This is a genomic window from Geobacillus sp. BK01 (assembly GCF_052220245.1).
Lineage (GTDB): Bacteria > Bacillota > Bacilli > Bacillales > Anoxybacillaceae > Geobacillus.
The window spans coordinates 1-55726 of record NZ_JBQPTH010000006.1; the positions used below are offsets into that span (position 1 = coordinate 1).

Below are 55726 nucleotides of genomic sequence, written 5' to 3' on the forward strand. Positions count from 1 at the left end.
TTTTGTGTACAATTCATCTGAAGTCCTCCTTGGCATGATGGTAGGTATTGTTTGACACCCCTGCATCATACCAAGAGGGCTTTTTTTGATCAAGTCCCCGGAAAAGCTCCTAACGGGAATGCTCCTTCAAAAAAATGGAGGGGGGAAACAGCCGTTGTCCGGCCGCCTCCCCCCGCATGCCCATCATCCGCTTAGCACCAAGTTGCCCCGACGATGATGAGCAAAATAAACAGGACGACAATCAACACGAAGCCGAAGCCGTAACCGCCATAGCCCGGATAACCGAAGCCATAGCCGCCCCAGCCATAGAAGCCATACGGCATATTCGTCACCTCCTTGCTAGCAGGTAGGGGGCATTAATACACCCAACCACCGATACATGCACATCCGACAATAATTAACAAGATGAACAGAACGACGATCAACGCAAACCCGCCGCCGTAAGCTGCACCCATTTGCCAGCACCTCCTTCGTTTTTGTACTAGTAGACTATTCACAAAACGGGGAATTGGTTAGGTGTTTCGGCAAAAATGGGTATTTGCCGCGCGGAAGGCAAAAAGAAAGACGGCCCGTCACCCGGATCGCCGTTACTTTTGTCCGTTTCCAATTTTCTGTCTTTCCAGGCTGCCGCTTACCAACCGACACAAGCACAACCGACAATAATCAATAAAATGAACAAGACAATAACAAGCGTATAACCGCTGCTGACCAAACCGCTCATGGCGGGCACCTCCCTTATTGATTCACGGGGCCATCATATGCGCCCGCCCGCCCAAACGGCCGGGCAAATGCCCATATTGGTGGGAAAACATCTACTTTTCTTTCGTCTCTGTCTCCCCCCACCAACCTTTTCGTTTGAAATAAAGGGCGATGAGCACAGCGACAGTAGCCATAAGCAACAAAGCAAGCGGATAACCGTATCTCCATTTCAACTCCGGCATGAACGCAAAATTCATACCGTAGACGCCGGCAATAAACGTCATCGGCAAAAAAATAACGCTCACTAATGTTAACGTCTTCATAATGACGTTCATATGATCAGACTTGAGCGACAGCTGCAAATCAAAAATGGCGGACAACGATTCTTTAAACGTATCAAGCGCCGCCGGAACGCGGGCAAACCGGGATGCCACCTCATCGATGTACGGGTTCGTTTCCGCGTTAATGTACGGGAGCTCGGCATGGCGGATCGTTTTGATCGCTTCTTCCTGCGCTTCGGCCACTTGCCGCAACTCATGAAGGTACGTTTTCATCCGGTAAATCTCGCGTCCGATTTCGTTGGCGAACGGGGTCGCAAATACTTGCCGCTCAAGTATTTGAATGCGGTCGGCCATTTGGTCGACCACCTGCAAAAAGCGGGCGGTGGTCAAATCCAAAAAATGGTATAGAACATAGCCGGGATAAAGTGCCTGATCGCGGTGGTCCGCCAGCTGCTCTTTCACATGGCCGATGAACGGGTCATCCTCGTCCATGTAGCTGATGATATGCCGCTCGGCGGCGAGCAGGCGGACGTTTGCCGTCCGACCGGACGGCCGGATGATAAATAACGATAGAAAAACGTATCCTTCGTACTCATCAACTAGCGGAATGTCTGTTCCGTCGATGAGCCGTTTTTGGGCAAGCGGGTGAATCGACAATGATGAGAGAAGCCGCTCCAAATCGGGCTTGACAGCGGCAGTAAAATGAAACCAGCACGATTGGCCGCCCGCCGGCGCATGGCGCTTGTCCGTTTCATCCAGCGACAAACGGGGATAATGGTTGATCGCCATAGGCTGATGTCCTTTCTATACAGTGTTAGTTCTATTGTTTGCCGTTTGTCCAAAACCTACTCTCCGGCTGCCGTTAAAAACCGCTTGGCGGCGTTCACCCGATATGGGGCAACATCTTAAAAGCCGATCGGGCTGTTGACCATCCCGGATTCCCGGACACATGCCGCGAAACACCGCTAAGAAGGCTGTTCTAGCCCCGTCGGTCCATATGCACTTCCGGTTCGACATGGATGTGTGTCGCCCGGATGTTATGCCGTTGTTTCATCAGTCGTTCGACTTCGTCAGCGATTTCGTGACTTTTCACCACCGTTAAGCGCGAATCGACACGGATCGTCACTTCCAGCACAATATCGTTGCCTAACGTGCGCGCCTTAATGTCCACAACATCGCGCACACCGCTCACCGCCGCGATTTCTTCCCGATAAGCAGCGAGCTGCTTTTCATCAAAACCGTCGGTCAACGTATGCGCCGTTTCCATAAATACTTCCCACGCCGTTTTGCAAATAATCGTGCCGATAATAAGCGCCGCCAGCGGATCAAGCCATAGCCACTCAAGCTGCGCCCCGACAATCCCGACCGCCGCCCCAACGCTGACAAGGGCATCTGATAAATTGTCTTTCGCAACAGCGGCGAGCGCCGCGCTGTTCGTTCGCTGCGCCAACCGGGTATTGGCCATATAAATTAGAAGCATGACCGCAGCCGAGGTGAGGGCGACCACCGCCGCCAGCCAGTCGGGAGCCGCCTTTTTTCCGCCATGAAGAAGCGCACCGGCGCCGCTGACAACAACATCGACACCAATCGACATCATCAAAAAAGCGGCCAAAAGCGACGAGATGTTCTCCGCCCGCGAATGTCCGTACGGATGATTGCGGTCGCGCGGTTTTTTGGCGATTTTCATGCCGATATAGACAGCGGCCGAAGCGATCACATCGCTCAAATTGTTCCAGCCATCCGCCTTCACTCCGTCCGATCCAGCCGCCGATCCGGCGAGAAGTTTGCCGGCTGCCAACAGAAGATAGACAGCAACGCTTAAAAGCACACCAGCCTCAGCCCGTTGTTTCCATTCCACGTTCTTCACCAGCCTAGCAATCTCGTTCTTGCACGTATCAGTGTACCAGCTTGATGCCGGTTGGGTCTATAGCAAGAAAATTGCCTCTCCGCACGAGTATAGAGACAAGCAAACTTTTTTGCCTGAAGACAAAATCGGGCTCATTTGCGTATGATAAACCAATTAAAGCAAAAAGGAGAGAACCACATGATTTCGTATTTGGACTGGTTGGCAGAAATGGGGATCGACGGCGCTCATCCAGGCGGCTTTGAGTTAACAAAATATATATTACGTAAACTTTATATTGACCGTTCCTCTTCCGTGCTTGATGTCGGCTGCGGAACGGGACAGACAGCAGCGTATATTGCCGAACAATACGGGGCGAAGGTGACGGCGATCGACCTCCATCCAACGATGATCGCCAAGGCGAAACAACGTTTTGCCGCCACGGCCGTTCCGGTTCGCTTGCACCGCGCTTCGGTCGAAGCGCTGCCGTTTCCTGATAAAACATTCGACCTTGCACTTTCCGAATCGGTGCTCGCTTTCGTTTCACTGCCAAAAGCGCTCACTGAAATTCGCCGGGTGCTCAAAAAAGGCGGCACGTTCATCGGCATTGAAGCATGCCATGAACGGTTGAGCGTTGCCGAGCAGCAGCGAATCACCGCTTTTTATGGCTTTCGTCAGCTGATGACGACTTCCGAATGGAAAAGGACGCTTGAACAAAGCGGGTTCCGCTGCCGTCATTTTTCCTACGCAACCGCAGCGGATGCGTCAAGCCAAGGGGCGCCGGTCATCATCGCCTTTCCGGCGACGCCAGAGATGGAACAGATGTGGAAGACACATCAGCAGCTGACGGCGCAATTCGGCGACCGGCTCGGCTATTGCGTGTTTTGGTGCGAAACATAACCGCAAACGTCCGTCACAGCTGCGGCAAATACACAACGCCTCCTTTCAAGTTTCATGGCATGAAAGGAGGCGTGAAACTTTTTGGTTCCGTTCTGTTTATACTTTTTTTACTGTCTGGAAATATTCTTCGAGCGTCAAACCGCGCTCCTTCATCACTGCGGCGGCCTTCTGCCCGACATACCGAAGATGCCATGGCTCATATTGATAGCCGGTCACCGCTTCCTTTCCTTTCGGGTAGCGGATGATAAACCCGTATTCATGCGCATGGGCGGCGACCCATTGCCCTTCTTTTGTCGCCCCGAATGCTTCCGTCAACTGATAGCCGGCTGAGCGGCTGCTGATATCGACCGCAAGCCCGGTTTGGTGTTCGCTTTGGCCCGGATAGGCGACGACTTGGACGGCTTTTTCTTCCCCTTTTTGCCGCACTTCTTCAGCAAAAATCACGCGTTGCCGCTCGTACGACCGATAGGCGGAGACGGCCACAAGCTCAATGCCGTCGCGGCGGGCGGCGGCAAACATTTCTTCAAGCGCCGCGGCCGCCTCGGCCCGCATGTGCCGCTTCTCTGCCTTCGGGTCCTCAAACGAAAACAACACGCGCGGCACGACTAAATCGGCCGGCTTGTAACCGGGCGGAAGCGACTGTTCTTTATTGACGAGCACCAAAATGTTGTCCGGGTTCATGATCACTTTTTGCCCGTTTTGCACCTTGATGACGTTCCAATATTTCGCCTCCAACTGCAAGTCCGGGTCAACCGGGCGGCGGTCCGTTTCGTCCGGTTCATGGCTGCCGGGCTGCACCGCACTTTCCGGCGGCTGTCCGGCCGTGCCGCCGTTGCCGCCTTCCCCTGCTTGACAGCCGGCGAGCAACAGGCACACCAACATTGCCGCTTGCCATCGCTGTTTCATTCGTCTTCCCCTTTTCCGTTTCTTGAAACGTCGTAGGCTCCTCGGCACAACCGTTAGACGCCGCTGCGAATCGCCGCTTCGAGCGCCACTTCAATCATCTCGTTAAATGTCGTTTGCCGCTCTTCGGCCGTCGTCTCTTCCCCGGTGACAATATGATCGCTCACAGTCAGCACAGACAGCGCCCGGCAGCCGAATTTCGCCGCCAGCGTATAGAGCGCTGCTGTTTCCATCTCGACAGCCAACACGCCGTAACGCGCCCACGTTCCCCAGTTCGGCTCATCGTTATAAAACATATCCGCAGTAAAAACATTGCCGACTTTGAGCGCCAGCCCTTTTTCCACACCAACGTCGTATGCCGTCCGCAGCAAGTGGAAATCAGCCGTCGGCGCATAATCGCGGCCGCGGAAAGTGAGCCGGTTCATGTTGGAATCCGTTGATGCGCCTATCGCCAAAATCACATCGCGCACGCGCACATCCGGCTGGATCGCCCCACACGTTCCAACGCGGATGAGCGTCTTCACCCCATAGCTTTGAATCAATTCATTAACATAAATTGAAATCGACGGCACGCCCATCCCGGTTCCTTGTACGGAGATGCGGTGTCCTTTATACGTTCCGGTAAAACCGAGCATGCCGCGCACTTCGTTGTAGCATGATGCTCCTTCTAAAAACGTCTCAGCAATATATTTGGCGCGCAGCGGATCACCCGGCAGCAAAATGCGTTCGGCAATCTCCCCAGGCTTTGCTCCGATATGTACGCTCAATCTGATTCCTCCTTCTATTTCGAACGATCGTTGTCAAGCCAGACCCTTGTTTATCATATCATATGTTTGCGGAAAATGGCAGTCTCATCCCGAGTAGCCGGGGCGGCGGGCGGGCATACTATTCGTGTCCACTTGGCGGAAAGGAGGAAAGAACGTGAAAAAGAAACTGGAGCAGGCAGTGGAATATGCCAATAAAACAAATCCGTCGTCAAAAGCCAACAACCAACCGTCGACATCCAAAAAAGAGAAAACAAAATTTTAAGGGAGAGCAGCTCTCCCTTTTATGACGTTTTGGAACGGTAATCGTCGCGGTGGCGGCGCGCTAAATACTTTTCATTGATATAAAGCACTTTTTTATCTTTGCTGCGCGTATATTTCTTCTCGCGCCTGCGCCGCCTGGCGAGCAGCCAGCAAGCAAACAAATACAGCGGCAAAATAAGCTGCATTGCGCCGGCAAACACGTACCAAAATCCGCTGATGTCGGCCAAGTCGCGCAAGTAAACGTCGATGCCGCCAAGCCGATAGTACATAGCGGCGACGATGACAGCGATGACAACGATATTAGCGGCGTGAAGAAGGGGGATGCTTCTCCAGCGGAACAAAAACCGCTCGACCTGCCCTTTAACCCAAAGCGACACGGCGATCAAGACAACACATAAGAGCAGTGACAACGCAAGTGCAGCCATCGTTTCGTCCCCTTCCCAGTTCCGTTCGTTTCCCACTTCGCCCGTCCGGCACAGCCTGCAAACATTTTCCGCCGATGAACTTCCTCCTTGCCGCATACACTAACGATGACAACGGTTCAAGGAGGAAACACAATGGGCAAAAAACACCGTAACCGCATTAACGGGCAGAAAAAGAATAACCATATTCCAAAAGAGGCGTTGATCGCTGAAGACGCAGCACACGCCAAAGAATATTCCGCTGCCGGCGGCCGGAAAAACGGCCCGGGCCATCATGACAACCCCGAATCGTAACAAACCGCAGAAACCCTTGTGCTGAACAAGGGTTTCTATCGCGGTTCCGACGGCTCGACTTCGTTCCAAGCAAGCGTGACGACTCTCGTATAGTCCCCGCGTTCGATTTCCTCTTTCGTTGCCTTTTCGTTCAGCTCCTCCTCATCGTCAATTCCCGGCGCCACCGTCGGCGTGTCGCCGTGCTGGGTGCGATGTTCCACCGAATCCGCCTCCTTTCCTTTCTTATCCGTTCCCTAAACCGCTAGGCTTTATTCGACATTTTTTCTTTTATTATATCATCAGAAGTCATTGGCAGGCGATTACGTTTTTGAATATTCCGTCAACAAACACGCTGACGCTCCACCGGTTTCCACCCATCCGGGCAAAGGCGGTAATACGTCTGTCCTTTCCGTCCTTCATCGATGAGCACAATATCTCCTGTTCCCATAAACCGGGCCTGGCAGTTTTTCGGCATCAAATCGGCCACGTTAAACATCCGGTACAAGGTCGACAACGCCTCGCGGTGATCAGCCGCCGTCACCGTGATCCGGCATACTTGCCGATAGCCTTTCGTTTCCCCAAAGCGCGGCGTTTGAAAAATGACCGCTTCATAAACACGTTTGGCCATCCACATCTTTTTCCCCCATAAACGAACCATTGTTTTCCTCTCCCTTCCCCCGATAAATCGTCCGTCTGTACCCTATACTATTAGCGATTGTGTTTGTCGATTCCTTCGGCAAAACGGCACACCTTTTGTCGAAACGAACGTGGTTTTTTGACAAAATTTGTGATCTATACGAAGGAGGAAAACGGGATGCCAACTCGTCCGCTCGCCTTGTTGCGCCGCTCGCTGCAATGCGCGTATCGCTCCTTTTTATACCGCCACCCGGTTCGTCTCGCCGATGCTGACCGGCTTCGCCGGATGGCCGCCCGCCTTTCCCCCTCGGCACCGAGGCGGCTCCGTGCCGAGGAGGCGGTCATCGTGACGGACATTCGGCGGAAAACAGCGGAACATAACCGCAACAACGTCACACGCACGGCGGCCTATTTCGCATTTTTCGAACGCCATCCGGAAATGCACTGGGCGTTTTTGGCCCATCTTGTTTCGCGCAATGGCGGTTGGAACATGACCGATTTGCGCGGCAGTCTGCTTCCATTTTTGCTGCCGGAAAAGACAGTCGCGCCGCTCTTTTTGTTTTTGGAACGAGCCAATGCATTAATTTTTCATGACGCCTATCCGCAGCTTTTGCTGTATGAAGAAAGCAAACGACGGGGGACGCCGCTGTTTCATTTGCTGCCGTCTTTCTCCGTTTCCTCGTTCATGAAACCGCTTTGGGAACATTTTTGGGAAACGGGCGACGCGGCGCTGCTTACCGTCGCCTTAATTATTAACGAACAGCAATACATCCAGCTTCGCGTCATCGAGCACCCGTTTTTCCGCACCCATGTGCTGTCGAGCTGGCCGTTTATCGCCGAGCAATGGCTCGGGTTCAATGACGTGCTCATCCCGCTGGCCCGCGGCCGCCGCATCGCTTTAGCCGGAACGACCGTGCGCGATTTTGCTGATGTCCATCATCGCATCCATATCGGCAAAACGCTGTATAGTTTGCTGCTGTTTGATGCGCACCTATTTCGTCGCGCCTACCGCTTTGCCCGCCGCGTTCCCCATAGCGGCTCGCGCGCCGACTTTTGGCCGCAATCGTTCACTGCAACATACGATAAACGCCGCCTATATAGCCCCCGCCTTGAGGCTGCCTGGCCGGATCTTGTGCACTCTTTTGACGACCGGCGCGACTGGTTCACCGATAATGCCATGATGCAGGCACTCGAGACGCTTCCGCTTCCAGCCTCGGGCGAGATGACAGGCCGTTACAAGCGCCATTTGGCCATGATGAAAGCGGCCGCCATCGCGGCGGCCAAACCGGCGGGCGTCTAACCCCGCCTTGGAAATCATAAAAACGACGAGGGTTACTCGTCGTCGACATCGATTTCTTCATCAATAATGCATTTTTCCAACAAATAGTCAAACGTAATATCGGCGAGCTCTTCAAGCTCCTCTTGCGTCGGCACAAAGCCGCGGCGAATGAGTTCTTGGTAAAAAAACTCGGCGATTTCCTCCGTATCAATAATCACTTCAATTTCCTTCACCGCATCTCGCCCCCTTTGTAATGTTGTATGTCGCCGCCTTCCGCTTTATGTCAAAAATCATGTTGTACTACTTTTTCAGCCTTCCCCATACATATATGTACTAACAAAACAAAAATACGGAGGCGGAACGAAATGGACAAGCTGACTGCATTGGATAAAATGATGGAAACAGTCGTCAACGGGCTCACTATGCTCGTCATCTTCGCCGGCATTCCATATTTTCTCTTTATTCTTTGTCAGTTTCTATTATGGTGATTGACGATCATTTGCAACCGTTGAACGACCATTTCCATCATCCGTTTATATTGGTCATCGCCGAACCATTCATATAACGCTTTATAGTCGTTGTACATATCAAGCAGCTCGTCGACCGATGGCCCGCTGTTTCCGCCATCGTCCGGCAACAGCAAGACCGATGTGTTCATCGGCGTAGCGATGACAATGTCCTGCACGAGCGTGACGGACGTTTCTTCCCCGTCGGCAAGCGGAATAATGTCCTCAAGATGAACTTCAATTTCCCAGCCGTCCGTCAGCCGCTTCAATTCATAAATCGTCTCTTCCCATCCTTCTCCGTAATAGCGGTAAATTTCCGTCCGCACCCCAACGACTTTGAACAAATGGCCTCCATAGTCGCGGACGCGGACAATTTCGCCGAGAAAAAACGGCAGCTCGATTTCAATTTCTTCGGCAATCCATAAATCGCCGGTAAACTCAGACAATAAAACGAGCGCCTGCTCGGTAAACAAACTATGGCCATGGTTAATTTCGTATAAAAATGTGCCGTCAATTTGTTGAATATCGGTGACAGTCCCGACCGTTCCATACAACGTATTGACGACGATATCGCCGACGGAAAATTTCGGGCGTTTCGGCGCACTCATCGGCATCTCCCACCCTTTTGAACAAATGGTTAGTATAGTATATGCATGCATGAAAGGGTGGACACCTTTGCCAGCGCGGAAAAAGCGGTTTGAAAGCGCTCTCAACATTCTAAACAGGAGCGCTTTCTTAATTACACTTCGTGCAAAAACTGCTCCCACAGTTCATCAAAAATGACCATGCTTTCCAAATAGTCGCCGTTTAACTCCAAATAGCCGCTTAATTCTTCATAGTCCGCCGATCCTTTCGGAAAACTATGGTCGTCATACGCCCCGTTCGCAAACCGGACGACTGGATCTTCTTCACGCCCGTAACGGAAGCGCAATAAGTAGCGATAAAACGATCTTTCCATGTTTCCCCATCCTCTTCCTTTCTTTTTGTTGCTATTATAAGGGGCTTTTTTCTGTTTGTGAAGCCTTTTTCATCGCTTGTATTGCCATCGTACGCGCTAACCTTGCTTTTCATGCCAAAGACAGAGGACTTTCATGAATTCACATTCAACCGTCTCTTCCATCATGGCAGCAAAGAAGCACGAATATCTTAACCATCTTTACTGATCAGGCCGCCTTCGCCAATAAAACTATCGCACACAAGGCGCCCTTCCAGCATGCCTCCCGCTGCGTATGAAAAAAGCCGCCATCCGGCGGCATCAACCATTATACGACTCCGGCCTGCGATGCCGGAGCAAATTCGATTTCAAACCCAAGGTCTTCGAGCATCTTGTAATCGGCTGATTTTTCCTGCCCAGCCGTCGTCAAATAGTCGCCGATAAAAATCGAGTTAGCGGCATACAATCCGAGCGGTTGGAGCGAACGTAAGTTCACTTCGCGCCCACCGGCGATGCGAATTTCTTTCATCGGGTTCATATAGCGGAACAGCGCCAACACTTTCAAACAATAGCGTGGGTTTAACTCGTTCGTTCCGGCCAACGGCGTCCCATCGATCGCATGCAAAAAGTTGACCGGAATCGAATCGGCATCAAGCGCCCGCAGGCTGCGCGCCATATCGACAATATCTTGCTTCGTTTCTTTCATGCCGATAATGACGCCGGAACATGGCGAAAGACCGGATTCTTTTGCTGTTTCAATCGTCCGCACCCGGTCGTCATATGTATGGGACGTCGTGATGTTTGGGTGGTGCTGTTTCGACGTGTTAATATTATGGTTGTAGCGGTCGACGCCCGCTTCTTTCAGCCGCACCGCCTGCTCCGGCTTTAAAATCCCGAGGCAAGCGCACACTTTCAGCCCAAACCGCTCTTTAATTTCCTTGACCGCGGACGCAACAGTGTCGATCTCCTTATCGCTCGGCCCGCGGCCGCTCGCGACGATGCAATACGTTCCGATGCGCAAACGGTGCGCTTCTTCCGCCCCGCGCAGCAACGTCTCTTTGTCGATCATTTTATACGTTTTTACCGGCGCCGTCGACACGGCGGACTGCGAACAGTAGCCGCAGTTTTCCGGACAAAGGCCGGATTTGGCGTTAATGATCATGTTCAATTTTACCTTATTGCCATAATACGTTGAGCGAATTCGGTACGCCCCTTGCAACAGAAGGAGCAGCTCATCGTCCGGACAGTCGAGCATCGCCAATGCCTCCTCATCGGTCAGCTCTCCACCTGCGAGCACTTGTTCAGCCAATTGCAGCCAATTTGCCAACGTCCCTCTCCCCTTTCCACATCATTACATTTATCGTAGCGGACAAAGAAGATGATTGTCAACCTATTTTTATTTTTGGTTTACTATCGTGCACAGCAGCTGCAACAGTCCCGGCGTTGTGCACAACTGCCCTCAGCACGCAAAAAACAGGCCGCCGTTTTTTGGACAGCCTGCTTTGTTTCCTTTGCCTAACGCGCCAATTTTTCAACGATATCGCGGGCAATCCAAACCCCGCAGGCGCTCGCCTGCGCCAAGCCGCGCGTAATGCCGGCGCCGTCGCCGCCGACATACAGACCGGCGATTTCTGTTTCAAACCGGTCGTTTAGCTTCGGGCGCGCCGAATAAAACTTCGCCTCAACGCCATAAAAGAGCGTATGTTCCGACGCCAGCCCCGGGGTGACGTGGTTGAGCGCTTCCGTCATCTCAATCAAGCTTTTCATCGTGTTGTACGGCAAAACGAGGCCTAAATCGCCCGGAACCGCCTCTTTTAACGTCGGTTCAATAAACCCCTCTTTAATCCGCTTTTCCGTCGACCGCCGCCCTTTCAAAATGTCGCCGTATTTTTGCACGATGATGCCGCCGTTTGACAAAGCATTGGCCAGCCGGGAAATTTCATGGGCGTACTCGTTCGGCTTGTCAAACGGATCGGAAAATTTATGCGAGACAAGAAGGGCGAAGTTCGTGTTGTTGCTTCCAAGCGCCGGGTCTTTGTACGCGTGGCCGTTGGCGAGCATAATGCCGGAATGGTTTTCGACGACGACATGGCCGGACGGATTGCTGCAAAACGTCCGCACTTGCGTCCCGACCGACGTGTTGAAAATAAATTTCCCCTCATACAAATGCTCGTTGATTTCCTGCATGACGATGTTCGATGTCTCGACGCGCACCCCGACGTCCACTTGGTTGTTGATCATCCGCAAACGGCGCTTGCGCAATACTTTGCTCAGCCAGACCGAGCCGTCGCGCCCCGGAGCGATGACGACTTTTTCCGCCGTCAACGTTTCGCCGTTTTTCAGCACCACGCCTTTGGCAACATGCCCGCTTTCTGTCCGCTCCGTTAAAATATCGTCCACTTCCGTCTGAAAGCGCATCGCAATCCGCTCGCGTAAATATTCAAAAATGCTTTTTAAAATCTCTAAATTTTGCTCTGTGCCTAAATGGCGGACGTAGGCGCGCAGCAACTTCAAACCGGCGGCATACGCGCGCCGTTCGATTTCTTTCACTTTATCCGTCATCGGGTCGGTGATCGACGTCGTCGCCCCGTGTTTTAAGTTGATGTCGTCGACATAGCGGATGAGTTCAAGCACGGTCGAAGCCGGCAAATAGTCGGTCATCCAGCCGCCGAATTCGCTCGTGATGTTGAATTTTCCGTCCGAGTACGCCCCCGCTCCGCCGAAACCGTTCGTGATCGAACAAGCGGGCACACAGCCGGCGTAGTCTTTTTTCCCGGCCGGCGGCGGGCATTTCTCAATTTTTTTCTGCAAAATCGGACAGTTGCGTCGATATATATCATGCCCTTTATCGATCAAAAGCACGTTCGCTCCGGGCAGCTTTAGCGTCAGTTCGTAACAGGTGAAAATGCCGGCCGGCCCGGCGCCGACGACGATGACATCGTAATGGTTGTTCATGGTGCCATCCCCCACTTTTCATCTTCCATTGGCCAGTATACGGAGTATCGGGCAGTTCGTCAAGAGAAAACACGAACTTTTACATTATAAAATACCAAAAATGTTCGATTTCTAAACGCATTGTCGACAAGAAAAAAAACTGGTATGGTAGGAAAGGAGCGATTCCCCGCGTGCTCTTTTTGGTCGAAGTGGGGCTCCGCGCCAAAGAGGATGAAGGAAAGGGGAACAAACGGATGCGCTTTTTGGTGAAAAATTTTTTGAACGGCATGCTGACGATCGTACCGATTTTCGTAGCAGTCTATGTGGGCTACAAAGTGTTCGCCGTTTTGGACGGACTGCTCGGCCAATATGTCCGCCCGTATTTGGACGGCCGCTACATCCCTGGCCTTGGCTTGCTCGCAACCGTTGCGCTCATCACCGTCTGCGGCTGGCTGTCGACGCAATATGTGAGCGGCCGCCTAATCCGGCTCATTGACCGGTTGCTTGAAAGCATTCCCTTCATGAAAACCATTTATTCGGTCGCCAAAGATACAATCGCTTCCTTCGTCGGGGAAAAACGGTCATTTTCCAAAGTCGTGCTCGTCACGCTGCCAGAAAGCGGCTGGAAATGCCTCGGCTTCATTACGATGGATGATGTCGGCGCCTGGCACGACCCGTTGGCCGATTATGTAGCCGTCTATATTCCGCAGACATTTCAAGTCGCCGGGCTAACCCTTCTCGTCCCGAAAGAGCAAGTCGAAGTCATTGACGTCTCGCCGGAAGAGGCGATGAAATTTATCCTCTCCGGCGGCGTCGCAGCCCGCAAGCAAAAGCGGCTGCCCGAATGACAACGGGCAGCCGCCTCATATTGCCGGCTGAAATACATCCAACCGTCAAAAGTATCGTTTTTTCCAAAAGACGTATGCCGTCGTCACTGATAGTGAACCAGCGAGCACCATGGCGACGACAAAGGCATACGGGGAGTCTTGGAACGGAATCGGCACGTTCATGCCGTAGAAGCTCGCCACCATCGTCGGAAGGGCAATAACGATCGTAATGGCGGTTAAAAATTTCATCACAATGTTTAAATTGTTCGAGATGACCGAAGCGAACGCATCCATCATGCCGCTTAAAATGCTGCTGTATACTTCCGCCATTTCAATCGCCTGCTTGTTTTCGATAATGACGTCCTGCAGCAAGTCTTGGTCATCTTCGTACATGCGCAAATAGTTGAGGCGCATAAGCCGTTCCATGACGATATTGTTCGCCTTGAGCGAGGTCATAAAATAGACTAAGCTTTTTTCCATGCTAAGAAGCGAAAACAGTTCCTTGTTTTTCATCGACTGGTGCAGCTCTTTTTCAATTTCGCTCGTCCGTCGATTGATTTGCTTCAAATAGCGCAAATAGTACGTCGAAATCATATACAGCATTTGCAGCGCAAAGCGCGTTTTCATGAACGTATAAAAGTTTTTGATCCTGTTCTTTGAAAATTCCTCAAAAATTGGATTTTCCTGCAAACAAACGGTGATAAAGCATGTGTTCGTAATGATCATGCCGATCGGAATCGTTTCATAAATCGGACCGTCGACTTCGTCATAGGCGACGATCGGGATATCAACAATAATCAACACATGATTGTCCTCTTTTTCGACGCGCGACCGTTCTTCATCGTCCAACGCGTCTTTGATCGAATCGATCGGAATGTCCAAATGGTGGGCGATGTAGCGAATTTCATCCTCGGTCGGGGCGACGAGATTGATCCAGCAGCCGTTTTCGATGCGGTCAATTTCGCGCATTTTGCCGCTCGCATCGGACAAATACATTTTCATCATTCGGCATCCTTCCTCCTTTTCACGCGAGGAAGGCGGCGCCTTTTCCTTTCCGTCCGGAGCCCGTTTCCGTATGATGAGCAGCGGACAGGAAAAGGAACAGACCGCGCTCCCCGCTATATTCCGGTTCCGGTTCGTTCTGGCTCGAACTACTCATATACGAAAACGTCACTCCTTTCAAAAAATGTTCCTCAAGTAATGATAACGCGGACCAGCCTGTTTGTATAGTAGTTGCCATGAAAAAAAAAGCAGCCTACTGGCTACTTTATTCAAGAAACCGGCGCCATGTTCAAACATTGCCCGCCATTGGCCCGTTATTCACTTGATGGTGTCGTGTTGAAGAAGTCAGGCGTCTGTTTGCCCGTTTGCCGGCGGTCCGAACGGTGCGGTTGTGGTTTGCTCGTTTTTCCCATCACGCCATCGGATTCGTAGCTGAGCGGAAACGTCCGCTTTTTGTCCACCGCCCTCACCCCCTTTGCTTTTACTGTTTGCCGCCAGCCGCCATTTTACTCATATTTCGCAACCTTTGCATAATATACAAAAAACAACCCGAATATGCGCATAAAAATAATTTTTTATACAAAAAATTGTAAAATAATTAATTTTTATTCGGTCAAACCTGGCTTATTTCGAATTTTTATTCAGGGTGCGAAATGTGAGATTTTACTCGAATTCATCCAAGTAAAGGGCCGCCACTTTGTGGAAGCGTTTCATCCTAAAATTGTCAGCCAATGTTCACACAATCATTTTACCGGCTGTCGTCTATTCGCTTATAATAAACAAATGAGGAGGGGAAGCCATGAACATTATAGTCACGAAAAAGGCGTTTGATTGGTACAAGCGGGAGCTCGGGCTGAAGCCGGGCGATGCGATCCGCTTTTTCGCCCGCTATGGGGGATGCAGCACCGTGCAAAAAGGGTTTTCGCTCGGCATGGTGAAAGATGAGCCGGCGGATGAACCGGCGGCGCAGACGACGGTTGATGGCGTGACCTTTTTTGTCGAGGATGGCGACCAATGGTATTTTGACGGCCACGATTTGACGGTCGATTTGGACGAAAAAGGCGACGAACCGGTGTTTTTGCTCCAGTAAGCAACGAAAAAGCTAGCCTTAGCGCTAGCTTTTTCGAATGATGGCGATCGTGCAGCGGGAGACGCAGATGAGCTTCCCTTGTTCATCGGCGATGCGCACATCCCAAACCATCGTCGTCCGCCCGCGGTGCAACACCGTTCCCGTCGCTGTCACCGTTCCACTGCGGACGGCGCGGACGTGGTTGGCGTTAATTTCGAGGCCGACGACCCGTTCCGTCTTCGAATCAACAAGCACATACGAGCCAATGCTCGCCACCGTCTCAGCCAACGCGACCGACGCGCCGCCGTGCAGCAGCCCGGCCGGCTGATGCGTGCGATGATCCACCGGCATCGTCGCCACGATGCGGCCTTCGCCAAGCTCGACGATTTCGATGCCAAGCGTGTCGATCAACGTATGTTTCGCCATTTCTTTCACTGCCGTCAAGTCGATCATCATTTCATCTTCCTCCGTTTCACGAACCGCTCCAGCTCATCAAGCCGCCCCTCTTGCCGCAAAATGCGCACCTGCGTCTCGCCGAGCAAATCAAAATGCGGAAACTCATTGCGCCGGTCCATCCACTCTTCTTTCAGCCCGTATTGCCTCCCCCAGGCGGCCAGCTTATCGATATCGGCGCAGCCGACTTTTGTCACCGTCGTGCAGTGCGGAAACCGTTCGTCATACCAATAATGGGTCAAAAAGGCGATTTCGCCGCGCTTCACCTTCTCCTTCCACGCCGCAAGTTCATGACGGCGGATGCCAAATGCCATTCTCTCGCTCTCCTTTACCGTTTCGCCCGCTCATACGCTTCATGCCAATCAGGAAAATATTTGCGAATGACGATCGGCCGAAACGTATCGCGCTTGACGCAAACGTGCTGCGACTTGCCGATCACCGCCACCTCGCCGTCCGGGGCAAGAATTTCGTAGCCATACGTGACGCGGATGCCGTCATAAGCGTCGATCCATGTGCGGACGGTCGCTGTCTCCCCGTAATGGAGCGGTTTTTTGTACGACACTTGCAAGTCGATGACCGGCGACATGACGCCCTCTTTCTCCATCTCGGCATAATGGAAGCCAAGCTGTTTAATTAACTCCGTGCGCCCGACTTCCATCCAAACTAAGTAGTTCGCATGGTAAACGACGCCCATCTGATCCGTTTCCGCATAGCGTACTTCGATTTGTTTTTCCGCTACTTTCACGTTCGTTCTCCCTCCATTTTTTGCCGGTCCTCCCTTTTATGTTACCATTGGTCCGTCCGACGGCTCAAGCGGCAAGCAAAAAAAAACAAAGCCGCCTCGGCCCAGGCAGCTTTGTCTTGTTTATTGGTAGCCGTTTTCACGCGCAGCCGCTTCGTCTTTAATTTCCGCACGCATTGCGGCAATCGCTTCTTCGCGGCGGCGATTTTTCTCGCGAATTTGCTCCCGCTCTTCCGGGGAAGCGAACTGCATCGTTTCTTCGGCTTTTTCGATGTTTTCAATCGTATTTTGCACCATGTCTTGCAGCTTTTCGACGTTGTCGCTGCGGTCATCCGGTTTCGGACGTGGCATGACGCTTCCTCCTTCACGCAAGTTTCGGTTTATTCACCCTTCGTTTGGATGACTTGGGCGTGCTGGCCGGACTGGTCTTGCATTTGTTTGCCTTTGTTCCCCCCAGCGGCGCGAGGCTGTGTTCCGATATGGTTCGGCACAAAATGTTTGCGGCTTCCTTTCGGATTGCTCATCATCTTCGCCTCCTCGCCATCTAGTCTGTCCCCCCGGACAACCGCTATGCATGGGTTATTCTGCTTTCTTGAGCATCCGCTCTTCCAGCTTTTTCTCGATCTTTTCGAGCGCTTCCCGGTCATTCAGCAATTGCCGCTTATTCTCGCTGATCAATTCTTGGAGAGTCATTTTGCGGGATCGTCTCATCGCTTCAACCTCCCCTCATTATTTATTGTAATCCTATTCATGCCCAAAAAAGATAAAAATTATGACAACTTTTCGAAAAATAACGAATCAAGAAAAAAAGCGCCTTCCGCTAAAACCACATCGTGGTTAGCGAAAAAGCGCTGTTTCCTTCTCAAGTCGGGCCGCGGTCACCGGACCGATGATTTTTTGCCGGATGACGCCGTTCGGGTCAATGATATATGTCGTCGGAATCGTCTGAATGCGGTATCGATGAAGCGCCTCGCCGCGCACATCCAAGGCGACGGGCAAGGTCAGCTTTTGGCCTTTCACAAACCGCTCCGCCGCATCGAGCGTATCTTGTGTGGTCAAATGGACGGCGAGCAACACGACTTCACGGCCATGCTGCTTGTAAAACGCCTCAAGCTCCGGCATTTCCTTTTTGCACGGCGGACACCATGACGTCCAAAAGTTGAGGACGACCGCCTGACCGCGCAAATCAGACAGCTTGACCGGCTCGCCGCCAAGTGTCGGCAGCGTCAAATCAGGGGCCACCTGGCCGACGTCCGGGCCGGTTTCCATTTTGCCTGCTTCCTCTTCGTCCCCTGCAGCCATCGCACTCCAAAGGCCGTATCCAGCAACGGCCAAAAACAACAGGATGACCAACCATTTTCGCACCCTTTTCCCTCCCTGCCGGCCGACGCCCCGCTTCACGCCCAAGCGCCCTTTGCCGTTCTGTCCATGATTATAGCACATACGTTTGTCTTTGCCAACGCGAATGCCGGCAACAAAAAACGAGGGGCGCGCCCTCGTCGTTAACGGATGTTTTTATGGTCATTTTTCATTTTTTCCGCTTCCACTTCAGCGTAGGAAGCGAATTCGCTCGTCCATTCGTTCAAACCGTTTTTCTTCTTCGCATTGTTATTCCGTTGGGCATTGGCATTGCCGAGCTTTGTCCGGCCCATGCGCTCTCCTCCTCTTGTTTCGTCGGTTCAAAAATAGTATCGCCCGCCGACGAAAAACTATGCATAGGACGGCGTTCCAAGCCGTACGCTTGCCGGAAAACATTTATGCAAAAGAGGACGGTTCGTCCGTTTCAACCGGGTGCTCCCGATAGGAAATCCAGTCGCTGAAACTGCCCACATACAACCGGACATTGCGGTAGCCAGCTTCTTTTAATGCGAGCACGTTCGGACAGGCAGTGACACCAGAGCCGCAATAGACGATAATGGGAGTTTCGCGGTCAAGGCCGGCAAACCGGTCGGCCTGCTCGGCTGCGCTTTTCCAGTAGCCACCATCGGTCACCCCGTCTTTCCAAAACCGGTGCAACGCCCCCGGGATGCGGCCGGGCCGGCGGTCGATCGGCTCTTCCAAACCGGCATACCGCTTCCACTCACGTGAATCAATGAGCACGGCCGAACGGTCGCGGACAGCGGCACGCACATCGTCAATCGTCGCCAACCATGACCGGTCGGGCCGCGGTTGAAACGGCCGGGGCGCTACAGAAGGAACGTCGCTTGTCACCGGATGCCCTTTTCTCCTCCACTCACTGTAATTGCCATCCAACACGTACGCGCGCGCATGGCCGAAATAGCGAAGCAGCCACCAACAGCGCGCCGCCATGGCCCCATCTTGATCATCGTAGGCCACGACCGTCACCGTTTCGTCAATGCCGGCGCGGCTGAACACTTCTGCCGCTTGGGCGGTCGATGGCAGCGGGTGGCGGCCGCCGTGTTCCCCCACCGTTCCGGACAAATCGCGTTCCAAATCCACATACATCGCGCCGGGAATATGATCGTCCCGGTAAACGGATGCGCCTTTAGCCGGGTCGCCAAGCCAAAACCGGCAATCAAGAATGCGGATGGTTTCGTCGGACAAATGCGCAAGCAGCCACTCGTGCGAAACGAGAGACGCCATGTTCTTCTCCCCCCTTGTTGATTTTGCCTGTCAATCAACCAGCCTCAAGAAATTTAGACGTACCGGACAGCCGCCACTCCTATGTGCCGCAGCCTGATGGCCGCCTTATATGTGCCCCGCCGCTACGGTCGCTTTTTCTCAAGCCGGCTTACATATTCGCGCACCATTTCCGGTGTCACGTACCGGCGCGCCGGTACGAGTCCGCCTTTGGCCAGCTCATTCATTTGTTTCGTCACTTCGTTGATCGCATCGACCGTAAACGGCTCGCCGCAGCGACACCGCTCGACCGCTTCTTCGATATGCCGCTCACGCTCAGCGTCAAGCATGGCAAACTTTTTCAAGATGGCATGCTGTTTTTGTACGTGGGCGGTAATCGCTTGATGCACTTCACTCAATGGTTCTCGTCCTTTCTTGTTTCTTTTTCCATTAAACGTTGGACGTTTAGTTTTGGTGTCCAACAGTTGAACCGGTAGTGCGGTTTCGTCGCATAGCCGAGCCGGCGGCAATACGTGTACAGCCCGTTGGCTCGTTTTTCAATGCCGTAGTGGATGCATGTCGCACAAGCGTGAAACCGGTTCATGAGCGCGCCTCCCGATCCTCTCTAGAAAGAAGGCTGTGAAGCGTCGCTTCGATCCGACTGAGCGCTGTGGAGTCCGCCGTTTCAGCGAGCGCCGCCATTAAACCGTCCATATAGCCGTCGACTTGGTCGGCGAGCGCGTCCGCAAGCGCGGCGACGGCAGTCTCGTATTGCTTGGCATATGCGGAGATAAGCCGCTCTTTTTGCTCGGCCAAATAACGATCAACCGGCTCAACGAGCGCTGCTTCAATTTCTTCTTTCATCCGCCGTTTCTCATCGCGCTCAAAAAACGATTTCGCGTTTTTGTAGAGCGAAAGCGCCTTAGCAAACCGCGCCCGATCGACATCGTTAAGGGCGTTGGCGAACTCCGGCGCCGCAAAAGCGAACGCCTCCGGCGGCGTGAGCACGAGCGCTTCATCAAAACGGCGCAGCTCGCCGCAAAGGCTCGTGAACTGTCCGGCGAGCCGTTTATGCAAAAATGCCTCAACACGTAAGCTCGTCGCCCGCAGCTCTTGCGCCAAGTCAAAGCCGACTGACGCAAGCAGCTCGTCAAGGCAACGCTCAAGCGCCCGGCGCGCCGGACCTTGGTCATCGCGGAGCACGGCCGGATTGAACGCCTCCTTAAACGTATCATTCAAGCGGAAAAAGACACGCTGTTTCACGTAGTAGAGCAGTTCGTCGATTTCTTGGATGAGCGCTTGCCGGCCGTAGACGTCGCCGGCATCGGCGAGCACAGTGCGCATTTTTGCCTTGGCTGCTTCGAGCGCCTGCCGCTTCGCCGCTTTTTCCGCCTCACTTTGTCCGGCGGCGCGCGCGTATTCCGCCGCCGTCTGCCGCGCGCGTTCAAGCTCGGCATAGGCGCTCTCGACGGCCACCTCGGCCAGCTCTTCTGTCAAGAAACGGAAGAAATCCGCTTCAAAGGCAGGCAGGCCAGAGTCTGTCAAGATGCCGCACGGTCCGGGGTCCGCCCCCGTTTTTTCCGCCAGCGCCATGCGACTTGAGAGCGCATAAAGGCGCGGAAAGCGAATGCCGAAACGGGCGAGCTCGCCATTCATGTAGGTGACGACCGCATCAAGTTCTTCCTTCGATTGGGCTAAATCGGCCGCGTTGATGATGAAAAACATTTTGTCAAGCGCGAACGCATCTTTGACGCGCCCGAGCTGAAGCAAAAACTCGCGGTCCGCCTTCGAAAACGCATGGTTGTAATACGTCACAAACAGCAGCGCGTCGGCATGCTTCATATAATGGAACGCGACTCCGGTATGGCGGGCGTTTAGCGAATCGACCCCCGGCGTATCGACAAGCGTCACCCCTTGACGGGTGAGCGGGCAGTCCGCATACAACACGACCTCATCCAAGAAACACGACACCGTCTCGTCAGCCACATATCCCTCAAGCTCCTCGAAACCGACTGACAGCGTTGCCCCAAATCGACTGCACATCCGCTCGTAGCCGGATGCGGCGGCCGCCAAAAAAGCGATGTGCGGTTTTTGCGCCGGGTGTTCGGCCCCAGATTCGGCAATTCGGGCGCAGAGGCGAAGCGTTTCCTCCCATGTATTCGCCTCATAGCCGAACTGGCTGAGCGACGCCTGCATATCGGCCCAAATTTGCGATTCGCTTTTTACTTTCACGACCGCCGTACCGTGCGGATGCCCTTTGTCGGGCGGCGCGATTTTGCTGATGGCGGCCGTCGTCGGGTTCGGCGAGGACGGCAACAGCGGTGCGCCAAGCAGCGCATTGGCAAGCGATGACTTGCCGGCGCTGAAAGCACCAAACAAGGCAACCGTAAACGCCCGCTCACGAAGCCGGCGCGCCTTGTCGCGCAACGGGGCAGCAAAGCGGCGCAGCAGGTCCGCCTGTTCAAGGCAAGCCGCCGCTTCATCAAGCCGGTCGGCCGCCCGCTCACTCCGCCGCTTTCCGCCGGCTGAAGGCGCACGGGATTCTCCCGCTCCTTCGGCCTCCACCTCGCCGCCAGCCGCCCCTTTCTGACCGAGCGCTTGTTCTTTGGCGGCGAAACGGTCAACCGCCGGTTCAACTACGGGTTGTTGTTTCGTTGCTTCCACATGGCGGGCTTTCCGAAAATCAGGCGGCGCCGTCAGCACGGCAAGGCGGTTGTCGTCAAGCGCCGCGGCATCGCCCGGGGCGGTGATCAGCTTCTCAAACGCTCGCCGGCGCTCTTCCCGCTCGGCTTTGAGGCCGGCGAGGCGGCCGAGGAGCTCCTCTTTTTCGCGCGCCTCCGAAAGCGCATCGCTCAATACCTCCGTTTGGGCGGCCGCCTGTTTGGCGACTTGTTCCGCGAGCCCGGCAAACAAGGCGAGTGCCGAGTCACGGTAACGTTTTTTTAGCGCTGCGGCGACCTCATCCGTATAGTGTAGTAGCGCCGCGCCGCTTGTATCCGCGCCTTGCTTGACAAGGCCGGCAAGCAATGACTGTTCCCATTCCACCGTCCATTGTTGGCATTGGCCAAGCCAGGCGCGATCGGCGTTCCACTCGTTTCCAAATTTAAGAAGCAACTGGCGGACGTGCCATTCAATTTGCGTCTCCGCTTGTGCCTTAACGCTTTCATAAAACGCGTCCAACCGCCGCTGGCGCTCCTCTTCGGTTTTCGCCTTCGCAAACCACCATCCCACTTTAAAATCAGGCCGCCTCGCCTGCAAGTATGCTTCGGCACGCGCTCTTGTTTCAAACGGCATCAAATAGGCGTTTTGCAGCACGCGCTCAAGTTCAGCGCGAAACGTCTCCTCCGCCCGCGCCGGCGCTGTTTGCCATCCGGCAAGCTCCGCCTCTAACCGTTCGAGCTCCTCTGCGGCCGCCGCTTGATCATGGACGCCGCCGAGTTCCTGAACCCGCCCCTGCATCTCTTGTTCAAGCGGCGCATGCTGGGCGCAAAGTTGTTCGAGATGGCGGGCGGCAATCCGTTTTAAACCAGTTTCGGCGCCACGGACAAGCCATTCGTCCTTGTCGGCAAACAAGCGGCGCAAACAGGCTGATAACTCATGCCATTCATTATGCGGATGGGCCGGCGCTTTTAATGAGAGAAAAAACAGGCGGGCTGCCTCGACCCCCCAGCGCCGGAACGCCTCGGTCGCCGAAGAGCGAAACGCGGCAAACGGCAACTCGTCGTCACGATGTTTGTCGATTTGGTTGATGATTAAATATACTGTTTTTCCTTCGTCTGTTAATTGTTTCGTAAATTGAAAGTTTAACTCCGCTTGTACATGGTTATAATCCATGACATAAAAGACGACGTCGGCTAGATGAAGCGCCGACTCGGTCGCCAGCCGGTGAGCGTCATCAGTCGAGTCAATGCCCGGCGTGTCCAAGATGGCGACTCCCGGCGGGATGGCGGTCGTTTCGCGGCTGATCTCGATCCATTCAATCGTCTCCCCGTCGCGGCATTGAGCGCGGATTAACTCCGGATCGTACGGCGGCTCATATTCAACCGGCGGATCATCATGATAAAAGACGCGCACGTAGTCCGGACCGGCTTTCACTTTCACAAGATTGGCGCTCGTCGGAATCGGGCTCGACGGCAACAGCGGCTCACCGAGCAGCGTGTTGATCAAACTCGATTTGCCGGCGGAGAAATGGCCGCAAAACGCCACAATAAGCTCGCCGGCTGCCGTTTTCTCCATAAGCTGCTTCACTTTGTCGGCATTTTCCTTATCACCCACCGCCTGAAGCTGCTCATACATCCCGATCATTTTCGCCAGCCACGGCCGCAACGGCGGCCGCTCAATCGCAATATTCCCCATGACCAAAACCCCTTTGTTTCCGTCAATGTCATTTACATTCATTTTACTGTATTTCGTCCCATTTCCCAATAGAAAAACGAAAAAATCCCGCCGGTTCGTTCGGCGGGATGGATGTTTTTCTCCGGCCTGCGGTTGGCGCGCCATTGGCGCCAAAGAACCGTTTCACAGTCGGCTTCCGCCTGCCGGCTGCCTTTGCGTTGCTTGCACATCGCCGAAAATGCGCGTCCGTTTTCCCCGCAGCGGCGGCACGAAGCGTGACCGCAGCCGAAACGCCTCACGGTAATCGGTGAGGGCAGTCAACGCCTTCTCTTCTGTCGAGATGCGGATGAACAATATGAGAGCATTTAGGAACGAAAACAAAAGGGCGGTCATATGCGCGTCAAACAACAGCGGCAACAGCGCAATCTCCAACGCGACAACAGCGTAATTCGGGTGGCGGATCCATCGATACGGCCCTTTTTTTACAACGGGGCGGTTGGGCACAATTAAAATTTTCGTATTCCAAAAGCGGCCGAGCGACAAAATCGTCCACACCCGCAGCCCTTGCACCGCTAGAAAAAGCGGGAATAAAAGCGGCCAGCTCCGCGATGGACGCGCGCCTTTTCGCAACACCTCGAGAGCGAGCGAGACAAGAAACGACACATGCATCAACACGATCCAAGGATAATGGCGGCTGCCAAATTCTTGTGCTCCGAGCGCTTTTACATACCGTTCGTTCCGTTTTGCAAGGCGAAGTTCCACTAGGCGCATCAAGACGACGGCCAAAAACATAAACGCAAACCGCATCACCATTCCCTCCATTGAAGCAGCACCATCTCCGCGCTAAAGCCCGGGCCAAGGGCAACAAGCAGGCCGTACCCGGGCGCGAGCGGCTGCCGCGTCATCTGATCAAAGACAAAGTACACGGTGGCCGATGACATATTGCCGTAGCGGGCGAGCACGTCTCTGGCAGCTTTTGTCTGATCCGGACCGAATCCGAACGCCTCCTCATACGCTTCAATGACCTTCCTCCCGCCCGGGTGGGCGATGAAATACTGAAGATCGCCAAGCGTGAGTCCGTTATCGTGCAAAAATGCCTCTACTTGCGGGCGCAGCCAGGAGCGAACAATCGACGGAATGTCTTTTGAAAAGATGACAAACAGCCCTTCATCGCGAACATCCCAGCCCATCACCTCTTCCGAGCGGGGCATCAGCACCGAGCGGGCGGCGACGACAAACGGCGCCCCTTTTTTTGGGGCGGCTTCGTCTCCGGCGACAAGCACGCACGCCACACCATCGGAAAAAAGCGATGTACCGATCACATTGCTTTTAGACAAATCATGGAGTTGAAACGTTAAACTGCAAAACTCAACGGCGATCACTAGCACCTTGGCATGAGGAAACGCCCGGCAATAGTCGGCAGCCCGGGCGAGCCCGGCCGCCCCGCCCGCGCAACCGAGCCCCCAAATCGGCACTCTTATGGCATGCGGAGAAAACGGCAGCACGTTCATCAGCCGCGCCTCGATGCTCGGCGTCGACAGCCCCGTCGTGGAAATGCAAAACAGCGCATCGATCTCTTCAGGCAAAACAGGGCCGGGCGAAGCCTTGCGCAAACAGTCGTTGACCGCCTCAGCGCTGTAGCGGACAGCACAATCCATATACACCTTATTTTTTTGGCCAAACCCGTGCGGTGCGCTGTACCAGGCCAGCGGCTGAACAAACGCGCGCGTGCGGATGCCGCTGTTGTCAAACGCTTGCAAAAGCCGCTCGACGCGCGCCATTCGCCCGGAAAACAGGCTGGAAACATGCTGCTTCACCTCGTCTTGGGCGGCCGTATACGGCATCGTCGCTGTGCCGACGGATAAAAGAACTGGCATACAAACACCTCGGTCTGTTCCTCTTTTTCTATTAGGGTGCGCAACAGGCCGGTCAGTATGCAGCGGAAAGCGCATGGATACACCGATTTTTTCAAGAACAGCTGATGGATCCTTTGGTTGTGACATGCAAAAACAGGCGCGGACAAAGCCGGCCTGTTTTTTCCAGGAAAGCGGTTATAAGCGAGGATGTACAGCGAGATGTTTGTTGATTACTTCGCTTTAAGTGCGCGGATTTCACTTTCATGCTCAAGCAAGTGCAAGGCGAGGGATTGAAGCACGAGCTCTTGCCGGGCTTGTCCGGCAATGACTTCATTGACTTTTTGTTGCGTTTCTGTGAGGGTTTGTTTCATTGCCGGAATTTCACGGAGCGTTTCTAACGTTTCCACGGCAGCTTGGCGAATAAACGGCAATTCGGCAACGTCTTCCTTTGTCGCCATCGTCCGTTCGATGCGCCCGATTCGGCCGTCCAGCGCCGCGACGTCCTCTCTTGTCGCCGCCACGGCTTGTTCCAGCTGCCCGATGCGCTCGTTCGTCCGGGCGACATCTTCCTTCGTCGCCATCGTCCGTTCGATGCGCCCGATTCGGCCATCCAGCGCCGCGACGTCCTCTCTTGTCGCCGCCACGGTTTGTTCCAGCTTCTCAATGCGCTCGTTCGTCCGGCCGACATCTTCTTTCGTCGCCATCGTCCGTTCGATGTGCCCGATTCGGCCATCCAGCGCCGCGACGTCCTCTCTTGTCGCCGCCACGGTTTGTTCGAGCTTCTCGATGCGCTCGTTCGCCCGGGCAACATCTTCTCTTGTCGCCGACACGGTTTGTTCCAGCTGCCCGATGCGCTCGTTCGTCCGGGCGACGTCTTCCTTCGTCGCCATCGTCCGTTCGATGCGCCCGATTCGGCCATCCAGCGCCGCGACGTCCTCTCTTGTCGCCGCCACGGTTTGTTCCAGCTTCTCAATGCGCTCGTTCGTCCGGGCGACATCTTCTCTCGTCGCCTCCATGGCTTGTTCCAGCTTCTCGATGCGCCCGTTTAACTGCGCAACATCCTCTTTGGTCGCCATTTGAGTCCGCATTTGCCGCAATTCACCGAAAAGGCGCTCCACCCATTCATCCATCGTTTCACCCCCTTTTGCTTTCCATTATATCATCATACTTCTCCCCATTTCTATCGTTTTCACCGCCAATCGACACGCCGACAAAAAAGCCATCCCCATTTCCGAGGCAGCGGTCAGAAAACGAAGATGGCTACGGAAGCGATCAACACGATTATGAAATTTTTTGTTCCTGCAGCAGCAGTGCGGCCAATTTTCTCGCCTTGCCGAAATGGACGACGGCATTTACGATGATGGCGGTCATGCCGAACGCCAGGCTGTCGTCCCGGTTCTCTCATTACCAAAACCGGCGCCATCTATCCACCGCTAAAGGACGATCATTCGTTTCGGCGCCCCGTCCTACTCCCATCTTCTTCATACTTTTTTCACAATTGTCACCATTTGTTCAAACTTCCCGCATCATTTTTGTGAGAAAAGTCACTGTTGCCACACTTTCCTACAGTTATGATAGTGTCAAAGCAGGGAAATCCGCTAGTTGGCGCGCCTGCCTCACTAATGTGATGGGGGATGACTTCAAAAAAGAGGAGGGATACGGTATGGCAAAACCGGAGTGGACAAAACCGACGGCAGTGACCCGGCAAACGAAAAAAGAGAAAGAGCCGGCGCTTGGCGGTACGCTGGCATCCGTGTTTTTGCTCGGCTTTTTCATCATTTTCGCCTGGGTCAGCGTCTACTTTTTATTTTTGCACCGCATGTAAGCGGCAAGGGAGGGACTTGAGATGCACATTCATAAGTACGAAAAAATTTGGTTGACGTTTGGCATCGGCTGTCTCATTGTCTTTTTAACCGTCGTCGGTGTGAGCGCTTTCGCCGCCGGACAGCAGCCGCCAAGCTGCTTGACGACGATCGATCCGGAAAAAGTCGATACGACACCGCCGTTCGATCAGCCGGGTCTTGTCAAAAAAGGAGATAACGAATACGAACTGAACATCGTCGTCGCTGCCTTTTCCTTTACGCCAAATGCCATTGAAATTCCAAAAGGAGCGAAAGTGACGATTAACGTCACCTCAAAGGACGTTATCCACGGATTTCAAATTCCGGGAACAAACGTGAATATGATGGTTGAACCCGGCTATGTCAACAGTTTGACGACTACATTTGATGAACCGGGCGAATACACGATTCTTTGCAATGAATATTGCGGCGCCGGCCACCATATGATGACGGCGCGCATTAAGGTGGTGGAGTAACATGATGCAACCGTTGGAAAAAGTCGATCGCCGCGACGCCAAACTGGCGCTGGCGCATTTATTTGTCGCCTTTACTGCTCTCGCGTTGGGCGGCTTCGCCGGCCTTTTGCAAACATTGGTTCGCTCCGGCAAATTTGAATTGCCGGCCGGCATCAGCTACTACACGATTTTAACGACGCACGGCGTCTTGCTTGGGCTTGTGCTGACAACGTTTTTCATTATCGGCTTCCAGTTTGCCGCCGTCAGCCGCACGACCGGAGCGCTCTCGGACGGTTCGCGCCGGTTCGGTTGGATCGGTTTTTGGATGATGACGATCGGAACGGCCATGAGCGCCTTTTTCATCCTCACTGGGCAGGCAGCGGTACTGTATACGTTTTATGCGCCGCTGCAAGCGCATGCCGGCTTTTACATCGGCTTGGCGCTCGTTGTCGTCGGCAGCTGGATGAGCGGTTTTTCAATGTTTGCCCATTATGCTCGCTGGCGGAAAGCGCACCGCGGCCAGGCGAGCCCGCTATTGACATTTATGTCGGTCACGAACATGGCGCTGTGGCTTATTTGTACGCTCGGCGTTGCTGCGACTGTCGTCTTGCAGCTCATTCCTTGGTCGCTCGGGCTCACTGACCGCGTGAACGTGCTGTTGAGCCGGACGCTGTTTTGGTATTTCGGCCATCCGCTCGTTTACTTCTGGCTGCTGCCGGCGTATATGGTCTGGTATGCTGTCATTCCGAAAGTAATCGGGGGCAAAATTTTCTCCGATTCGCTCGCGCGGTTGGCGTTTATCTTGTTTTTGCTGTTTTCGATTCCGGTCGGCTTCCACCACCAATTGCTTGAACCGGGGATTTCGCCATTTTGGAAATACGTGCAAGTCGTCTTGACGTTTATGGTCATCATCCCGTCGCTCATGACCGCGTTCTCCATGTTTGCGACGTTTGAATCGTACGGCCGCTCGCAAGGGGCAACCGGCCTGTTCGGTTGGTGGCGGAAACTGCCGTGGGGAGATGCCCGCTTTTTCGCGCCGTTTGTCGGAATGCTGTTTTTCATTCCGGCCGGCACAGGCGGAATCATTAACGCTTCGCACCAACTCAACCAGGTCGTTCATAACACGATTTGGGTGACCGGCCACTTCCATCTGACAGTGGCTACCACCGTTGTCTTAACATTTTTCGGCGCATCGTATTGGCTCATCCCGCATTTGACCGGCCGGGTGATGACGAAAGCGATGAACCGGCTTGCCATCATCCAAACGATCGTGTGGGCGGTCGGGATGACATTTATGTCCGGCTCGATGCACTTTGCCGGCTTGCTCGGGGCGCCGCGGCGCTCGGCGTTCTCCACATACGGCAACTCGCCGCAGGCGCTTGAATGGATCCCGTACCAAATCGCCCAGGCGGTCGGCGGCACCATTTTGTTCATCGGCATTATTTTGATTCTCGTCATCGTCATTAACCTGGCGTTTTTCGCTCCGAAAGGCGAAACCGAATTCCCGGTCGCCGAAGCGGCCGCTCCGCAGGAACGGGCAGCGTTGGCGTTCGAAAACTGGAAGCTGTGGATCAGCCTTGTTGTTGCGCTTATTTTGATCGCGTATACCGTACCGCTTATTGACATTATCCAAAACGCCCCGCCGGGGTCAAAAGGATATAAATTATGGTAAACGAATCCCCCTCTTCCAAACCGGAGAGGGGGGATTCGTTTTACAGACGATAAATCGCTTGATATTTTTCTTCTAAATAACGGATCAAGTGTTCGGCGTTGAGCGGCTCACCGGTGGCATCACGCACAAGGTCGAGCGGCTTTTTCGTTTTGCCAAACCGGTGAATGTGTTCGGTCAGCCATTCGCGGATCGGTGCGATGTTCCCTTCTTCAAGCAGCCTCGCCATATCGAGCTCTTTTTCGAGCGCCTGTTTGAATTGCGCCGCGTACATATAGCCGAGCGCATAGGACGGAAAATAGCCGAAGCTGCCGCCTGACCAGTGAACATCTTGCAAAACGCCGACCGCATCGTTATGCGGACGAATGCCGAGATATTGCTCGTATTTCTCATTCCACACGTCCGGCAAATCCGCCGCTTCGATCTCTCCCGCAAACAGCTGTTTTTCGATTTCATAACGGATAATAATATGAAGCGGGTAGGTCAACTCATCGGCTTCAATCCGAATAAGCGACGGCTTCGCCTCATTGATCGCCCGGTAAAACGCATCAAGCGAAACGCCGGCGAACTGCGTTGGTGCGTATTGCGCCAGGCGCGGGTAATGCCGTTTCCAAAATGACTTATGACGGCCGATCATATTTTCAAAAAAAAGCGACTGCGACTCATGAATGCCCATCGATGCCCCGCCGCAAAGCGGCGTGCCGACAAGTGTTTCGGAAATATGTTGTTCATACAGCGCATGGCCGCACTCATGAATCGTTCCGAAGATGGCGGTGCGGAAATCGCGCTCATCGTAACGGGTCGTAATGCGCACGTCGTTCGGGTTCAGCCCGATTGCAAACGGGTGAACCGTTTCATCAAGCCGTCCTTTGCCAAAATCATAGCCCAATTCCGGAAGTAGTTCCAAAAGAAAGGCACGCTGCTTTTCCTTCGGGAACGGCGCAAACAAAAACGACGTATCCGGCCTGCCCTTTGCAGCGGAAATGGCCTGTACAAGCGGGACGATGCGCTCGCGCAACTGATTGAACAGCGCGTCAAGCAGCTCGACTGTCATGCCCGGCTCATACTGGTCAAGAAGCGTATTGTACGGATGCCCTTCATGCCCCCAGTAACCGATAAAGCGGCGCTGAAAGTCGATGATTTGTTCCAAATACGGACGAAAACGGGCAAAATCGGCGGCCGCTTTCGCCTCTTCCCAGACGCTTTCCGCCTTTGAGCAAAGCATGACATACGCTTTATACTCATCCGCTGGAATTTTTTTATTCCGCTCGTATTCTTTTTGGCATTCATTAAGCGTATGCTGTGTCACTTCACCGAGCTGTTCATACACCTCTTTAGCTGACAGCTTGGCGATAAACGCCGCCATCTCCTCTGACGTTGACATTTGAAACACTTCTTCCGACAACAGGCCGATCACTTCGGCACGCTGCTCCACCCCTTTTCTCGGAGCCCCGGTTCGCAAATCCCAATACATTAAGCTGATCGCTTCATGGTAGCCCATCATTTTTTTGACGTATTGCAAAAACTGTGCCTCGATTCGCTTTCTCATGCTCAATCCCCCTATTGGTTTTCGATGGCCGTATCATCATTTCCATAACTAGGCGCTTTTTTCCTTCTTGATGGCGAAGAAACGTCGTTTTCGGCCAAAAAAAGAGGGAAGAACGTTATTCTTCCCTCACGGACGTCGGTAAGACGTCTTTGATCGCAGCGATCACCTGCCTGTCCTCCCGATCGGTGATCAAAATGGAGACGATGCCGCGGTCATCGCGCGTGCGGATGAGCCGACCGATCCCTTGGCGGAGGCGGAGAAGCATATACGGAACATCGACGTCCCAAAACGGATCGCGGTATGCCCTCCGTTTCGCCTGAAACACCGGATCGTTCGGCGGATACGGAAGCGACCAAATGATGACGTTTGACAATGACGGCCCTGGGATGTCAAGCCCTTCCCATAAATGTTCCGAACAAAGCACGGTCTCCTCATCGCGCTGAAACTCAGCGACTAAATCGCTAATTTCACGGTCTCCCTCAAACAAGAACGAAAACGGTTCGCCGGACGCCGCTTCTTTAAATTGAAGCAGCTCCTCGCGCGTCGGAAACAAAATGAGCGCCCGTCCGCCTGTTTCACGCAGCTTCGTAAGCGCATAGGCGTATTTCTCGGCAAACAGCGTCTCGCCGGCCCGGAACGTCGGCATATAAATCGTCATTTGCTCATCGTAATCAAACGGCGACGGCACGCTGAACGACAAATAGTCATCAATGCCTAAACTTTCAGCCATATATTGAAACGACTTTCCGTTCGACAACGTGGCTGATGAGAAGATAAACGGCATGCGCTTCGCAAACACTTTTTCACGCAACACTTCTTGCACCGTCCGCGGCATGACAACAAGCGTCGCCTCCTGGCGCGACGACTCGAGCCACGCAATGGCATCGGCGCTTGTCAAAAACAAGTCGAGCAAATAGTGAATTTGGTCCAAGTATTCGTCAACAATATTGAGTTGGTAATGGTCAATCGTATACGTCTCACTTTCAAACACGAGCTCATTGCCGATTCTAACGATTTGGTCGCGCAGCTGCTTCGACCACCGCTCAAGCTCCGGCGACGGCGAAATTTCTCTCCGGTTCGAGCCAGGGATAGTTTTCGCGCATGTTTTTAATTCCGTAAAAAAGCGCCCGCTCGTCTCGAGTGTTTCTTCAATTAAGTAGGCGAGCTCTTCGCGGATGTCGTTTTCAAGAAGCCTTGTCAGCAACATCTCGAGCGTCGTCTCTTTCATCCGATATGTGAGCGCCTTTTGGGCGGCAAACTCAAGCAAATGCCCTTCGTCAAACACGACGCAGCTCGCCTCCGGCAAAAGCGGCAGCTGCCCTTCCCGCTTGCGCGCTTCATACGTCCATACATGCTCCATATAAAAGTCGTGCGAACAAACGATCAAATCGGCCGCCTTCCGGTAGTAGTCGCGCCAAAGCGTCTGGCCGCAACGATGCCGCTTTTCACATGTAAAACAATCTTGAAACGGATCCCAGGCGATTTTTTTCCACTGCTCATCGCTCAAATGGGCGTATTCTTTCCGATCGCCATAGCGGTAAAATGACTGCATCGGTTTGCTGTCATGAACGAATCCCGGAAGCTCATCAAAAATCCGCTCGTATAATTCGATATCCTCGTCATCATATGTCGTCACTTCCTCGAGCTTATTTAAACATAAATATTGATCCGGCGATTTGGCAAGCCGAACGTCGATATGCAGTCCGAGGATATCGGACAATTTGGCGATATCCCCTTCTTTTTTGACGAGTTGCTCGATCAGCGTCTCATCGGCGCAGGCGATGATGGCCGGCTTGCCGGTGTAGCGGGCGTAACAAATCGCATACAGCAAGTAGACGATCGTTTTTCCTGTACCGACTCCGGCTTCCGCAAAGATCACCTTTTTCTCGCGAAACGCGCGCTCGAGTTGGAACGCCATATAAATTTGCTCATCACGCAGCTCAAAGCCGGCCTCCGGCAAAATATCGTAAAAGACATCGCCGATCCATTGGCCGAGCTTATCAAAAAAGTTTTCGTTTTTTTCTAATACAAACGGATAACGTTCATGGCTCATCGCCGCCACCCCTCCAATTGGCATAAACTCCCCCGGCACCATCATGCGTAAGCGCGCAACATGTTTGTTGCGCGCCTGATTTTCCCATAACAAGACAATATTATGATGGATGGCCGCAAAGAAGTCAACTTCTAGCCTCGCGCGGCGGCCGCGGCCCCCAATATTGATAGTAATGCGTCTCAATAAAGCCATTAAACAACTTGCGCCGCTTGGTTGCGGGGCGCCCGTAATGCGTTTCAAAACCACGATGGGCGGTTAACATGTACACCGACCATGTGTCTAAGGCGGCGAAAGTGCGGCCGATGGCGCGGTAGAGCGCTTCGACTTCCCGCTGTTCGCCGAGCCGTTCACCGTATGGCGGGTTGCCGACAATCACTCCGTACAATTTATCTGTCCGAAACTGTTCCGCCCGCCCTGTTTGAAAAGAAAGAAGATCAGCCAACCCGGCTTCAGCCGCGTTTACCTTGGCGATTTCCACCATCTGTGGATCAAGGTCAATTCCGCAAATATCGAGCGGCTCATCATAGCGCGCCATATCTTCCACTTCTTGGCGCGCTTCATCCCACACCTCTTCCCCAATCCACGGCCATTGTTCGGAAACGAAATCGCGGTTAAACCCGGGGGCAATGTTTTGGCCAATGAGCGCCGCTTCGATGGCGATCGTCCCTGAACCGCAAAACGGATCAACAAACGGGCGATTGGGCGTCCAGTTCGTGAGCAGCACTAAGGCAGCCGCAAGCGTCTCTCTTAGCGGCGCTTCCCCTTGACGGGCGCGGTAGCCACGCTTGTGCAGCCCGGTGCCGCTCGCATCGATCGTTAAAGTAGCGATATCTTTATGGAGCGCCACTTCAATGCGGCAGAGCGGCCCTGTTTCCGGAAACCATGACAGCCGGTAGCGCTCGTTTAAACTTTCCACAACCGCCTTTTTGACGATGGCTTGGCAGTCAGAGACGCTAAACAGCGTTGACTTGACCGATTTCCCGATTACCGGAAACGCGGCATCTTTCGGCAAATAATCGGCCCATGGCAGCGCCTTCGTCTGCTCAAACAACTCCTCAAACGTCGTCGCCCGAAACTCGCCGATTTTGAGCTTCACCCGGTCAGCGGTACGCAGCCAAAGGTTGGCGCGGCAAATGGCGAGCGCATCTCCTTCAAATGTCACTTTGCCGTTCTCCACTTGGCATTCGTAGCCGAGCCGGCGCACTTCCTCGGCCACGACCGACTCGAGTCCCATCGCCGCCGTGGCGATGATTGAAAAGGACTTCATTCTGTTCCCCCTCGCAAACGGTATGTATCACTGTTGGCCGCCCATATTCCCATTATATCCCATCTAACCACGAAAAACACGCAATCGAAAAGCCCTCCTTCATGCAGGAGGGCTTTTCATGATGCCATCACCACGTTAATCATGTTCTGTAAGCCATGTTCTGTACCTTCGTACTGCCAGCGGCTTTGCGCCTCGTACTCCGGCGGTAATCATCTATCTACAGGCAGCATGTGCCGCCTGTCCTTCCCTCCGTTCATTTCCTTCAGGAAGGTGCCCCTACCATCATTTGGGTTTCTCGCTCGTGGGGTTTACCGCGTTCCACCTCTAAGGTTTCCCTTAGAGCTCCGTCACTGTGGCACTTTCAGGGTAATCGAACCGTATCCCGGCCGGGACGTAGGTTCTTTCCCCGCCGTCAGCCCAGCCGAAGCCAGACTGCCCTAGCTTATGGATTCGCTAGGCACGAACACTACGGGCATCTCAGCACCGTGCGAGCATGGACTTTCCTCTACGGCCAAAACCGGCCGCAGCGATTACCCGAACATGATTAACGTTGCAAGCATCTTACAGTATAGTTGATTTTTCGAATGAGATCAAGAGAAAAAAATTGGAATTGAACTATGCCGATTTTGTTCCGCCGGCCGTCTATTCATACAGCTTCCGACCGAACACGTGTTTTTCCAAATTGGAGAGGCGTTGCAAAATATCGTAGTTCGTCGTCCCCGCCGATGTGGCCGGCCGCTTTTGCAACTCTTCCACTTGCCGCCTCAGCCGGATATTTTCTTGACGCAGCTCGTCAATTTCTTGTTGGAACGCCTCGTAATCTTTAATGACGATGTCCAAAAATTGATCTACTTCGTCTTGGTTATACCCCCGCATGTTTACTTTAAATTCCTTTTCCAAAATGTCTTTCGGTGTCAGTTTCACCTGATTGGCCGACATAGCTTTTCACCCCAATCCGCATTCAACAATCATCTTTCCTTTATTTTTTCAGAAATTACGCCGGTTGTCAATTAACGTCTGCCCTGCCTAAATCGCGGAGCCGTACAGCATGGCAATAGGGAGGCCCCTTCCTTCTTGCGTCGAAAAACCGTTCTCCCGCCAAGGCGGGCGCAGCCGGCAGCGCTGGCCGTCCGCCGCGAAAAAACAGAGGCCGACGAAGCGGCCTCTGTTTTCGCGTCTAATATCCAGCTGGAAACGGCGGCATCGGCCCCGGACAATACAAGTGACGGTTGGCAGCCCGAGCAACGGCCGATTCCGTGTGCGGGAAGTAATGACGATGTTCATACAGTTGATGATAAACGTGCGTTGTATGCGACGGATGGATATGCGGCACAACCGTTGCCTGGAAATGATGTTTGACACAGCATTGAGGCGGGTGGACGATCGGCGCCGTCACGTATGGTGGGCAATGCATGGCATCCTTCTCCTTTCATCGTCTAGACTGTTGATTGACAATACTAGCCTATGACGAAGAGGACGAACACGTACTAGTATAGATACCCATTTTATTTCTGCTGTACGGCTGCGCCTGTTCCCCCATCCCCGCGGCGCTGCGCAGCTCGTCCGCTCCACAGCCGCATCGAGGAAAACGTGCGTAAATCACCGCGCCTAGCTCAACACGTTAATACACATAATTGAACACGACAAACGTCAAGCCGACAACAATAAAAAAGAGGTACAAAACTTTTTTGTACATGCTCCGCATTGTGTTCTTCTCCCTGCCATCATTTTCATTCATCCCGATGCCATTGTACACATTTTTTCTTTTTTCTACAAGATTCGAAGCAAAAAGGCAAGATTTTTTTGCTTTTCTGTCACATTTTGCGCTTGCCAGGGAAATGAGCCTGTCATTTCTCCACCCCTTTTTTCTTGCGCGCCAACCGCTCAAGCCTCTTGCGCCACTCCTGTTCATCTTTTTCTACACTTTGCCGGCTCGCCTTGGCGAGCGATCGCCATGCTTCATACGCCATAGCCGCATAGCGGTGCGCTTCGGCCGCATCGCGGAAATGATGCTCATACGCTTTCGCCAGCTCAAGACCTGCTTTCATCTTCCAAAAGCCGCTTCCGTGATCGAACAAGTCGCGCCAAATGGCAACCGCCTCTTCATAGCGTTTTTCTCTCCGGTGCAAAAGCGACAGTTGCCATTTCGCCTCCCGCGCTTCCTTCGCCTCTTTGCTGCCCGCCTGTTCATACACGCCCGCGGCAGCCGCCGTTTCCCCGACGGCTTCGAGCCAACGGGCGGCGGCCAGCTGTTCCCGCGGATCAGGGAGCTGCCCCGCTTCAAGCAGCTGAATGGATAAGTGGATGTAGAGCACAATGAGCGACAACACATCATGTTCGTTATGGCGCAATACCGGCATGATCCGATCCGGATGAGGCGTTTGCAAAAACGCCTGATATATCATCGGCGCCAAAAAACCGGGCACATCACCATCACGCTCAATGTGCAGAATATGCCGTTCCACCTCCGCTAGGCGAAGCGAGTCGAGTTTATCCTTCCATAAGCGGCGAGCGGCGTGATACAAGTCAAAATGACCAAACGCCGGCAGCTTCGGCACCATATCGCGGACAAGGGCATGGCGCGTTTTCAGCCGCGGCCAGTCGAACGCCTTCCCATTATAAGTGACGAGAGTCGTATAGTTGACATCCGATAGAAAGCTTTGATATAGCGCCACCTCTGCCCCCGGGTGCGGCAAAAGGTGTTGGCGGACAATGATGCGGTCGCCGAGGACGCGGGCGTGGCCGAGCAGAAACATGACGGTTCCCGCTCCGCTTGAAAGCCCCATCGTTTCGGTGTCAAAAAAGAATAAGTCGCCAATGGCAAACCCGCGGCACGAGAGCGGGTGGGAAAATGGCGCCTCCTGCCAGCGCCGATGTACATCATGCAACGCCCCGAGCCGGTAGCGGCCGTGCCCATGATCAAGCGGATACACCGTCTCCCGAATGAGGCAATAATCGCCGGCAAACCAATACGGCTCCACCCCGTATTCCCGCCAAACCTCTACAAACGGCACGTCCGTCCCCACGCGTTCGTCCGGTTCCGCTTCGTTCTGTTCATCCGCCGCCTTCCTTTTATGCCGGGCGGCAAGCAGCTCTTTCCATTGCGATAGCTTCGGTTTCATTCGCCCCCTCCTTTCCGCCCGCTCTCTTTCTGTCTTTTAGCGTGTAAACGCTCAAAGAAGCTGCCTCGTTTCCCCGCCCCATGACACCTAAGTCCAACGCTGTCTAGTTTTCTTCACAACAGCAGTGCGAAACAAGCGAGCCGTTCTATTCCGCAAGCTGTTCATCTAAAAACCGTATAAGCTCCCGCTTTATCGGCAGCCCGGCCGTTTCGGAAACGCCGATGCATGAAGGGCAGCCATCTGTGCACGGGCAGCGCGTCACCCATTCCTTTACGCGCTCAAGCATTTCTTCATGTCGTTCAAATACAGCTTCCGATAAGCCGACACCGCCCGGATAGCGGTCATAAAGAAAAATCGTCGGCCGGCCGGAGTGCGGCGCCTTCAGCTGTGGCACGACGTGAACATCCGAGCGGTCGCACATCACAAAGATAGGAACAAGATGGCTGAGCACGCTGGCGATGCCGACAAGCAACTGTTCAAACAATGCCGGGGAAAATCTTGATGGCACGGCCTTCCATTCGAACCATGCTGCTGACGTATGAAGTGTTTCTTCTGGAAGGCGGATCGGCCCTGAGCCGATGTTTTCAAACGTCGATAGTTTCAGCTTTTTAAAAATCGTCGCCATTGCCCGGACGGACACATCGCCGTAGTGCACCGCCATCAGTCCACGATCATTGCTCCGGTCGTCAGACAGCACATCAAGCTGTACAGCTAAATGGGCATCAGTGAAATATTCGACATCGACCCGGCGGACGTACGCTTTTTTTTCCTCCCAGTCAAGCTTTTCAACTTGATATTGCGTCCCTTCGTGCAGGTAAATTGCCTCTTCATGGAGCAGCGTCATGGCGCTAAAGCGATCCATTTCACCGATGACACGGTGGCGCGCTACGTTTGAAATATCGATGATCACCACGTTTTCCTGCGCCGCCGAACGCAAGCTGATGTTTTGCGCCGGAAAGGCGTCGCTCATCCAATGCCAGCGCCCGGCCCGTTCGTGAAGCACTCCTTGGTCGACCAAAAAGTCAAGCACTTCTTCCACTTCAACGCCGCCGAACGTCTCGCCGCGCCGAAACGGGAGTTCATATGCCGCACATTTCAGATGATCGACCAAAACAAGCATATTGTCAGGGTTAATGCGGGCTGTCTCCGGCGAACGGGCAAAAAAGTATTCCGGATGGGAGACGATGTATTGGTCAAGCGGGCTTGAGCTGGCCACCATAATGACGAGCGAGTCGCCATGGCGCCGTCCGGCGCGCCCGGCTTGCTGCCACGTGCTGGCGATCGTTCCCGGGTAGCCGGCGAGAATACACGCCTGCAGCTGGCCGATATCGACGCCGAGTTCGAGCGCGTTTGTGCTGACGACGCCGATAATCTCTCCGCTGCGCAACCCTTTTTCAATGGCGCGCCGCTCATTCGGCAAATAGCCGCCGCGGTAGCCGCGGATCGTCGTTCCCCCGATCCGTTCTTTCACCGCCGTCTGCAAATGGCTCAAAATGAGCTCGGCCCGGACGCGGCTGCGGGCGAACACGATCGTCGGAATGCGATTGACAAGCAGCTGCCGCGCCAGTTCAACCGCCGTTTTTGTCGCGCTTTGGCGGACGTTCATGGCCCGCTCGATGACTGGCGGGTTGTAAAATACGATATGTTTCCGCCCGCGCGGCGCCCCGTTGTTGTCAATGAGCGTCATCGGCTCGCCAGTCAGCCGGCTGGCCAGCTCCTGCGGATTGGCGATCGTCGCTGAGGTGCAAATAAACGTCGGCCGGCTGCCGTAAAAAGCGCAAATCCGCTTCAAGCGACGGATGACGTTCGCCACATGGCTGCCAAACACGCCGCGATACGTATGTAGTTCGTCGATGACGACGTAGCGCAACTGTTCAAACAGTGACATCCATTTCGTATGGTGCGGCAAAATGGCGGTATGGAGCATATCCGGATTGGTGATGACAATATGGCCGGCTTGACGGATTTTTTGCCGCAGCGCCGGTGCCGTATCGCCGTCATATGTATAGCTGTAAATCGGCGCCCCCATCGCAGCGATGATTTCGTTCAATTCACTTTTTTGATCTTGGGCGAGCGCTTTCGTCGGAAATAAATAAAGGGCACGGCTTTCCGGCGCCTCCGCGATCGCTTGCAGCACAGGCAAATTGTAACAGAGCGTTTTGCCGGATGCGGTCGGTGTCACTGCGACGACGTTCCGTCCGCTTCGCACCGTCTCGTACGCTGCCGCCTGGTGTGTGTAAAGCGAGGCGATGCCGCGCGCTTCGAGCGCTGCACGCAGCCGCACGTCGAGTCCGGCCGGAAACGGAACCGTATCGGCTTGTTTCGTCTCCATTTCGTGCCAATAGACGACGTTCGGATCTTGGCGAAGCTGTTCAATCCATTCGGAAAGCGTCTGTTTTTTCACGTTGCCAATCACCTCGGTTCTATTTTACATGCATTCTCGTGTTTTCACTAGAAAAAACATAGGCTGTCCCTTTGTCTTCCGTGCCGGTCGAGAGGGAAAAATACGACAAAGGCTCCTGCGGCTCGCATCTTGCCTCCCTTTTTTCCCCGGCGTGCTAAGCTAAAAAAACCGTCCAGCTGTTACAGCTGGACGGAATGGGCCGGCCGATGGCCGAGCCGGGCGGAAAGCTCTTTGCCGATCTGACGCATGCGCATAGCGAGCCCGGCGATGCGGTCGTCCGTCATGCGGATCGTTGGGCCGGAGACGCTGACAGCAGCAACGACGCTGCCGGTGTAATCAAAAATCGGGACCGCTACACAACGGATGCCGTATTCATTTTCTTCCAAATCGAGCGCATATCCATTTTGCCGGACGGTGTCAAGCTCACGAAAAAACGCCTCACGGTCGGTGATCGTCAAATCAGTATGCTTTGGGAGCCCTTTCCGATCAATGATCTCGGCAGCCACTGCCGGCGACAAGTAAGCCAAAATCGCCTTGCCGACCGCCGTGCAATGCATCGGCGCCCGCTTGCCCACTTTGGAATGCATCCGCAGCGTTTCCGTTCCTTCCAATTTTTCAATGTAAATGACTTCCCCTTGGTCGTAGACGACAAGATGGACGACTTCATTCGTTTCTTTTTCAAGCTGGCGCAAATACGGTTTCGCCTCTTGGCGCAAATCGATTGAATCAAGCAGTTTCGAACTAATCTCTAAAAACTTGTAGCCAAGTTTGTACCGCTCCGTTTCCGGATGTTGTTCGATATAGCCGTATTGGGCGAGCGTCGTTAAAATGCGGTACACGGAACTTTTGTTAATGTCCATTTGTTTGGCGATTTCCGTAACGCCCAACCCATCTTTTTTCGTGCTGACGATGTCAATAATTTGCAGCGCCCGGCTGACGGATTTGACCATATTTTCTCTTTCCATTATGTTCACCTCGATTTGTTCTCTCCGCTCGCTATTATACACGAACGGCCGGGCGTTTGCAGGGCCACTGTGCAACACGCGCCACAGAGACCGTTCGGTCCTCCCAACGGCGGCGTGCACAGAAACCGGCGGCGTGTCACGTCAGTCGCTAAACCAATGCCCGCCGCTCCTAAACGACGGAAAAGGACACACTACCCTTGCCGGAGGGAAACGGCCGGCGCTTTGGCGGCGACGAACGTGTTGCGGAGCGTGCCGATGCCGTCCACTTCACACTCAATCACGGTTCCCGGGCCGACCAGTTCAGCGCCAACCGGGCTCCCGGTTAAAATGACATCACCCGGCTGCAGCGTCATGACATGGGACAAATAGGAAATCATTTTGCTGATGGAAATGATCATGAGCGCCGTCGGACTGTTTTGCTTTTCCTCGCCGTTAACCCGGGCCTTCACTGACACTAGGCTTGGATCGAGCTCTGTTTCAATGACCGGTCCGAGCGGGGTAAACGTATCAAACGACTTTCCGACCGTCCAATGCCCATCGGGATGGAAAAACTGTGGCGCGGTGACATCATTGGCAACCGTATAGCCAAAAATATGCGCCCAAATGTCTTCTTCACTCACCGATTTTGCCTCTTTGCCGATGACAACGGCCAGTTCCGATTCAAATTTGACCTCGCCCACTCCGCTCGGAATCACAATATCCGCTTCTGGACCGATGACTGATGAAGATGGTTTAAAGAAAAAGACCGGAATGTCCGGCAGTTCGGGCGGAAGCTGGTCGCTTGTTGCCACATAATTGGCGCCGATGCCGATCACATGGCGCGGCACAAGCGGCGCCACAAGTGAAACGTCATCGCAGCGAAACACATTTCCCGTGTAGTCCCAAGCGTCAAACACATCGCCTTCGATTTCACGTATGACCTCCCCGCTCACCACACCGGCACGAACCGTCCCATCGGCGATAAAACGAGCGATTTTCATCAACAGTTACCCCTCTCTGACGCGATTTTTTTCTTGACTATTCACCGCATGCCGGGCTACCCCGGTTTCGATGGCGGCACGGGCGACGGCGGAAGCGACGGCCCCTACGACGCGTTGGTCGAACGGATTCGGGATGACATATTCCTCGGTTAACTCTTCCGGCTGAATGAGCCCGGCGATCGCTTCGGCAGCAGCGATTTTCATTTCCTCATTCACTTGCGTTGCCCGTACATCAAGCGCACCGCGGAAGATGCCGGGGAATGCGAGCACATTGTTCACTTGATTCGGCAAATCCGACCGCCCGGTCGCCACAATGACGGCACCGGCGGCTTTGGCCTCCTCCGGCATAATTTCCGGCACCGGATTAGCGAGGGCGAACACGATTGCCCCGCGGTTCATTGACTGAACCATCGCCGGTGTCAACGCGCCGGCGGCCGAGACACCGATAAACACATCGGCACCCTTGATTACGTCCGCGAGCGTTCCGACCGCACGCTCCCTGTTTGTTTGTTTCGCCAAATCTTCCTTTAGCGCATTCATGCCGTGCGGGCGACCTTCGTAAATAGCCCCTTTCGTGTCGCATATCACGAGATCGCCGACTCCCATCGACAACAGCAGTTTGGCGATCGCCACCCCGGCCGCACCGGCGCCGTTAATGACGATCCGGCAATCGGCGAGCCGCTTGCCAACCACTTTCAACGCGTTCGTCAGTCCAGCCGCCACAACAATGGCTGTGCCATGCTGGTCATCATGAAACACCGGAATGGTCATTTCTTGGCGCAGCCGCTCCTCAATGACAAAGCAGGCCGGCGCTGCGATATCTTCTAAATTGATGCCTCCAAACGTCGGCTCGAGCAGTTTAACGGCCTGGATAAACTCATCCGGATCTTCCGTATCGAGACAAAGCGGCACGGCGTCAATGCCGGCGAACGCTTTAAACAAAGCGGCTTTCCCTTCCATCACCGGGAGCGCTGCCCGCGCGCCGATATTGCCAAGCCCGAGCACCGCGGTGCCGTTCGAGACAACGGCGACGAAATTACCTTTGACTGTATAGCTATACATCTCCTCTTCGTTAGCGACAATCTCCTTGCATGGCTCGGCCACACCTGGCGAATAAATAAGGCTTAGGTCATTTGTATCGACGACCGGCACTTTTAATTCGACAGATAATTTTCCTTTCGCCTGCCGATGGACAAGCAACGCTTTTTCCCTTAAATGTTCCATCCTTAATCCCTAGCTACTAACCCCATTTCCTTCCCTTGTTTCGCCTCCGTGCTGCTTTGCGTTCGGCAACCGGCCAGTAGTAGTAACTAGGAGCGGCCCCCTTTCTTCCTATTTATTGAATTTTCTGATTTGTAGAAGCAGGAAGGAACAAGGGCGCTGTCGCCCTTGCTCCTTGCTGTGCGGCGCCGTTTATTGCTGAACGGCTGCGAATTTTGCCTTCGCCTCTTGACGGCGGCGGTGCAAAATCGGCTCCGTGTAGCCGTTTGGCTGCTCATAGCCGAGGAACACGAGATCGCACGCCGCTTGGAACGCCACCGAATCGTCATAATTTGGCGCTATCGGGCGGTAGTTCGGGTCGCCGGCATTTTGTTCGTCGACGACTTTCGCCATTCGCTTGAACGCCTCAAGCACTTGCTCTTTCGTGCAAATACCGTGGTGAAGCCAGTTGGCAAGAATTTGGCTCGAAATGCGAAGCGTCGCCCGGTCTTCCATCAGCCCGATGTTATGGATATCCGGCACTTTCGAGCAGCCGATCCCTTGATCAACCCAGCGGACAACATAGCCTAAAATGCTTTGGCAGTTGTTGTCAATCTCTTCTTGAATTTCTTCTGCCGTCCATTGCGGATGATCGACAACCGGAATTTGCAAAATGTCATCGCGGTAATCAGCCCGCTCGTTCGCCAATTCGCTTTGCACGGCAGCGACATTCACTTGATGGTAATGAAGCGCATGGAGCGTGGCGGCCGTCGGCGAAGGCACCCATGCCGTGTTGGCGCCCGCTTTCAGCTGCGCCCCTTTTTGTTTCAACATTTCAGCCATCAAATCCGGCATCGCCCACATCCCTTTGCCGATTTGCGCCCGGCCGCGGAATCCGGCAGCCAGCCCGACTGCCACATTCGATTTTTCGTACGCCTGCAGCCATGCCGACGATTTCATATCGTTTTTGCGCCGCATTGGCCCCGCTTCCATTGATGTATGAATCTCGTCACCCGTCCGGTCAAGGAAGCCGGTGTTGATGAAGACAATGCGGCCGCGCACTTGGTAAATACAATTTTTCAAGTTGAGCGACGTCCGCCGCTCTTCGTCCATGACGCCGATTTTGATCGTGTTCCGCTCAAGGCCAAGCATATCTTCGACCCGGTCAAACAGCTCGTTGGCAAAGGCCACTTCGGCCGAGCCGTGCATTTTCGGCTTGACGATATAAATCGAACCTTTGCGCGAGTTCAAATAGCGGGTATTGCCGATGAGCGAGTGTTTCATGATCAAACTCGTAATGACGGCATCGATGATCCCTTCATGCACTTCCTCGCCGTTGGCATCCAAAATGGCGCTGTTTGTCATCAAATGGCCGACGTTGCGTACAAACATCAGCGAGCGTCCTGGCAGCGCAAGCTTTCCGCCATCCGGCGTTTCGTATACGCGATCCGAGTTTAACGCCCGCGTCAGCAGTTTGCCGTTTTTCTCAAACGTCGCTGTCAAATCGCCTTTGATCAAGCCGAACAAGTTGCGGTAGACGAGCACTTTGTCTTCCGCGTCGACAGCGGCAACGGAATCTTCGCCGTCCATGATCGTCGTCACCGCCGCTTCCAAGATGATGTCTTTCACACCCGCTTTGTCCGTTTTGCCGACCGGATGCTCGCGGTCGATTTGAATGTCGATATGAAGGCCATTGTTTTTCAACAGCACCGATGCCGGGTTTTGCGGTTCGCCTTGGAAGCCGACAAATTTTTCCGGCTCCTTGAGCCCTGTTGTCGCCCCGCCTTCGATCGTCACGACAAGCCGCCCATCAACGACCGCGTATTGAACGGCGTCTTGATGGGAATATTCGGCAAGCGGCACCGCCTCATCCAAAAACTTCCGCCCGTAAGCGATGACTTTCGCTCCGCGCACCGGGTTGTACGACGAACCGCGTGTGGCACCGTCTTCTTCGCTGATGGCATCGGTGCCGTACAGCGCGTCATACAAGCTGCCCCAACGGGCATTGGCGGCGTTTAGCGCGTAGCGGGCGTTCGTGAGCGGCACGACCAACTGCGGCCCGGCCTGCACGGCAATTTCATCATCGACATTTTCTGTTGTAATCTCGAAGTCCTCGACTTCCGGCTCCAAATAGCCGATTTCCGTTAAAAACGCTTTATACTCGTCAAAATCGAAGCGGCCACGGCGCTGTTTATGCCACTCGTTCAATTTTTCTTGAATCTCATCGCGGCGCGCCAGCAGCTCTTTGTTGCGCGGCGTCAAATCGGCAATAAGCACGGAAAAATCGCGCCAAAACTTGTCTTGGTCAAGCCCGCTGTTTGGCAGAAGCTCCCCGTTGACAAAATCATAAAACACTTTCGCGACTTGGATCGTCCCGGTTTGAACATATTCGGCCATCGTTCCCTTTCTCCCTTCTTGTTTCTTATTGCAAAACACTGTTTCTTAAATGGTCTAAAAAGATCATACCATGAAACGAAATGACTGGCAATCATTTTTGTAAAATTTTCATTTTGCTGTCGACGGTGTCCGTTTTGTCTCTACACACCGTCCCGGCGTCGGAAACAGCTTGCCGGCGTTGAGCAAGTTTTTCGGATTAAACACGTCGCGGATCGCCGTTTGCGCCAAAATTTCCTCATCGGTGAAAATGAAACGCATCTCTTCTTTTTTCTCGATGCCAACGCCATGTTCGCCGGTGATCGACCCACCAACCGCCGCGCACGCCTGCAAACATTCACTTCCGGCGGCAAGCGCCCGCTCTGTCTCCCCAGGCTTGCTCGCATCAAACAACACAAGTGGATGCAAATTGCCGTCGCCAGCATGGAAAATATTAGCAATCCTAAGCCCGTATTTGCGGCTGATGTTCGCAATGTCGTTCAACACTTCCGGCAGCCGGCTGCGCGGAATAACGCCATCTTGCACTAAATAATCCGGGGAAATCGCTCCCATGGCGCCAAAGCCGGTTTTCCGGTTCGCCCACCAGCGCCCCCGTTCTTCCTCTGACTGGGCGACTTTCACTTCGCGCACACGATGGCGGCGGCAAATGGCTAAAATATCGTCGATTTGCTCGTCAATTCCGGCGGAAATGCCGTCCACTTCAATGAGCAACAGCGCGGCGATGTCTTTCGGATGCCCGACCGGAAACGCTGCCGCTTCAACCGCTTCGATCGCCGTTTGGTCCATCATCTCGAGCGCTGCCGGCACAATCCCGGCGGAAATAATGTCGGAAACGGTTTGGCTTGCATCTTCCACCTCATCAAAATAGGCAAGCACCGTCTGTTTCGCCTCCGGATTTTTCAGCAGGCGGACCGTAATTTTCGTCACGATGCCAAGCGTCCCTTCCGACCCGGTTAACAGCCCGAGCAAATCGTAGCCCGGCGGGTCGGGAACGCCGTTTGCGCCGATTTCGATCACTTCCCCGTTCGGCAACACGACTTCCAGCCCTAAAATATGGTTCGTTGTCACCCCATATTTCAAACAATGGGCACCGCCGGCATTTTCGGCGACATTGCCGCCGATCGTGCAGCAATATTGACTTGACGGATCAGGCGCATAGTAATAGCCCCGGTGGGCGACTGAGTTCGTCAGCTTTAAGTTCACAAACCCCGGCTCGACAACGGCGCGCCGGTTTTCCAAATCGACATGCAAAAGCCGCTTCATCCGCGTTAAGCTGATCACCACTTCCCCGTTTAACGGAATCGCCCCGCCGCTTAATCCCGTGCCGGCGCCGCGAGCAAGAAACGGCAACTCGTGTTCATGGCAATATTTGACGATTGCCGCTACTTGTTCCGTGCTGTTTGGGAATACGACCGCCTTTGGCAAATGGCGATGGACGGTAAACCCGTCGCAGTCATAGGCGATTAAATCCTCTTTTCGGTATAAAATCGCCGTTTCCCCAACGATGCCGGCGAGCGCCCGAATGTGCGGGTCGTTCGTTGCAATGGCCCGTTTTCTCATATGCGCACGTCCTTCCCTTCCTCTTTTTGATACGCCCAATCAAGCAGCTGCACCGTATGGACGATTTTTTGGTTTCGGCCGTGTTTCATGACGCCAAGCGCCATTTGCAACATGCAGCCCGGATTGCCCATCGAAATGAGCTCCACATCTTGCGGCACATTTTGCATTTTGCTTGCAAGCACAGCTTGCGCCATCTCCGGATGGGTGATGTTATAAATCCCGGCGCTGCCGCAGCAACGGTCGGCATTTGGCATCGCCACCATGTCGACGCCCGGAATACTCCCGATCAGCGCGCGCGGCTCTTGACGGATGCCCTGACCGTGGGCTAAATGGCACGCATCATGGTATGTGAGACGCACGTTCAACTCCGCTTTCGGCGGCTCAAAACCTGTATCATGCAGAAACTTCGACACATCTTCGACTTTGGCGGCAAACTGTTCGGCTTTTTCATGCCATTCCGGATCGTCGCGGAACAGTTCCGGATACTCCTTCAGCATACAGCCGCAGCCGGCGGCGTTGACAATGACATGGTCAACATCGGCAAACGCCTCAATGTTTTGCTTGGCGAGCTTCCGGCCCGTTTCGCGGTCGCCGGCATGCACATGAAGCGCTCCGCAACATGTTTGGTTCGGCACGATGGCGACATCGTTTCCATTTCGCGCCAAGACGCGGATCGTTGCCTCATTAATATCGCTAAACATCACATCCATCACGCAACCGGTCAACATCGCGACCGTCCGCTTCGTTTCCCCTTTCGCCTTAATAAGCGGCTGATCCTTGTACTTTTGGCGCACCGGCGTGCCGACAGCCGGCAAAATCGCCTCCATTTCGGCTAAATGATCCGGCATCACCCGCAGCAATCCCGTTTTGCGCGCCACTGCCTGCAGCCCGCTTTTTTGGTACAACCGAAGCAGACGGCCAAACCAATCAAGGCGTGACGGATGCGGGAACACCCCTTTTAAGAAAAAGTCGCTCACAAGCGCTTTCCATCCAGTGAGCGGCACCGCCTGGCGGAGCTGGCCGCGCACTTGTTCAATGAGGCCGCCGACATCGACATCGGCTGGACAGGCCGTCGTGCAAGCGCGACAGTCTAGGCACGTAAAGATCGGATCGAGCAAATCAGGCGTTAAATCGAGCTTTCCTTCACCGACCGATTTCATTAAATGGACACGGCCGCGCGGAGAGTGCTGCTCTTGGCCCGTCTGTTCATACGTCGGACACGATTCCAAACACATGCCGCAATGGACACAATCGGCCCACTTGCTCGGGTCCGGCAAGTCGCGAAACCGGTAGTTGCCAAGGCTCACCGTCGCACATGCCGGGCTGCCCGTCCGCTCACTCGTCATGGCGTTCATCGTTAAATCCCCCCAATAAAGCGCTGATCGTTTAATGTTTTGTGCGGATCAATTTTCCGCTTAATGTCTTCAAGCAAGAAAAAGTACGGCGGCTTCCCGCCCCAGACGTCAACGCGCTGGCGCAGCGAAAACGGCAAATGCTTCACGACCGCATAGCCGCCAAGACGGACAGCCGTCTGGCGCAACTCCCGAATCGCCGCTAAAACCCCCTCTTCGCTCCCGTGCACGTACGCCTGGCAAAGCCCGTGACCCACGCCGCCGTGCGCTTCGACCCGGACATGGCAACGGTCAGCGATAAGGATACTTTCCCGCAAAATCGAGACTACGTCTAAGTTGACAACGCCGATTTTCACCGCGGCCGCGACACCGTCTGCCGCCGGCTGCCGTCCGTTTGGCGGCGCCGTATAAAATGTGCGCCAAAACGCAGCGGCTTCTTCTTGGGCAACGATTGACAGCTTCGCTCCACGCGGACACAGCCGCTCGACTGCCTGCTCTTGGTAATGGACAGCATTTTCAACATCTTCAAATCCGATCGCAAGCATATACGCCGCTTCACCCGTTAACCGCTCGGCCAGCGCCGGGTTAAGCAGTTCGAAACAAACCGGCTCCATCATCGTATCAAGGAAGGAAACCGCAAATGAGCGGATATCATGAACATCGCCGGTTGGGAACGACAGCAAAACAACGCTTTCATATTTCGGCAGCGGCCGGAGCTTGAGCGTCATTTCGCTTAACACACCGAGCGTCCCCATCGCTCCAATAAACAGTTTGTTCATGTCGTAACCGGCAACGTTTTTCACGACTTTACCGCCTGAACGAATAATCGTCCCATCTGGGTACACGATGCGCATCCCGATGACCGAATCGCGCGCTGAGCCGTAGCCAAGCCGCTTCGGCCCGCTGTCATTTGCCGCGATCACCCCACCGACCGTCGCTTCCTCCGGCCAAAACGGGTCTAAGGCGACCTTTTGCCGATATGGGGCCAATGCACGCTGCAAGTCGCCAAACTTCGTTCCAGCCTTGACGGTGACCGTCATATCAGCAGCCGCATGCTCGACGATGCCGGCGTAGTGTTCCAACGACAACAAGATGTCCGCCTGTTCCCGCTGCCCGCCGAACCCCCGTTTCGTACCGCGGCCGGCGACGACGACTTTTTTGCGGCTGTCATTCGCGTAGCGGAGCAAAGCGGCGATCTCTTCTTCTGTTTGTGGATAAACGGTCACCGCGCCGCTGTTGCCGAGCGGGTGTGGGGATTCGTTCACTTTGATTTGTCCCGGGCGCAAAAGCGTGCTTAACTCATCCAGCCATGTCAACGAGAGCATTGTCGCCCCTCCTTTGTTTCGCAATAAGAAACAATGTTTCTTTTTATCGTTTTAAAAAAAGCGAAACGCTTCAGGCGTTTCAGTGAGGCGGCGCCCCGCACGTGGCAGAGGCGCTGCTACTTTATATTAAATCATTGATCGCCCACTTTTTCAATGAATTTTTTGAATTCACGAACCATTTTGTTCATTCTGTCTCTTTTACGACCACCCCAACCCGCTGCTCAAACAACTGGATGACCGCTGACATATCCAAATCGGCCAGTCCATCGGTAATCGCTTCGGCAAACACCGCTTCCGTCTGTCCGCCAAGGCAGCGTCCAATTCCTGTTTCGTTCATCAATTCGTTGGCCAGACGTACATCTTTATGTACATACTTCACCGCCCCGCCGGGCGCAAACTGGCGCGGCAGCACAAACTGCTCCATATGGCGGCGCAGCATCCGGCTGTCTCCGTAGCTTTCCTTTAACAATCGATACAGCTTCCCGGCATCAAGCCCGTAAGCAACGCCGGCGACCATCGCTTCCGCCGCGGCGACCGTATGGACGGCGACCAAGTATTGGTTGAGCACTTTGGCTGCACTGCCGGCGCCGCTTTCCCCTAAATATTCCACCGTTTTTCCTAACACGCCAAGCAACGGGCGCACCCGCTCCCACACGTCTTTCGCACCGCCAACCATAATGGTCAACGTCCCTTGTTCCGCTCCTTCCGGCCCACCGCTGACAGGCGCATCCAAGTAAGCAATCCCGCGCTTATCAGCCTGCTCGGCCACCTTCCGGCTCGTGTTCGGGCCGACGGTTGTAAAATCAAGACAAACGGTCCCCGGTCGGGCTGCGCTAAGGACGCCGCCTTCCCCCGTATACACCTCAATGACATCGTCCGGCATCGATAAACACGTGCAAACGACGTCCGCCTCGCCGGCCAGCTCTGTCACTGTTGCTGCCTGTCGGGCGCCACGATTGACAAGTGGAACCGCTTTTTCCGGCGTGCGGTTGTACACTGTGACGGCGAAGCCCGCTTCAAGCAGCCGGCCGGCCATGCGCGAACCCATCACGCCCAAGCCGATAAAGCCAACGTGGGTCATCGACCCCTTCCTCCTTTCATCGTGCGATATTCATCATACCAAGCAAAGCTTTCGCCGCTTTCTCCCGACGGAATGTACTCCAATCCTATAGCGCCGCCGTAGCCGCGCTCTTGCAAAAATGAGAAAATCTCATGATATGGAAGCGCTCCCGTCCCCGGTTCATGCCGCCCGGGGGCATCGGCGAATTGCACATGGTCAATCAGTGGTTCATAAGCGAGAAACGTCGCGGTCACCTCGAGACCGAGGCGCGCCATATGGTACATATCATATTGCATCTTCACGTTCGGCCGGCCAAGATCACGGATAACCGCTGCCGCTTCACTAATATCCGTTAAAAAATAGCCCGGCATATCGAGCGGGTTGATCGGTTCGATCGTCAGCGTCAAACCGTGGACGCCGAGCGCGGCGGCCGCCTCATCCAAGCGGCGCATGTATATTTCTTTCGCCCGTTCCCGCGGCAAACCGGCCGGCATCACCCCAGCCATGCAATGAAGGCGCGGCACGTCAAGCGCAAGCGCATAGCGCATCCCTTTCTCAAGCGCACGGCGAAAATCGTCATGCCGGTCAGGAAGAATCGCCAGCCCGCGCTCCCCGCTTTCCCAATCGCCGGCCGGTAAGTTGATTAAAACAAGCGACAACTCGTATTCTTCAAGCTTATCGGCGATCGCCTCAGGCACCGCCACATACGGAAACTGACACTCGACGAGCGAAAACCCGTGCTGCTTCACCTTGGCAAACCGGGCGAGAAACGGCGCTTCCGTGAAAATCGTCGATACATTGACGGCAAACTTCATCATGAGGCCCCTTTCTTCTCCATTTCTTTCCCTTATTCGCTCCACCCGTTGCCGATTCCTGCTTTCATCGCCCCCTTCTTCTCTCGCCCTATAAAACACAGGCGCAATCACTCATCAATCGACCGCTTGCTGTACAACGAAGCCGGGACTTTGTCATAGTTGTTTGCGCCAAGCGCGACGTCCCCCTTTGAACGGCGTCATGACGAAAAAAGAGCCGTTTCCATCGCTGGGAAACAGCCCTTTCCTCTTTTTACTCTTCATCGCTGGCGAAAAAACGCAAAATGTAAACGAACAAGTTGATAAAATCAAGATAAATGTTGACAACGATCATCGGAATATCTGCTTCCGTGAAGCCGTAGCGGGCCAAACGATTGATATCGTAAATCGTAAAACCGAGGAAAATCAAAATCCCCAAAGCCGCGATACCCATTTGTCCGACGCTGGAGAACGGGATAAACCATTGGATGATCAACAATCCAAGGAGCGCAAACGCGCCGAGCATTAAAAACCCGCCGAGAAACGAAAAATCTTCTTTCGTTTTGGCTGCATAAATAGCCACGCCGGAAAACGAGACGACAGCCAGCGCAAACGCCTTGAACACCGCCGCCGCACCGATGACGGAAATGTAATAGCCGATGAGCGGATAAAGAGTTGCGCCTGAGACGAGCATAAAGGCAAACATAAGCGGATAGCCGACCGCCTGTTTGCGGCGGGCGAAGATCATTACCAAAAGCAAAATGAGTTCTAACGCATAAAGCGGCAAATACAGGCCGGCCGGCACCCATTGTCCGGCGTACAATCCTGCCGTCGCGACAGCGAGCGCCGCGAGAAACGAAGCGGCCAACTTGGCGACTGGGCTGTGCGGGCGGTAAACGGTCGAGTGATTCATCGCGATCCCCTCCTTTTTTCAGTTTACCATAGTTTCACCATCGATCATAGCCTTATTTGTCAGCCATGCTGCTGCGTTTGCCACTGCTCAAGCCGACGAAACCAACGGGTGGAAAACAATGTTTTCAACGCTGGCGGAACGACAAAAAGAATGAAAAAAATGCGGAACATTTGATAGCCGGTGACAATGGCTAGGCTCGCATGCGCTTCTTGCGCCAAAATGCCCATTTGATCCATGCCGCCCGGCGCTAAGGCGATAAAGGCCGTCAAATACGGTATACGGTGCCAGCTCATTAACACGAACGCTGATAGCATGGAAAACAAAATAAGCGCGCAGCCGGCTAAAACCGACGCCGCCATCACCTTCCCTTTCCCTTCGATCGCCGTCGGCTTCAGCATCAGGCCGAGATACGTTCCCATCGTAATTTGCGCGACGTCTAGCAGCGGAGCCGGCAAATGCGGGGCCGGCGTTCCAACAAGCACGAGCGCTGCCGTGCCGATGATCGGACCGAGCAAATAGGCCGTCGGCAATCGGAGGCGCTTCCCTACTAGCGCACCGGCCACAGTGACAGCCGCATAAAGCAAAGCGAGGCCGACAGTCCAATCCGGCCCGCCGGCCATTCCGGCGTCGGTCGCTCCCGCGGCGCCTTCGGACAAAAGCGGGCTTAAGGCGATAAGCGGAACGAGAAACACGACACCCATCAGCCGCATCACTTGAAACAATGTGACGACGGTCGGATCGACGCCTTTCAGCTCCTCGCCGAGAACGAGCATTTGTGACAGTCCGCCGGGAATGCAGCCGGTGACGACTGAACGGAGCGAAAGATGAGTCCATTTCGCTACAAGGGAGGAAACGACAAAGCTAAACAGCAACATCAAAACCGTCGTCAACATCATCGTCGGCAGTTGCCGCGCCATTTCTGCGAGCGTCGCCGCCGTCACCGGCGCACCGAGCGTGTAGCCGATTGGAATGAGCCCGACATTGCGGATAGCGGTCGGCCAATACAGCTTTTCTTTGAAAAGATGAGAGGCGGCCAACAAAGCGGCCGCCGGGCCAAGCACCCAATGGAGCGGAATGTGCAAAAGGGAGAATGCAATGCCGCCCAATGCACCGATGATAAACGTCAATATGAGACGGATGGTTTTCTTCCATGCCCGTTCCTCATGCAAACAGAAACACTTCCTCTCCCTGTTCCGTGTACCGTTGAAGCCGGGGCTTATTTATCCGTCCTCCGTTAATCAGCAAATAAATCTGATGACAAATACCGCTCCCCGGAATCCGGCGCCATGCAAAGGACGCGCGCCCCTTTTGGCAGCTGCTTGGCTACTTTGATGGCGTAATAGGCGCTCGCCGCGGCCGAGGCGCCGACCAAAATGCCTTCCTTTGCCGCCAGTTCGCGTGCCATCTGCTGGGCGTCTTCATCTTTAATCAAAAAAATGTCATCATAAATCGAGCGGTTTAAAATGTTCGGGATAAACCCTGGACCGGTGCCGGGAATTTTATGCGGTCCCGGCTTCCCGCCCGACAGCACAGGTGAGCCGTATGGTTCAACGACGTAAATGCGCAAATTCGGCATGCGCTTTTTCAGCTCTTCTCCTGTCCCGGTCACCGTCCCTCCGGTGCCGGCGGTGAGCACGAACGCATCCAGCCGTCCGTCAAACGCTTCATAAATTTCGGCTGCCGTCGTATGCCGGTGCGCGTCCGGGTTGGCTGGATTTTCAAACTGCATCGGAATAAAGCTGTCAGGAATCTCACTAGCAAGCCGGTTCGCTTCGTCAATCGCCCCCTGCATCCGCTTCTCGGCCGGCGTCAAATGCACTTCCGCCCCGTACGCTTTTAAAATCTTCACCCGCTCAATCGTTGCGTTATCCGGCATCGTAATGATACACCGATACCCTCTGGCGGCGCACACCATCGCCAACCCGATGCCGGTGTTGCCGGACGTTGGTTCGATGATCGTGCTTGTTCCCGGCGTAATTTTTCCTTCCGCCTCTGCCCGGCGAATCATTTCCCAAGCCGGCCGGTCTTTGACGCTGCCGCCCGGATTAAACGATTCGAGCTTCATATATACATCCGCCCCGTCCGGATCCGGAAGGCGCCGCAACTTTACGATCGGCGTGCCGCCAATTAAGTCTAAAATGGAGTCATACAATTTCACGGCGTTCCCCAACCTTTTGAAAAAGTGTGTTGTCTGCTTCATTATACATGATTTTTCTTTTTTTGTTCAAACAGTGCGCCTCCACCTGCCATGAGCCGGCATTCCTTAGCCTTTTTGGCGAAAGAAAACTAGTTTTATCGGACATATCGTGATTTTCCCTCTGTTCTAGCTCGATATTCCCCCTTATAATGATAATAAACGACGGAAAGCGAGGTGGCTTTTTTGGCATCTGCCGCACAGCAGCTTGTCACCCATTTGGAAACCCATCTGCCTAGCTTCCTTGCCTATTGGCGGCGACATATGAAAATTGCCGACGATGATAAATATCTTGACCGCGTTGAACAAAATGCCTTGGCGATGTTTGCGTTAGTCAAAGAGGCGCTGTTGCGGTCGCTGTCCGGCGAGACAGTCGAACAGCTGGCCAACAAAATCGCCAAAGAACGGGCGGAAATGAATGCCGGCATCGGCGCCCTCGTCTATAATGTCAGCCTCGGCCGGCGGCTTATTATTAAGCACGCGTTGACCGCGCCATTGCCGACCGTCGAGCTGGCTCCGTTAATCGACCATATCAACGAGTTATTTGACCAGTTTTTGTTCCATGCCATCACCGAATATAACGGGCTAAAGGAAGCGGAGTTGCGCGAGAAAAACATGTTGATCGCCAGGTCACATCAAGATCGGCTGAGCTTGCTCGGGCAAATGTCATCCAGTTTTGTGCACGAATTCCGCAACCCGCTTACGGCCATTATTGGGTTTATTCAATTATTAAAGTTTGAACATCCGCATTTGCCATATTTGGATATTATCGATCACGAGTTGCAGCAGCTGAAATTTCGCATTTCGCAATTTTTGCATGCCTCACGCAAAGAAATTGTCGAGAGCGAAAAGGAAACTTTTTCGCTGCATCAACTGTTAGAGGAAATAATGGATTTTTTATACGCGACGATCGTCGACAGCGATGTCGACATTTCGTTGGTGGTCGATGAAACAATACATATTTTTGCCTATAAAGACCAGTTGCGCCAAGTATTGGTCAACATTTTACTCAATTCGATCGAAGCGGTGAAAGAAAAGGAAAAGCCGCGCCGCATCAAGATCACTGCCCGCTCCCAAGACGGAACGGTCATCATTGAAATCACCAACAACGGCCCGGCCATTCCCGCCGA

61 protein-coding genes and 1 other RNA gene (1 of these 62 cut by a window edge) are annotated in these 55726 nt (G+C 54.0%); 10 read left to right on the forward strand and 52 right to left on the reverse strand.

Annotated elements, in window-relative coordinates; genetic code table 11:
- Positions 1 to 191: 191 nt before the first annotated feature.
- From ACTVDO_RS08170 to ACTVDO_RS08190, 5 genes are all read right to left on the reverse strand, one after another.
- Complete coding sequence (locus ACTVDO_RS08170) at positions 192 to 323, reverse strand: YjcZ family sporulation protein (protein ID WP_020959727.1); 132 nt, start codon at positions 321 to 323, stop codon at positions 192 to 194.
- Between the two features lie 33 nt (positions 324 to 356).
- Positions 357 to 455 carry a YjcZ family sporulation protein gene (locus ACTVDO_RS08175; protein ID WP_011231081.1) on the reverse strand — a complete coding sequence of 33 codons (99 nt, stop codon included), beginning with the start codon at positions 453 to 455 and terminating at the stop codon, positions 357 to 359.
- A gap of 176 nt (positions 456 to 631) precedes the next feature.
- Complete coding sequence (locus tag ACTVDO_RS08180; protein ID WP_020959726.1) at positions 632 to 721, reverse strand: YjcZ family sporulation protein; 90 nt, start codon at positions 719 to 721, stop codon at positions 632 to 634.
- A 91-nt stretch (positions 722 to 812) separates the two neighbouring features.
- On the reverse strand, positions 813 to 1769 hold the full coding sequence (locus ACTVDO_RS08185) for a magnesium transporter CorA family protein (protein WP_020959725.1): 957 nt from the start codon (positions 1767 to 1769) through the stop codon (positions 813 to 815).
- 190 nt (positions 1770 to 1959) lie between these two features.
- Positions 1960 to 2850 carry a cation diffusion facilitator family transporter gene (locus ACTVDO_RS08190; RefSeq protein ID WP_041267754.1) on the reverse strand — a complete coding sequence of 297 codons (891 nt, stop codon included), beginning with the start codon at positions 2848 to 2850 and terminating at the stop codon, positions 1960 to 1962.
- A gap of 174 nt (positions 2851 to 3024) precedes the next feature.
- Here ACTVDO_RS08190 and ACTVDO_RS08195 point away from each other — a divergent pair, with 174 nt between their 5' ends.
- Entirely contained in the window at positions 3025 to 3723 is a 699-nt protein-coding gene (locus tag ACTVDO_RS08195; RefSeq protein WP_020959723.1) for a class I SAM-dependent methyltransferase, read from the forward strand.
- Between the two features lie 96 nt (positions 3724 to 3819).
- On the opposite strand, the gene ACTVDO_RS08200 is transcribed toward ACTVDO_RS08195, so the two are convergent.
- The 3 genes from ACTVDO_RS08200 to ACTVDO_RS08210 all read right to left on the reverse strand — a co-directional run bounded on the left by ACTVDO_RS08200 (position 3820) and on the right by ACTVDO_RS08210 (position 6079).
- A complete protein-coding gene (locus ACTVDO_RS08200) occupies positions 3820 to 4629 on the reverse strand; it encodes a M15 family metallopeptidase (protein WP_020959722.1) in 810 nt (269 codons plus the stop codon).
- 53 nt (positions 4630 to 4682) lie between these two features.
- The gene (gene deoD, locus ACTVDO_RS08205; protein WP_020959721.1) at positions 4683 to 5393 is read right to left on the reverse strand and encodes a purine-nucleoside phosphorylase; all 711 of its coding nucleotides are present in this window, start codon (positions 5391 to 5393) and stop codon (positions 4683 to 4685) included.
- A 281-nt stretch (positions 5394 to 5674) separates the two neighbouring features.
- Positions 5675 to 6079, reverse strand: coding sequence for a resistance to Congo red protein (locus ACTVDO_RS08210; RefSeq protein ID WP_020959720.1), 405 nt, complete (start codon positions 6077 to 6079; stop codon positions 5675 to 5677).
- Between the two features lie 132 nt (positions 6080 to 6211).
- Here ACTVDO_RS08210 and ACTVDO_RS08215 point away from each other — a divergent pair, with 132 nt between their 5' ends.
- Positions 6212 to 6370: a hypothetical protein gene (locus ACTVDO_RS08215; protein WP_017437412.1), complete on the forward strand. Its 159-nt coding sequence runs from the start codon at positions 6212 to 6214 to the stop codon at positions 6368 to 6370.
- Between the two features lie 35 nt (positions 6371 to 6405).
- Here the strand turns inward: ACTVDO_RS08215 and ACTVDO_RS08220 are convergent, their stop codons facing one another.
- Entirely contained in the window at positions 6406 to 6570 is a 165-nt protein-coding gene (locus ACTVDO_RS08220; protein ID WP_020959719.1) for a hypothetical protein, read from the reverse strand.
- A 119-nt stretch (positions 6571 to 6689) separates the two neighbouring features.
- On the reverse strand, positions 6690 to 7007 hold the full coding sequence (locus tag ACTVDO_RS08225; protein WP_020959718.1) for a hypothetical protein: 318 nt from the start codon (positions 7005 to 7007) through the stop codon (positions 6690 to 6692).
- Positions 7008 to 7163: 156 nt separating this feature from the next.
- Here ACTVDO_RS08225 and ACTVDO_RS08230 point away from each other — a divergent pair, with 156 nt between their 5' ends.
- The gene (locus ACTVDO_RS08230) at positions 7164 to 8285 is read left to right on the forward strand and encodes a DUF2515 domain-containing protein (RefSeq protein WP_020959717.1); all 1122 of its coding nucleotides are present in this window, start codon (positions 7164 to 7166) and stop codon (positions 8283 to 8285) included.
- A gap of 32 nt (positions 8286 to 8317) precedes the next feature.
- Here ACTVDO_RS08230 and ACTVDO_RS08235 read toward each other — a convergent pair whose 3' ends face one another.
- Positions 8318 to 8497, reverse strand: a complete 180-nt coding sequence (locus ACTVDO_RS08235) for a YozD family protein (protein WP_008879287.1) — start codon at positions 8495 to 8497, stop codon at positions 8318 to 8320.
- Between the two features lie 132 nt (positions 8498 to 8629).
- Between ACTVDO_RS08235 and ACTVDO_RS08240 the strand changes: the two genes are divergently transcribed.
- On the forward strand, positions 8630 to 8752 hold the full coding sequence (locus tag ACTVDO_RS08240; protein ID WP_020959716.1) for a DUF3930 family protein: 123 nt from the start codon (positions 8630 to 8632) through the stop codon (positions 8750 to 8752).
- Here the strand turns inward: ACTVDO_RS08240 and ACTVDO_RS08245 are convergent.
- From ACTVDO_RS08245 to ACTVDO_RS08260, 4 genes are all read right to left on the reverse strand, one after another.
- Positions 8734 to 9378 carry a hypothetical protein gene (locus ACTVDO_RS08245; RefSeq protein WP_020959715.1) on the reverse strand — a complete coding sequence of 215 codons (645 nt, stop codon included), beginning with the start codon at positions 9376 to 9378 and terminating at the stop codon, positions 8734 to 8736. The genes ACTVDO_RS08240 and ACTVDO_RS08245 overlap by 19 nt on opposite strands.
- 131 nt (positions 9379 to 9509) lie before the next feature.
- The gene (locus ACTVDO_RS08250) at positions 9510 to 9728 is read right to left on the reverse strand and encodes a YozE family protein (protein WP_020959714.1); all 219 of its coding nucleotides are present in this window, start codon (positions 9726 to 9728) and stop codon (positions 9510 to 9512) included.
- A gap of 304 nt (positions 9729 to 10032) precedes the next feature.
- Entirely contained in the window at positions 10033 to 11031 is a 999-nt protein-coding gene (gene bioB / locus ACTVDO_RS08255) for a biotin synthase BioB (protein WP_020959712.1), read from the reverse strand.
- 188 nt (positions 11032 to 11219) lie between these two features.
- Positions 11220 to 12659 carry an NAD(P)/FAD-dependent oxidoreductase gene (locus ACTVDO_RS08260; protein ID WP_020959711.1) on the reverse strand — a complete coding sequence of 480 codons (1440 nt, stop codon included), beginning with the start codon at positions 12657 to 12659 and terminating at the stop codon, positions 11220 to 11222.
- A gap of 233 nt (positions 12660 to 12892) precedes the next feature.
- Here ACTVDO_RS08260 and ACTVDO_RS08265 point away from each other — a divergent pair, with 233 nt between their 5' ends.
- A complete protein-coding gene (locus ACTVDO_RS08265; protein ID WP_020959710.1) occupies positions 12893 to 13486 on the forward strand; it encodes a DUF502 domain-containing protein in 594 nt (197 codons plus the stop codon).
- Between the two features lie 45 nt (positions 13487 to 13531).
- Here the strand turns inward: ACTVDO_RS08265 and ACTVDO_RS08270 are convergent, their stop codons facing one another.
- Positions 13532 to 14470 carry a magnesium transporter CorA family protein gene (locus ACTVDO_RS08270; RefSeq protein ID WP_020959709.1) on the reverse strand — a complete coding sequence of 313 codons (939 nt, stop codon included), beginning with the start codon at positions 14468 to 14470 and terminating at the stop codon, positions 13532 to 13534.
- Between the two features lie 311 nt (positions 14471 to 14781).
- Positions 14782 to 14928: a hypothetical protein gene (locus ACTVDO_RS08275; protein WP_020959707.1), complete on the reverse strand. Its 147-nt coding sequence runs from the start codon at positions 14926 to 14928 to the stop codon at positions 14782 to 14784.
- A gap of 338 nt (positions 14929 to 15266) precedes the next feature.
- Here ACTVDO_RS08275 and ACTVDO_RS08280 point away from each other — a divergent pair, with 338 nt between their 5' ends.
- Entirely contained in the window at positions 15267 to 15557 is a 291-nt protein-coding gene (locus ACTVDO_RS08280) for a HesB/YadR/YfhF family protein (protein WP_020959706.1), read from the forward strand.
- Positions 15558 to 15581: 24 nt separating this feature from the next.
- Here the strand turns inward: ACTVDO_RS08280 and ACTVDO_RS08285 are convergent, their stop codons facing one another.
- The 15 genes from ACTVDO_RS08285 to ACTVDO_RS08355 all read right to left on the reverse strand — a co-directional run bounded on the left by ACTVDO_RS08285 (position 15582) and on the right by ACTVDO_RS08355 (position 26632).
- On the reverse strand, positions 15582 to 15989 hold the full coding sequence (locus tag ACTVDO_RS08285; protein ID WP_041267899.1) for a hotdog fold thioesterase: 408 nt from the start codon (positions 15987 to 15989) through the stop codon (positions 15582 to 15584).
- The gene (locus ACTVDO_RS08290; RefSeq protein ID WP_020959704.1) at positions 15989 to 16303 is read right to left on the reverse strand and encodes a hypothetical protein; all 315 of its coding nucleotides are present in this window, start codon (positions 16301 to 16303) and stop codon (positions 15989 to 15991) included. The genes ACTVDO_RS08285 and ACTVDO_RS08290 overlap by 1 nt, the downstream gene beginning before the upstream one ends.
- 14 nt (positions 16304 to 16317) lie before the next feature.
- Positions 16318 to 16734 carry an acyl-CoA thioesterase gene (locus ACTVDO_RS08295; protein ID WP_020959703.1) on the reverse strand — a complete coding sequence of 139 codons (417 nt, stop codon included), beginning with the start codon at positions 16732 to 16734 and terminating at the stop codon, positions 16318 to 16320.
- Between the two features lie 120 nt (positions 16735 to 16854).
- A complete protein-coding gene (gene tlp / locus ACTVDO_RS08300; protein WP_020959702.1) occupies positions 16855 to 17082 on the reverse strand; it encodes a small acid-soluble spore protein Tlp in 228 nt (75 codons plus the stop codon).
- Between the two features lie 29 nt (positions 17083 to 17111).
- Positions 17112 to 17255 (reverse strand): acid-soluble spore protein N, encoded by a 144-nt coding sequence (locus tag ACTVDO_RS08305; protein WP_011231056.1) that lies wholly within the window; start codon positions 17253 to 17255, stop codon positions 17112 to 17114.
- 55 nt (positions 17256 to 17310) lie between these two features.
- Positions 17311 to 17442, reverse strand: coding sequence for an FbpB family small basic protein (locus ACTVDO_RS08310; RefSeq protein WP_011231055.1), 132 nt, complete (start codon positions 17440 to 17442; stop codon positions 17311 to 17313).
- A 126-nt stretch (positions 17443 to 17568) separates the two neighbouring features.
- Positions 17569 to 18096: a TlpA family protein disulfide reductase gene (locus tag ACTVDO_RS08315; RefSeq protein WP_442901328.1), complete on the reverse strand. Its 528-nt coding sequence runs from the start codon at positions 18094 to 18096 to the stop codon at positions 17569 to 17571.
- Positions 18097 to 18233: 137 nt separating this feature from the next.
- On the reverse strand, positions 18234 to 18383 hold the full coding sequence (locus ACTVDO_RS08320; protein ID WP_020959700.1) for a hypothetical protein: 150 nt from the start codon (positions 18381 to 18383) through the stop codon (positions 18234 to 18236).
- A gap of 103 nt (positions 18384 to 18486) precedes the next feature.
- Positions 18487 to 19335: a sulfurtransferase gene (locus ACTVDO_RS08325; protein ID WP_020959699.1), complete on the reverse strand. Its 849-nt coding sequence runs from the start codon at positions 19333 to 19335 to the stop codon at positions 18487 to 18489.
- Positions 19336 to 19457: 122 nt separating this feature from the next.
- Positions 19458 to 19730 (reverse strand): YpbS family protein, encoded by a 273-nt coding sequence (locus ACTVDO_RS08330; RefSeq protein WP_020959698.1) that lies wholly within the window; start codon positions 19728 to 19730, stop codon positions 19458 to 19460.
- Positions 19727 to 19915, reverse strand: a complete 189-nt coding sequence (locus ACTVDO_RS08335) for a hypothetical protein (protein WP_020959697.1) — start codon at positions 19913 to 19915, stop codon at positions 19727 to 19729. The genes ACTVDO_RS08330 and ACTVDO_RS08335 overlap by 4 nt, the downstream gene beginning before the upstream one ends.
- The gene (locus ACTVDO_RS08340; protein WP_442901329.1) at positions 19912 to 23667 is read right to left on the reverse strand and encodes a dynamin family protein; all 3756 of its coding nucleotides are present in this window, start codon (positions 23665 to 23667) and stop codon (positions 19912 to 19914) included. Before ACTVDO_RS08340 ends, ACTVDO_RS08335 begins: the two co-directional genes overlap by 4 nt.
- Positions 23668 to 23829: 162 nt before the next feature.
- Positions 23830 to 24459, reverse strand: coding sequence for an isoprenylcysteine carboxyl methyltransferase family protein (locus ACTVDO_RS08345; protein WP_081713492.1), 630 nt, complete (start codon positions 24457 to 24459; stop codon positions 23830 to 23832).
- Entirely contained in the window at positions 24453 to 25523 is a 1071-nt protein-coding gene (locus tag ACTVDO_RS08350; RefSeq protein WP_020959694.1) for a type III polyketide synthase, read from the reverse strand. Before ACTVDO_RS08350 ends, ACTVDO_RS08345 begins: the two co-directional genes overlap by 7 nt.
- Before the next feature lie 209 nt (positions 25524 to 25732).
- Positions 25733 to 26632 carry a hypothetical protein gene (locus ACTVDO_RS08355; RefSeq protein ID WP_442901330.1) on the reverse strand — a complete coding sequence of 300 codons (900 nt, stop codon included), beginning with the start codon at positions 26630 to 26632 and terminating at the stop codon, positions 25733 to 25735.
- A 533-nt stretch (positions 26633 to 27165) separates the two neighbouring features.
- On the opposite strand from ACTVDO_RS08355, the gene ACTVDO_RS08360 reads away from it, so the two are divergent.
- Genes ACTVDO_RS08360 through ACTVDO_RS08370 form a run of 3 tightly spaced genes read left to right on the forward strand, consistent with a single transcriptional unit; the run spans position 27166 to position 29470 of the window.
- On the forward strand, positions 27166 to 27327 hold the full coding sequence (locus ACTVDO_RS08360) for a cytochrome c oxidase subunit 2A (RefSeq protein ID WP_020959691.1): 162 nt from the start codon (positions 27166 to 27168) through the stop codon (positions 27325 to 27327).
- A 21-nt stretch (positions 27328 to 27348) separates the two neighbouring features.
- Positions 27349 to 27819, forward strand: a complete 471-nt coding sequence (locus ACTVDO_RS08365; RefSeq protein WP_020959690.1) for a cytochrome c oxidase subunit II — start codon at positions 27349 to 27351, stop codon at positions 27817 to 27819.
- Between the two features lies 1 nt (position 27820).
- A complete protein-coding gene (locus ACTVDO_RS08370) occupies positions 27821 to 29470 on the forward strand; it encodes a b(o/a)3-type cytochrome-c oxidase subunit 1 (RefSeq protein ID WP_442901331.1) in 1650 nt (549 codons plus the stop codon).
- Between the two features lie 40 nt (positions 29471 to 29510).
- Here the strand turns inward: ACTVDO_RS08370 and ACTVDO_RS08375 are convergent, their stop codons facing one another.
- The 20 genes from ACTVDO_RS08375 to cysK form a co-directional block, all read right to left on the reverse strand.
- On the reverse strand, positions 29511 to 31016 hold the full coding sequence (locus ACTVDO_RS08375) for a carboxypeptidase M32 (protein ID WP_020959688.1): 1506 nt from the start codon (positions 31014 to 31016) through the stop codon (positions 29511 to 29513).
- 115 nt (positions 31017 to 31131) lie between these two features.
- Positions 31132 to 33069, reverse strand: coding sequence for an ATP-dependent DNA helicase (locus ACTVDO_RS08380; protein ID WP_442901332.1), 1938 nt, complete (start codon positions 33067 to 33069; stop codon positions 31132 to 31134).
- Positions 33070 to 33193: 124 nt separating this feature from the next.
- Positions 33194 to 34336, reverse strand: a complete 1143-nt coding sequence (locus tag ACTVDO_RS08385) for a THUMP domain-containing class I SAM-dependent RNA methyltransferase (protein ID WP_020959686.1) — start codon at positions 34334 to 34336, stop codon at positions 33194 to 33196.
- Between the two features lie 144 nt (positions 34337 to 34480).
- Positions 34481 to 34878, reverse strand: an RNA gene (gene rnpB / locus ACTVDO_RS08390) — RNase P RNA component class B.
- A gap of 100 nt (positions 34879 to 34978) precedes the next feature.
- On the reverse strand, positions 34979 to 35275 hold the full coding sequence (gene gpsB / locus ACTVDO_RS08395) for a cell division regulator GpsB (RefSeq protein WP_020959685.1): 297 nt from the start codon (positions 35273 to 35275) through the stop codon (positions 34979 to 34981).
- 238 nt (positions 35276 to 35513) lie between these two features.
- Complete coding sequence (locus ACTVDO_RS08400) at positions 35514 to 35750, reverse strand: CotD family spore coat protein (protein WP_071990879.1); 237 nt, start codon at positions 35748 to 35750, stop codon at positions 35514 to 35516.
- 433 nt (positions 35751 to 36183) lie between these two features.
- On the reverse strand, positions 36184 to 37458 hold the full coding sequence (locus tag ACTVDO_RS08405; protein WP_020959683.1) for a ribonuclease H-like domain-containing protein: 1275 nt from the start codon (positions 37456 to 37458) through the stop codon (positions 36184 to 36186).
- Between the two features lie 145 nt (positions 37459 to 37603).
- The gene (locus ACTVDO_RS08410) at positions 37604 to 39862 is read right to left on the reverse strand and encodes a DEAD/DEAH box helicase (protein ID WP_020959682.1); all 2259 of its coding nucleotides are present in this window, start codon (positions 39860 to 39862) and stop codon (positions 37604 to 37606) included.
- Between the two features lie 179 nt (positions 39863 to 40041).
- The gene (locus ACTVDO_RS08415) at positions 40042 to 40827 is read right to left on the reverse strand and encodes an IclR family transcriptional regulator (protein ID WP_020959681.1); all 786 of its coding nucleotides are present in this window, start codon (positions 40825 to 40827) and stop codon (positions 40042 to 40044) included.
- A gap of 191 nt (positions 40828 to 41018) precedes the next feature.
- The gene (locus ACTVDO_RS08420; RefSeq protein ID WP_020959680.1) at positions 41019 to 41807 is read right to left on the reverse strand and encodes a fumarylacetoacetate hydrolase family protein; all 789 of its coding nucleotides are present in this window, start codon (positions 41805 to 41807) and stop codon (positions 41019 to 41021) included.
- Positions 41808 to 41813: 6 nt separating this feature from the next.
- Positions 41814 to 43031 carry an NAD(P)-dependent malic enzyme gene (locus ACTVDO_RS08425; RefSeq protein WP_020959679.1) on the reverse strand — a complete coding sequence of 406 codons (1218 nt, stop codon included), beginning with the start codon at positions 43029 to 43031 and terminating at the stop codon, positions 41814 to 41816.
- A gap of 189 nt (positions 43032 to 43220) precedes the next feature.
- On the reverse strand, positions 43221 to 45404 hold the full coding sequence (locus tag ACTVDO_RS08430) for a malate synthase G (protein ID WP_020959678.1): 2184 nt from the start codon (positions 45402 to 45404) through the stop codon (positions 43221 to 43223).
- A 108-nt stretch (positions 45405 to 45512) separates the two neighbouring features.
- Complete coding sequence (locus ACTVDO_RS08435; protein ID WP_020959677.1) at positions 45513 to 46961, reverse strand: FAD-linked oxidase C-terminal domain-containing protein; 1449 nt, start codon at positions 46959 to 46961, stop codon at positions 45513 to 45515.
- Positions 46958 to 48316: a (Fe-S)-binding protein gene (locus ACTVDO_RS08440; protein WP_020959676.1), complete on the reverse strand. Its 1359-nt coding sequence runs from the start codon at positions 48314 to 48316 to the stop codon at positions 46958 to 46960. The genes ACTVDO_RS08435 and ACTVDO_RS08440 overlap by 4 nt, the downstream gene beginning before the upstream one ends.
- A gap of 2 nt (positions 48317 to 48318) precedes the next feature.
- Positions 48319 to 49638 carry an FAD-binding oxidoreductase gene (locus ACTVDO_RS08445; protein ID WP_020959675.1) on the reverse strand — a complete coding sequence of 440 codons (1320 nt, stop codon included), beginning with the start codon at positions 49636 to 49638 and terminating at the stop codon, positions 48319 to 48321.
- 184 nt (positions 49639 to 49822) lie between these two features.
- Positions 49823 to 50719, reverse strand: coding sequence for an NAD(P)-dependent oxidoreductase (locus ACTVDO_RS08450; RefSeq protein WP_020959674.1), 897 nt, complete (start codon positions 50717 to 50719; stop codon positions 49823 to 49825).
- Complete coding sequence (locus ACTVDO_RS08455; RefSeq protein WP_020959673.1) at positions 50716 to 51513, reverse strand: hydroxypyruvate isomerase family protein; 798 nt, start codon at positions 51511 to 51513, stop codon at positions 50716 to 50718. Before ACTVDO_RS08455 ends, ACTVDO_RS08450 begins: the two co-directional genes overlap by 4 nt.
- A gap of 250 nt (positions 51514 to 51763) precedes the next feature.
- Positions 51764 to 52402, reverse strand: a complete 639-nt coding sequence (locus ACTVDO_RS08460; RefSeq protein WP_020959672.1) for a Bax inhibitor-1/YccA family protein — start codon at positions 52400 to 52402, stop codon at positions 51764 to 51766.
- A gap of 59 nt (positions 52403 to 52461) precedes the next feature.
- Positions 52462 to 53571 (reverse strand): AbrB family transcriptional regulator, encoded by a 1110-nt coding sequence (locus ACTVDO_RS08465; protein ID WP_442901333.1) that lies wholly within the window; start codon positions 53569 to 53571, stop codon positions 52462 to 52464.
- 65 nt (positions 53572 to 53636) lie between these two features.
- Positions 53637 to 54560 (reverse strand): cysteine synthase A, encoded by a 924-nt coding sequence (gene cysK / locus ACTVDO_RS08470; protein ID WP_023817594.1) that lies wholly within the window; start codon positions 54558 to 54560, stop codon positions 53637 to 53639.
- A 222-nt stretch (positions 54561 to 54782) separates the two neighbouring features.
- On the opposite strand from cysK, the gene ACTVDO_RS08475 reads away from it, so the two are divergent.
- A protein-coding gene (locus ACTVDO_RS08475) for a histidine kinase N-terminal domain-containing protein (protein WP_020959669.1) crosses the window boundary here: on the forward strand, positions 54783 to 55726 show its 5' portion. Its footprint extends 160 nt past the window's final position; the window shows 944 of its 1104 coding nt (coding positions 1-944); it begins with the start codon at positions 54783 to 54785; its stop codon lies off the right edge, out of view.

Bases quoted from the DNA above. Each gene is read 5' to 3' on its own strand.
- ACTVDO_RS08305 (WP_011231056.1), bottom strand. From the start codon at position 17,255: ATGAGCAATCCGAAAGGAAGCCGCAAACATTTTGTGCCGAACCATATC.
- ACTVDO_RS08445 (WP_020959675.1), bottom strand. From the start codon at position 49,638: ATGCTCTCGTTGACATGGCTGGATGAGTTAAGCACGCTTTTGCGCCCG.
- gpsB (WP_020959685.1), bottom strand. From the start codon at position 35,275: ATGTCGGCCAATCAGGTGAAACTGACACCGAAAGACATTTTGGAAAAG.
- ACTVDO_RS08240 (WP_020959716.1), top strand. From the start codon at position 8,630: ATGGACAAGCTGACTGCATTGGATAAAATGATGGAAACAGTCGTCAAC.
- ACTVDO_RS08455 (WP_020959673.1), bottom strand. From the start codon at position 51,513: ATGAAGTTTGCCGTCAATGTATCGACGATTTTCACGGAAGCGCCGTTT.
- ACTVDO_RS08420 (WP_020959680.1), bottom strand. From the start codon at position 41,807: ATGAAAATCGCTCGTTTTATCGCCGATGGGACGGTTCGTGCCGGTGTG.
- ACTVDO_RS08440 (WP_020959676.1), bottom strand. From the start codon at position 48,316: ATGAACGCCATGACGAGTGAGCGGACGGGCAGCCCGGCATGTGCGACG.
- ACTVDO_RS08340 (WP_442901329.1), bottom strand. From the start codon at position 23,667: ATGGGGAATATTGCGATTGAGCGGCCGCCGTTGCGGCCGTGGCTGGCG.
- ACTVDO_RS08450 (WP_020959674.1), bottom strand. From the start codon at position 50,719: ATGACCCACGTTGGCTTTATCGGCTTGGGCGTGATGGGTTCGCGCATG.
- ACTVDO_RS08210 (WP_020959720.1), bottom strand. From the start codon at position 6,079: ATGGCTGCACTTGCGTTGTCACTGCTCTTATGTGTTGTCTTGATCGCC.
- ACTVDO_RS08270 (WP_020959709.1), bottom strand. From the start codon at position 14,470: ATGATGAAAATGTATTTGTCCGATGCGAGCGGCAAAATGCGCGAAATT.
- ACTVDO_RS08290 (WP_020959704.1), bottom strand. From the start codon at position 16,303: ATGGCATTTGGCATCCGCCGTCATGAACTTGCGGCGTGGAAGGAGAAG.
- ACTVDO_RS08185 (WP_020959725.1), bottom strand. From the start codon at position 1,769: ATGGCGATCAACCATTATCCCCGTTTGTCGCTGGATGAAACGGACAAG.
- ACTVDO_RS08215 (WP_017437412.1), top strand. From the start codon at position 6,212: ATGGGCAAAAAACACCGTAACCGCATTAACGGGCAGAAAAAGAATAAC.
- ACTVDO_RS08460 (WP_020959672.1), bottom strand. From the start codon at position 52,402: ATGAATCACTCGACCGTTTACCGCCCGCACAGCCCAGTCGCCAAGTTG.
- ACTVDO_RS08355 (WP_442901330.1), bottom strand. From the start codon at position 26,632: ATGGATGAATGGGTGGAGCGCCTTTTCGGTGAATTGCGGCAAATGCGG.
- ACTVDO_RS08320 (WP_020959700.1), bottom strand. From the start codon at position 18,383: ATGGGCCGGACAAAGCTCGGCAATGCCAATGCCCAACGGAATAACAAT.
- ACTVDO_RS08350 (WP_020959694.1), bottom strand. From the start codon at position 25,523: ATGCCAGTTCTTTTATCCGTCGGCACAGCGACGATGCCGTATACGGCC.
- ACTVDO_RS08225 (WP_020959718.1), bottom strand. From the start codon at position 7,007: ATGGTTCGTTTATGGGGGAAAAAGATGTGGATGGCCAAACGTGTTTAT.
- ACTVDO_RS08335 (WP_020959697.1), bottom strand. From the start codon at position 19,915: ATGAACCGGTTTCACGCTTGTGCGACATGCATCCACTACGGCATTGAA.
- ACTVDO_RS08365 (WP_020959690.1), top strand. From the start codon at position 27,349: ATGCACATTCATAAGTACGAAAAAATTTGGTTGACGTTTGGCATCGGC.
- ACTVDO_RS08175 (WP_011231081.1), bottom strand. From the start codon at position 455: ATGGGTGCAGCTTACGGCGGCGGGTTTGCGTTGATCGTCGTTCTGTTC.
- ACTVDO_RS08170 (WP_020959727.1), bottom strand. From the start codon at position 323: ATGCCGTATGGCTTCTATGGCTGGGGCGGCTATGGCTTCGGTTATCCG.
- ACTVDO_RS08405 (WP_020959683.1), bottom strand. From the start codon at position 37,458: ATGAAACCGAAGCTATCGCAATGGAAAGAGCTGCTTGCCGCCCGGCAT.
- ACTVDO_RS08285 (WP_041267899.1), bottom strand. From the start codon at position 15,989: ATGATCGACTTGACGGCAGTGAAAGAAATGGCGAAACATACGTTGATC.
- ACTVDO_RS08415 (WP_020959681.1), bottom strand. From the start codon at position 40,827: ATGGAAAGAGAAAATATGGTCAAATCCGTCAGCCGGGCGCTGCAAATT.
- ACTVDO_RS08250 (WP_020959714.1), bottom strand. From the start codon at position 9,728: ATGGAAAGATCGTTTTATCGCTACTTATTGCGCTTCCGTTACGGGCGT.
- ACTVDO_RS08260 (WP_020959711.1), bottom strand. From the start codon at position 12,659: ATGAACAACCATTACGATGTCATCGTCGTCGGCGCCGGGCCGGCCGGC.
- tlp (WP_020959702.1), bottom strand. From the start codon at position 17,082: ATGCCACGTCCGAAACCGGATGACCGCAGCGACAACGTCGAAAAGCTG.
- ACTVDO_RS08370 (WP_442901331.1), top strand. From the start codon at position 27,821: ATGATGCAACCGTTGGAAAAAGTCGATCGCCGCGACGCCAAACTGGCG.
- ACTVDO_RS08360 (WP_020959691.1), top strand. From the start codon at position 27,166: ATGGCAAAACCGGAGTGGACAAAACCGACGGCAGTGACCCGGCAAACG.
- ACTVDO_RS08345 (WP_081713492.1), bottom strand. From the start codon at position 24,459: ATGGTGATGCGGTTTGCGTTTATGTTTTTGGCCGTCGTCTTGATGCGC.
- ACTVDO_RS08430 (WP_020959678.1), bottom strand. From the start codon at position 45,404: ATGGCCGAATATGTTCAAACCGGGACGATCCAAGTCGCGAAAGTGTTT.
- ACTVDO_RS08435 (WP_020959677.1), bottom strand. From the start codon at position 46,961: ATGAGAAAACGGGCCATTGCAACGAACGACCCGCACATTCGGGCGCTC.
- ACTVDO_RS08245 (WP_020959715.1), bottom strand. From the start codon at position 9,378: ATGAGTGCGCCGAAACGCCCGAAATTTTCCGTCGGCGATATCGTCGTC.
- ACTVDO_RS08380 (WP_442901332.1), bottom strand. From the start codon at position 33,069: ATGAGCCATGAACGTTATCCGTTTGTATTAGAAAAAAACGAAAACTTT.
- ACTVDO_RS08425 (WP_020959679.1), bottom strand. From the start codon at position 43,031: ATGGAACATTTAAGGGAAAAAGCGTTGCTTGTCCATCGGCAGGCGAAA.
- ACTVDO_RS08310 (WP_011231055.1), bottom strand. From the start codon at position 17,442: ATGAGACGATCCCGCAAAATGACTCTCCAAGAATTGATCAGCGAGAAT.
- ACTVDO_RS08195 (WP_020959723.1), top strand. From the start codon at position 3,025: ATGATTTCGTATTTGGACTGGTTGGCAGAAATGGGGATCGACGGCGCT.
- ACTVDO_RS08280 (WP_020959706.1), top strand. From the start codon at position 15,267: ATGAACATTATAGTCACGAAAAAGGCGTTTGATTGGTACAAGCGGGAG.
- ACTVDO_RS08200 (WP_020959722.1), bottom strand. From the start codon at position 4,629: ATGAAACAGCGATGGCAAGCGGCAATGTTGGTGTGCCTGTTGCTCGCC.
- ACTVDO_RS08400 (WP_071990879.1), bottom strand. From the start codon at position 35,750: ATGCATTGCCCACCATACGTGACGGCGCCGATCGTCCACCCGCCTCAA.
- ACTVDO_RS08180 (WP_020959726.1), bottom strand. From the start codon at position 721: ATGAGCGGTTTGGTCAGCAGCGGTTATACGCTTGTTATTGTCTTGTTC.
- ACTVDO_RS08230 (WP_020959717.1), top strand. From the start codon at position 7,164: ATGCCAACTCGTCCGCTCGCCTTGTTGCGCCGCTCGCTGCAATGCGCG.
- ACTVDO_RS08375 (WP_020959688.1), bottom strand. From the start codon at position 31,016: ATGAGAAAGCGAATCGAGGCACAGTTTTTGCAATACGTCAAAAAAATG.
- ACTVDO_RS08385 (WP_020959686.1), bottom strand. From the start codon at position 34,336: ATGAAGTCCTTTTCAATCATCGCCACGGCGGCGATGGGACTCGAGTCG.
- ACTVDO_RS08325 (WP_020959699.1), bottom strand. From the start codon at position 19,335: ATGGCGTCTCTCGTTTCGCACGAGTGGCTGCTTGCGCATTTGTCCGAC.
- ACTVDO_RS08265 (WP_020959710.1), top strand. From the start codon at position 12,893: ATGCGCTTTTTGGTGAAAAATTTTTTGAACGGCATGCTGACGATCGTA.